This is a genomic window from Massilia sp. S19_KUP03_FR1 (genome assembly GCF_036688685.1).
Classification (GTDB): domain Bacteria; phylum Pseudomonadota; class Gammaproteobacteria; order Burkholderiales; family Burkholderiaceae_D; genus JALYUM01.
This window is the reverse complement of sequence record NZ_JAQQPS010000015.1, coordinates 114519-168337: the sequence shown is the minus strand read 5'-3', so window position 1 is coordinate 168337 and position 53819 is coordinate 114519. Positions and strand designations below refer to the sequence as shown.

46 protein-coding genes (1 of these 46 only partly in view) are annotated in these 53819 nt (G+C 62.8%); 29 read left to right on the top strand and 17 right to left on the bottom strand.

Translation table 11 applies throughout. The features are described from left to right. Window positions 1–472: 472 nt before the first annotated feature. The 4 genes from V6M87_RS17775 to V6M87_RS17760 form a co-directional block, all read right to left on the bottom strand. Window positions 473–1186, bottom strand: coding sequence for an SCO family protein (locus V6M87_RS17775; protein WP_332877983.1), 714 nt, complete (start codon window positions 1184–1186; stop codon window positions 473–475). Beyond that, window positions 1183–2472, bottom strand: coding sequence for a selenium-binding protein SBP56-related protein (locus V6M87_RS17770; protein WP_332877982.1), 1290 nt, complete (start codon window positions 2470–2472; stop codon window positions 1183–1185). Before V6M87_RS17770 ends, V6M87_RS17775 begins: the two co-directional genes overlap by 4 nt. A gap of 92 nt (window positions 2473–2564) precedes the next feature. After that, window positions 2565–3062 carry a hypothetical protein gene (locus V6M87_RS17765; protein ID WP_332877981.1) on the bottom strand — a complete coding sequence of 166 codons (498 nt, stop codon included), beginning with the start codon at window positions 3060–3062 and terminating at the stop codon, window positions 2565–2567. Window positions 3063–3077: 15 nt separating this feature from the next. Then, on the bottom strand, window positions 3078–3341 hold the full coding sequence (locus tag V6M87_RS17760) for a hypothetical protein (protein WP_332877980.1): 264 nt from the start codon (window positions 3339–3341) through the stop codon (window positions 3078–3080). A 222-nt stretch (window positions 3342–3563) separates the two neighbouring features. Between V6M87_RS17760 and V6M87_RS17755 the strand changes: the two genes are divergently transcribed. The 3 genes from V6M87_RS17755 to V6M87_RS17745 are packed head-to-tail and all read left to right on the top strand — an operon-like array spanning window position 3564 to window position 7080. Next, on the top strand, window positions 3564–3950 hold the full coding sequence (locus V6M87_RS17755; protein WP_332877979.1) for a phosphonate transporter: 387 nt from the start codon (window positions 3564–3566) through the stop codon (window positions 3948–3950). Window positions 3951–3973: 23 nt separating this feature from the next. Then, entirely contained in the window at window positions 3974–5323 is a 1350-nt protein-coding gene (locus V6M87_RS17750) for a sensor domain-containing diguanylate cyclase (protein WP_332877978.1), read from the top strand. A gap of 5 nt (window positions 5324–5328) precedes the next feature. Next, a complete protein-coding gene (locus V6M87_RS17745; RefSeq protein WP_332877977.1) occupies window positions 5329–7080 on the top strand; it encodes a putative bifunctional diguanylate cyclase/phosphodiesterase in 1752 nt (583 codons plus the stop codon). Here the strand turns inward: V6M87_RS17745 and V6M87_RS17740 are convergent. Continuing rightward, complete coding sequence (locus tag V6M87_RS17740; RefSeq protein ID WP_332877976.1) at window positions 7077–8438, bottom strand: MBL fold metallo-hydrolase; 1362 nt, start codon at window positions 8436–8438, stop codon at window positions 7077–7079. The genes V6M87_RS17745 and V6M87_RS17740 overlap by 4 nt on opposite strands. Window positions 8439–8499: 61 nt before the next feature. Between V6M87_RS17740 and V6M87_RS17735 the strand changes: the two genes are divergently transcribed. After that, window positions 8500–9183, top strand: a complete 684-nt coding sequence (locus V6M87_RS17735) for a CatA-like O-acetyltransferase (RefSeq protein ID WP_332877975.1) — start codon at window positions 8500–8502, stop codon at window positions 9181–9183. On the opposite strand, the gene V6M87_RS17730 is transcribed toward V6M87_RS17735, so the two are convergent. Together V6M87_RS17730 and V6M87_RS17725 are read right to left on the bottom strand one after the other, a co-directional pair. Further along, entirely contained in the window at window positions 9143–9517 is a 375-nt protein-coding gene (locus V6M87_RS17730) for a tetratricopeptide repeat protein (RefSeq protein WP_332877974.1), read from the bottom strand. The two genes, V6M87_RS17735 and V6M87_RS17730, sit on opposite strands and share 41 nt — an antisense overlap. Next, on the bottom strand, window positions 9514–11511 hold the full coding sequence (locus V6M87_RS17725; RefSeq protein WP_332877973.1) for a bifunctional 2',3'-cyclic-nucleotide 2'-phosphodiesterase/3'-nucleotidase: 1998 nt from the start codon (window positions 11509–11511) through the stop codon (window positions 9514–9516). Before V6M87_RS17725 ends, V6M87_RS17730 begins: the two co-directional genes overlap by 4 nt. A 117-nt stretch (window positions 11512–11628) precedes the next feature. Here V6M87_RS17725 and prfB point away from each other — a divergent pair. The 3 genes from prfB to lysS all read left to right on the top strand — a co-directional run bounded on the left by prfB (window position 11629) and on the right by lysS (window position 14941). After that, window positions 11629–12736, top strand: a protein-coding gene (prfB, locus tag V6M87_RS17720) for a peptide chain release factor 2 (RefSeq protein WP_332877972.1) whose coding sequence is annotated in 2 segments (ribosomal slippage) — window positions 11629–11709 and window positions 11711–12736 — 1107 coding nt in all. Because the reading frame shifts where the segments join, the coding sequence is not laid out codon by codon here. Then, the gene (locus tag V6M87_RS17715) at window positions 12733–13401 is read left to right on the top strand and encodes an HAD family hydrolase (RefSeq protein ID WP_332877971.1); all 669 of its coding nucleotides are present in this window, start codon (window positions 12733–12735) and stop codon (window positions 13399–13401) included. Before prfB ends, V6M87_RS17715 begins: the two co-directional genes overlap by 4 nt. A 4-nt stretch (window positions 13402–13405) precedes the next feature. Next, window positions 13406–14941, top strand: coding sequence for a lysine--tRNA ligase (gene lysS, locus V6M87_RS17710; RefSeq protein WP_332877970.1), 1536 nt, complete (start codon window positions 13406–13408; stop codon window positions 14939–14941). A 211-nt stretch (window positions 14942–15152) separates the two neighbouring features. Here the strand turns inward: lysS and ppnN are convergent, their stop codons facing one another. Beyond that, on the bottom strand, window positions 15153–16523 hold the full coding sequence (ppnN, locus tag V6M87_RS17705; RefSeq protein ID WP_332877969.1) for a nucleotide 5'-monophosphate nucleosidase PpnN: 1371 nt from the start codon (window positions 16521–16523) through the stop codon (window positions 15153–15155). A 209-nt stretch (window positions 16524–16732) separates the two neighbouring features. Between ppnN and V6M87_RS17700 the strand changes: the two genes are divergently transcribed. Next, window positions 16733–18244 (top strand): peptide MFS transporter, encoded by a 1512-nt coding sequence (locus V6M87_RS17700; RefSeq protein ID WP_332877968.1) that lies wholly within the window; start codon window positions 16733–16735, stop codon window positions 18242–18244. Between the two features lie 49 nt (window positions 18245–18293). Here V6M87_RS17700 and V6M87_RS17695 read toward each other — a convergent pair whose 3' ends face one another. After that, entirely contained in the window at window positions 18294–18752 is a 459-nt protein-coding gene (locus V6M87_RS17695; protein ID WP_332877967.1) for a hypothetical protein, read from the bottom strand. A gap of 249 nt (window positions 18753–19001) precedes the next feature. On the opposite strand from V6M87_RS17695, the gene V6M87_RS17690 reads away from it, so the two are divergent. Then, a complete protein-coding gene (locus V6M87_RS17690; RefSeq protein ID WP_332877966.1) occupies window positions 19002–19763 on the top strand; it encodes a hypothetical protein in 762 nt (253 codons plus the stop codon). A gap of 51 nt (window positions 19764–19814) precedes the next feature. Here V6M87_RS17690 and V6M87_RS17685 read toward each other — a convergent pair whose 3' ends face one another. Beyond that, window positions 19815–20558 carry an SDR family NAD(P)-dependent oxidoreductase gene (locus V6M87_RS17685; RefSeq protein WP_332877965.1) on the bottom strand — a complete coding sequence of 248 codons (744 nt, stop codon included), beginning with the start codon at window positions 20556–20558 and terminating at the stop codon, window positions 19815–19817. Window positions 20559–20642: 84 nt separating this feature from the next. Between V6M87_RS17685 and V6M87_RS17680 the strand changes: the two genes are divergently transcribed. Together V6M87_RS17680 and V6M87_RS17675 are read left to right on the top strand one after the other, a co-directional pair. Next, a complete protein-coding gene (locus tag V6M87_RS17680) occupies window positions 20643–21242 on the top strand; it encodes a TetR/AcrR family transcriptional regulator (RefSeq protein ID WP_332877964.1) in 600 nt (199 codons plus the stop codon). A gap of 54 nt (window positions 21243–21296) precedes the next feature. Continuing rightward, window positions 21297–22691 (top strand): glycosyltransferase, encoded by a 1395-nt coding sequence (locus V6M87_RS17675; RefSeq protein ID WP_332877963.1) that lies wholly within the window; start codon window positions 21297–21299, stop codon window positions 22689–22691. 24 nt (window positions 22692–22715) lie between these two features. Here V6M87_RS17675 and V6M87_RS17670 read toward each other — a convergent pair whose 3' ends face one another. Then, window positions 22716–24977 carry an OPT family oligopeptide transporter gene (locus V6M87_RS17670; protein ID WP_332877962.1) on the bottom strand — a complete coding sequence of 754 codons (2262 nt, stop codon included), beginning with the start codon at window positions 24975–24977 and terminating at the stop codon, window positions 22716–22718. Between the two features lie 209 nt (window positions 24978–25186). Here V6M87_RS17670 and V6M87_RS17665 point away from each other — a divergent pair, with 209 nt between their 5' ends. The 8 genes from V6M87_RS17665 (at window position 25187) to V6M87_RS17630 (ending at window position 36480) form a co-directional block, all read left to right on the top strand. Continuing rightward, window positions 25187–27541 carry a penicillin-binding protein 1A gene (locus V6M87_RS17665; RefSeq protein ID WP_332877989.1) on the top strand — a complete coding sequence of 785 codons (2355 nt, stop codon included), beginning with the start codon at window positions 25187–25189 and terminating at the stop codon, window positions 27539–27541. Then, a complete protein-coding gene (locus V6M87_RS17660) occupies window positions 27538–28542 on the top strand; it encodes an HDOD domain-containing protein (protein ID WP_332877961.1) in 1005 nt (334 codons plus the stop codon). Before V6M87_RS17665 ends, V6M87_RS17660 begins: the two co-directional genes overlap by 4 nt. Beyond that, window positions 28542–29471: a 5'-nucleotidase gene (locus V6M87_RS17655; RefSeq protein ID WP_332877960.1), complete on the top strand. Its 930-nt coding sequence runs from the start codon at window positions 28542–28544 to the stop codon at window positions 29469–29471. Before V6M87_RS17660 ends, V6M87_RS17655 begins: the two co-directional genes overlap by 1 nt. Before the next feature lie 36 nt (window positions 29472–29507). Further along, window positions 29508–32957: a transcription-repair coupling factor gene (mfd, locus tag V6M87_RS17650; RefSeq protein WP_332877959.1), complete on the top strand. Its 3450-nt coding sequence runs from the start codon at window positions 29508–29510 to the stop codon at window positions 32955–32957. Window positions 32958–32978: 21 nt separating this feature from the next. Beyond that, window positions 32979–33818: a phosphoserine phosphatase SerB gene (serB, locus tag V6M87_RS17645; protein ID WP_442920610.1), complete on the top strand. Its 840-nt coding sequence runs from the start codon at window positions 32979–32981 to the stop codon at window positions 33816–33818. 106 nt (window positions 33819–33924) lie between these two features. After that, the gene (locus V6M87_RS17640; protein ID WP_332877957.1) at window positions 33925–35154 is read left to right on the top strand and encodes an SGNH/GDSL hydrolase family protein; all 1230 of its coding nucleotides are present in this window, start codon (window positions 33925–33927) and stop codon (window positions 35152–35154) included. Between the two features lie 112 nt (window positions 35155–35266). Beyond that, complete coding sequence (locus V6M87_RS17635; RefSeq protein ID WP_332877956.1) at window positions 35267–35683, top strand: hypothetical protein; 417 nt, start codon at window positions 35267–35269, stop codon at window positions 35681–35683. 161 nt (window positions 35684–35844) lie between these two features. Next, window positions 35845–36480 (top strand): NAD(P)H-dependent oxidoreductase, encoded by a 636-nt coding sequence (locus V6M87_RS17630; RefSeq protein ID WP_332877955.1) that lies wholly within the window; start codon window positions 35845–35847, stop codon window positions 36478–36480. Here the strand turns inward: V6M87_RS17630 and V6M87_RS17625 are convergent, their stop codons facing one another. Next, complete coding sequence (locus V6M87_RS17625) at window positions 36481–38097, bottom strand: methyl-accepting chemotaxis protein (RefSeq protein WP_332877988.1); 1617 nt, start codon at window positions 38095–38097, stop codon at window positions 36481–36483. A 358-nt stretch (window positions 38098–38455) separates the two neighbouring features. Here V6M87_RS17625 and V6M87_RS17620 point away from each other — a divergent pair, with 358 nt between their 5' ends. From V6M87_RS17620 to V6M87_RS17590, 7 genes are all read left to right on the top strand, one after another. Next, a complete protein-coding gene (locus tag V6M87_RS17620) occupies window positions 38456–39628 on the top strand; it encodes an ABC transporter substrate-binding protein (protein ID WP_332877954.1) in 1173 nt (390 codons plus the stop codon). A 122-nt stretch (window positions 39629–39750) separates the two neighbouring features. Further along, the gene (locus V6M87_RS17615) at window positions 39751–40641 is read left to right on the top strand and encodes a branched-chain amino acid ABC transporter permease (RefSeq protein WP_332877953.1); all 891 of its coding nucleotides are present in this window, start codon (window positions 39751–39753) and stop codon (window positions 40639–40641) included. Window positions 40642–40643: 2 nt separating this feature from the next. Then, on the top strand, window positions 40644–42584 hold the full coding sequence (locus V6M87_RS17610) for a branched-chain amino acid ABC transporter ATP-binding protein/permease (RefSeq protein ID WP_442920609.1): 1941 nt from the start codon (window positions 40644–40646) through the stop codon (window positions 42582–42584). Window positions 42585–42592: 8 nt separating this feature from the next. Then, on the top strand, window positions 42593–43321 hold the full coding sequence (locus V6M87_RS17605; protein ID WP_332877952.1) for an ABC transporter ATP-binding protein: 729 nt from the start codon (window positions 42593–42595) through the stop codon (window positions 43319–43321). After that, complete coding sequence (locus V6M87_RS17600; protein WP_332877951.1) at window positions 43321–44238, top strand: EamA family transporter; 918 nt, start codon at window positions 43321–43323, stop codon at window positions 44236–44238. The genes V6M87_RS17605 and V6M87_RS17600 overlap by 1 nt, the downstream gene beginning before the upstream one ends. 145 nt (window positions 44239–44383) lie before the next feature. After that, complete coding sequence (locus tag V6M87_RS17595; protein WP_332877950.1) at window positions 44384–45991, top strand: methyl-accepting chemotaxis protein; 1608 nt, start codon at window positions 44384–44386, stop codon at window positions 45989–45991. A 105-nt stretch (window positions 45992–46096) separates the two neighbouring features. Next, complete coding sequence (locus V6M87_RS17590) at window positions 46097–48316, top strand: ATP-binding protein (protein ID WP_332877949.1); 2220 nt, start codon at window positions 46097–46099, stop codon at window positions 48314–48316. Here the strand turns inward: V6M87_RS17590 and V6M87_RS17585 are convergent. Both V6M87_RS17585 and V6M87_RS17580 read right to left on the bottom strand, forming a co-directional pair. Beyond that, on the bottom strand, window positions 48313–48714 hold the full coding sequence (locus V6M87_RS17585) for a hypothetical protein (RefSeq protein ID WP_332877948.1): 402 nt from the start codon (window positions 48712–48714) through the stop codon (window positions 48313–48315). The genes V6M87_RS17590 and V6M87_RS17585 overlap by 4 nt on opposite strands. A gap of 7 nt (window positions 48715–48721) precedes the next feature. After that, on the bottom strand, window positions 48722–48871 hold the full coding sequence (locus tag V6M87_RS17580) for a hypothetical protein (protein ID WP_332877947.1): 150 nt from the start codon (window positions 48869–48871) through the stop codon (window positions 48722–48724). Window positions 48872–48884: 13 nt separating this feature from the next. Between V6M87_RS17580 and trxC the strand changes: the two genes are divergently transcribed. The 3 genes from trxC to V6M87_RS17565 all read left to right on the top strand — a co-directional run bounded on the left by trxC (window position 48885) and on the right by V6M87_RS17565 (window position 50846). Beyond that, window positions 48885–49325: a thioredoxin TrxC gene (gene trxC, locus V6M87_RS17575; RefSeq protein ID WP_332877946.1), complete on the top strand. Its 441-nt coding sequence runs from the start codon at window positions 48885–48887 to the stop codon at window positions 49323–49325. A gap of 88 nt (window positions 49326–49413) precedes the next feature. Beyond that, window positions 49414–49779 (top strand): DUF4870 family protein, encoded by a 366-nt coding sequence (locus V6M87_RS17570; protein ID WP_332877945.1) that lies wholly within the window; start codon window positions 49414–49416, stop codon window positions 49777–49779. Window positions 49780–49883: 104 nt separating this feature from the next. Then, entirely contained in the window at window positions 49884–50846 is a 963-nt protein-coding gene (locus V6M87_RS17565) for a chemotaxis protein (protein WP_332877944.1), read from the top strand. A 58-nt stretch (window positions 50847–50904) separates the two neighbouring features. On the opposite strand, the gene V6M87_RS17560 is transcribed toward V6M87_RS17565, so the two are convergent. The 3 genes from V6M87_RS17560 to phaR form a co-directional block, all read right to left on the bottom strand. Continuing rightward, window positions 50905–52077, bottom strand: a complete 1173-nt coding sequence (locus tag V6M87_RS17560; RefSeq protein ID WP_332877943.1) for a cystathionine beta-lyase — start codon at window positions 52075–52077, stop codon at window positions 50905–50907. Window positions 52078–52083: 6 nt separating this feature from the next. Then, window positions 52084–53433 (bottom strand): 30S ribosomal protein S12 methylthiotransferase RimO, encoded by a 1350-nt coding sequence (gene rimO, locus V6M87_RS17555; protein ID WP_332877942.1) that lies wholly within the window; start codon window positions 53431–53433, stop codon window positions 52084–52086. Between the two features lie 169 nt (window positions 53434–53602). Then, a protein-coding gene (phaR, locus tag V6M87_RS17550; protein ID WP_332877941.1) for a polyhydroxyalkanoate synthesis repressor PhaR crosses the window boundary here: on the bottom strand, window positions 53603–53819 show its end. 347 nt of this gene lie beyond the right edge of the window; the window shows 217 of its 564 coding nt (coding positions 348–564); its start codon lies off the right edge, out of view; its stop codon occupies window positions 53603–53605.

The window sequence follows — 53819 nt, the reverse complement described above, 5'->3', positions numbered from 1 at the left end:
CCTGAAAAACTGGCACGATAAAAAGCCAGAATTATTCGTTAAACGCGTCTATAACCAAGCGGGTCTTGACATCTAACGCCTTCTGAACGATCGCAAGTATTACATCCAGGATAGCGAGCTTCAGTTTACATCTATAATTTGATTCGCAGCGCCGTTCAAGGACTGCTTTGGGTCGAAATCGGCCGGTCAATCACAGACTGCTAATCAGGGAAATTTTTTCGCGCGTAGATCGCAAAGAAATAATGACCTCCGCAGCCTCGGTGACATCTATTGCGGTCAAAACGACACGTGCGACTGTTGCAGTTGCAGCCGTTTCCCAAACCAATCATTGGCAGTTTCGTTCATTCTCCACAGCACGGGCGATCCATGCCAGGGCGAGCTACGCAGGCCACACTTATCAAGCGCGCAAGCAGCTCGGCCGGACGTCCGGGATCGTTTCCTGAGAACGGTCCGGTCGTCCGGGGTATCCTGACTACCGGGATGGGTTGTTGACTTCCTGCAACAGGGTAACGATATCGTTGCGCAGGATGCGCGGGTGCAGGTAAGCGGGCGAATAAATTTCGCGCACCACGCCGTCCTGGTCGATCAGATACACCTTCATCAGGTGGCTCAGGACCGGCGCCCGCTGCGCTGGCTGGCCAGGGTGGATGACGCGCACATCCTGGCCAAAGCCCGCCAGCAAGGGCGCCAGTTGCGCGTTCGAGGCCGTGGTCAGAAAAAACCAGGGCACCGCATTCCCGGGCCGGGCATCGTCGCCGCCATAGCTGCGCATCATCGCAGGCGTGTCGAAGGCCGGATCGAAACTCATGCTGACAAGGCGCACCTTCCCCCGCAAGGCAGGGTCGACGGCGATCATGTCTTTCAGTGCGTGCAGGCTTGCATAGGCCAGCGGACAGCCTTGCGGGTCGGTGCAGTAGGTATAGATGAAGGAGAACAGCGTGATGCGGCCGGTGGTGAAGGCGCGCAGGCGACGCGCCCTGCCGTCGCTGTCGAGCACCGGCCCGTCCGGCACATGCAGGATACGCTCGAGGCGATAACTCCCCGCAGCCGGCGCCACGAATCCCAGCGACGGCAAGCCATCGACCGGCGCAGCCAGGCGCTGCCCGGCCAACTGCAAAGACCAGGCAGCTGCTGTCGCCAATGCAGCGAAAGCCAGCGCCGCGCCGCATGCTGCACGCAAGGTCACACAGGCGCCCCCGGTCGCTTCGCACCCAGCTTCATGTGATGGGCCCGCCCCAGCTTGAGCTGGTAGAAATCGACGACAAATTGCTCCTTGAGTTCCTTGCCGTCCCAGCTGTACAGCTTGACGAACTGCTCGTCATCCTTGCCGCCCTTGTCCCATTTGGCCAGCAGCGAACTGCTGACGTACACCCGCTTGCCGTCCCAGCTTTGCGACACCATGTTCACCTGCGACCCCGTCTTTTTGGCGTAGGTTTGGCGCGGCGCCTCCGGGTTGCTGATGTCGAAATAGCGGGTGGTGCCATCCATGAAGGTATTCACCCAGAGCCCCTTGCTGTCGGCAGTAATGGACATGTCGACTGGCAGCGGCGTCTTCGACGGATCGCCGATATCGGCCACCGCTTTGGCTTGCCATTCTCCCCTGGCGTCTTTCTTCACAAGCCACAGCTTCGACGTCAGGGCCGTGGAGGTGATGGCCCAGTCGTCGCCAGGGCGCAAGGACCAGCGAATTTCAAGCGGCGCACCGGGGACTTCGAACACTTTGTCCGGTCGCATGGCTTTCAAATTCCACATCACCATGGTGTTGCCAAATTTTTTCATGGCGGCCGGATCCTTGATCAGCGTGCCCAGTTCAGTCATGTAATTCTGGCGGCCCGTGAAGCTGGACGTGAGCAGCGCATTGCGCGCCGGGTTGATGGCGATATCGTAACCATAGCCGTCGGCGCCCTTCCCGACCGGCAGCGCGTACTGGCGAATGAAGTCGCCCTGGTTGTTGTAGAGCGCCATGCCGGTGACGCCGCCGCCATCTTTGGTATTCGACAGCGTGCCGACCAGCATGCGTCCCGGCAAGGCGTAAAAGGTGTGCGGGCCGAGCAGGCCCGATCTGGCGCCCAGGTCGGTGATGGTGCGCACCAGTTTGGGCTGCGCCGGGTTGGCACCGACGTCGAAGACATGGATTTTATTGCTGTCGAGCGCGCCGGCCCAGAGAAAGCGCCGGTCGTCAGTGAAGCCGAAGTGATGGGCTTCGCCGCGTTCGCCTACACTGGCCTGCGCGATGACTTTGCCGTACGTTGCGGAGCCCGGTTTCACGTCGAGCGTCACCAGCTTGTCGAAGCCGTCGCCCATGCCTGCAACGCCGAGAGTCCAGACATACAAATAGTCTTCCTGGCCTCGGATGAGGTTGGAGAGATAGGGGGAATTACAGGTTTCGTCGGCGTGCGCAGGCGGCGTGAAGGCCCCCGCCGTCAGCGCCAGCGCCGCAGCGATTGTTAGCAGAAATCTGATCAAATGCATTGTGATACTCCGGTAAATGGGCAGACTGCACCTGCTTATTGTTCCGGAGCTGCGTTTGCGCAAATTGATATTGCGCAAACGCAGGGTAAAACTTACTCTTCGAGCTTCACATCTTCACTCTTGGCGTCTGCCATCGCTTCCGGCTCGACGTCTTCCGCCGCACGGTTGAGCTTGATAAAGATACCCCAGCCCGCCAGCAGCAATGCCGCCGCCACCAGGATCGTCGCCGCATGCGGCAGCATCGCCGGATTTTCGTGCGACGCCTTGAACGACGCGACCAGGCCTTCGATCGACAAGGCCACCACCACCACGACCAGGAAGCGTGACAGGTAGCGCCGCACCCGCGTCGGCGCACTCACGTGCGAGTCGCGGATGACCTCTTCTTCGATAATGGTCTGGGCGATCTGCAGTGCCACCACCGCAATGGCCAGAATCGAAATGGCTTCGATGGCATTGTTGGCACTGTCGTTACCGATCATCGCCACCCACGTGAGCTTGCCCGCGATACACATCAGCAGCAGGGAGATCGCCACGAACAGCAGGGACATCGCCCCATGCACCCACGAGAAGAACCGGATTAACAGTTTCAAATGAGATTCTCCGGCTTAGCGGCGCACGGGCGCGATCTGGGCCTGGCGCTGTTGCTCGCGCGCACGCGCGTCGGCAGCGGCCTGTTCGCGGGCTTTTTTCTTGCTCATGTGGTGGCCCACGGCACAACCGACCGCGGCGCCGGCCACGCTGTGTTTCCCGGCAACGTGCCCGGCGACACCGCCGACCACGGCGCCTTTCAGGCAACCGGCCTGAGCACTGGCAACGCAGGCCAAGGACAACACCAGCGCCAGGGAAGTGGTAATTGAACGAATTTTCATGTTGGTGCTTTCAAAGTAGTTAAGTTATTAATCACTGACATGATAACTACGGGCAATAAACTCGACCGTTCGCCAGCGCGCATAAGGCGCACTATGCCCCAATGTGCACTAACTAACACTCGTCGACAATTACCAACAGTGGACTGCAAAATCGACGCGTTTCACTACCATTTCTCTGAGACAACCATTTATACTGGCCATTCTTTCTTTCGGAGTAATACAATGCACGCCAACATATTATCGTTCGACATGCCAACACTGGGAGCGGCATTGGCCGCCCTGAGCGACGCCGAACTCGATCAACTCGACTTCGGCGTGATTGGTTTCGATCGCGAAACGGCTGTCTGCCGTTACAACGCAGTGGAGTCCAGCGCCGCCGGCCTGTCGCCCCAGCGCGTGCTGAACCAGCCCTTGTTCACCAACGTCGCGCCCTGCATGAACAACTTCATGGTAGCGCAGCGCTTCGATGACGCCGACGATCAGGGTGTCGCGCTTGATGCTACCATCGACTACGTACTGACCCTGCGCATGCGGCCGATCAAGGTGGCCCTGCGCCTGATTGCGGATCCCGGCGCCGCGGTGCGCTATGTCTTAATACGCCGGCAATAAACCATCTGGACGCATCGGGCACCATGAATACTGCAAATATTGACAATATCGTCACCGAACACGAAGCGCTGATCCAGTTCCTCTACCTGGCCCCAGTGGGCCTGGTGCAGACGGCGGCGGACGGCGCGATTGCGATGATCAATCCGATTTCCGCGCAATTGCTGATGCCGCTGGCGCCGCAGGCATGCCTGGACAATCTGTTTGATGCGCTCGCTGGCGTGGCACCCGAATTGCGTCACCTGTGCGCCTCGTTCAGCGCACCTTCCGGCATGATCTGCGAAGGTCGCCAGATCTTCCTGCACCCGGACAGCCGCGCGCGCATCAAGCGCGGCACGCCCGAAGTCCTGTCAATCAGCCTGCTCAAACTCGATGCGCACCGTCTCATGGCCGTGATCGCCGATGTGACGGAACAGGTGCGCCGCGAGCGCCAGCTGAAACAGGCCGACGCCTGGCTCAACGCGATCCTGACCAATATCACCGATTACGCGGTGGTCGGCCTGGACCGGGACGGCAATGTCAGCGCCTGGAACGACACCATCGGGCGCGTCACGCGCTTCGGCACAGAAGTGGTCGGTCAGCCCTATTCCGTGTTTTTCCCCGACGGCGGCACCACCGACGCGCGCCAGCTCGACCGCTTGCGCGAAGCGCTGGCGAATGGCTGGAATCTGGAAGAAGGCCCACGCCTGCGCGCCGACGGCAGCCAGTTCTGGGGCAGCGCCATGATTTCGCCGCTGCCCGACAGCGGCGCCCTGCACGAGGGTGAAGCCGACCGCGCCTATTGCATGATCCTGCGCGACATAAGCGACAAGCATGCGGCCGGCGCCGCCGCCCACAGCGAGTCGTTCAGCGATACCCTGACCGGCGTGTCGAACCGGCGCGCGTTTTTCGACGCTGCGGCCCAGGAACTGGGACGGCGTCGTGCTTCTCCACGCGCCACCTCGGTGGTGGTGTTCGATACCGATCACCTGAAGTCGATCAACCAGCGCCTCGGCGCGGCGGCCGGCGACCTGGTCCTGCGCCAGCTGGCCGATCGCTTGCGCGCCACTTTCCGCGATGTCGACGTGGTGGCGCGCATGGGCGGCAACCAGTTTGCCGTGCTGTTGCCGTCGACCGACCGCGCCGGCGCCCTGATCGTCGCCGAGCGCGTGCGCGCGCAGGTGGCCGCGCTGCCAGGCGCGCCAGACGGCAGCATGATTGCCTTCACCGTCAGTGCTGGCGTGGCTGAAATGGACGACGATGCGAACGAGCTGACCGCGCTGATGGAACGCGCCGAACAGGCCATGCGCCGCGCCAAGCAGCAGGGGCGCAACCAGGTCGCCGGCTGGAGCGCCGCCGACGACTTCCAGCTGCCGCAACACGCACCCCAGCTGTGAATACCATGATCGTCCACAACAACCAGAACGATGCCTACGAGGCGTTGGTCCAGTTCTTGTACCGCGCGCCGATCGGCCTGGTCCAGATCGACTGGGCCGGCACCATCGAGCTGCTCAACCCCATGGCGTCGAACCTGCTGATGCCGCTGGTCGGCAGCGACGGCCTGGACAACCTGTACACCGTACTGCAGGCGCACGCGCCGGAACTGGCGGCGATGGCGACAGCCTACGAGGAATCGTCCGGCGTGATCTGTGACGCCCTGCGGGTGCCGCTGGGCGACGCCGCCGGCGGCCCCGGCGCACCGGAAGTGCTATCGATCAGCCTGCTCAAGCTCGACAGCGCGCGCCTGATGTGCGTGGTCGCCGACGCCACCCTGGACATCCAGCGCGAACGTGAAACGCTGGCCCGGCGCCTGAAAAGCGCGGCCCGCACCGATGCCCTGACCAGGATGCCGAACCGCGCCGCCGTGCGCGAGCAGCTGCAGTCGCTGCTCGGTTTTACGCGCTCGGCCGACAGCGGTGAAGTGGCGCTGCTGTTCATGAATTGCGACCGCTTCCGCCAGATCAACGATACCCTGGGCCAGGCCGCCGGCGACGCCCTGCTGGTGGAAATTGGCCAGCGCGTGCGCGCCGTGCTGCGCCCGCCCACCGACCACATCGCCAAGGACAGCGGCCAGCTGGCGGCGCGCCTCGGCGGCGACGAATTCGTCGTCGTGCTGGAAGGCATGCGCCGCATCGAAGACGTCGAGAAGATCGCGCGGCGCCTGATCGACAACATCGGCAAACCCTATTTTTTGCTGGACCACGAAATCAGTTGCACCGTCAGCGTGGGCCTGGTCTGGAGCCTGGCCGAAAACACCGACCCGGACGAAGCCGTGCGCGACGCTAGCATCGCCATGGTCGAAGCCAAGCGTGCCGGCGGCGCCCGCTACGTGACGTTCGACACCGGCATGCGCGAACGGGCTGCGCGGCGCGGCGATATCGAAGCCGAATTGCGCACGGCGCTGCACGACAATCAGCTGTTCGTGGTGTACCAGCCAGTGGTCGGCTTGCTGGCCGACGGCGGCACCGATTATTCGGCCGGCGTGGAAGCGCTGGTGCGCTGGCAGCATCCGGTGCGCGGCGTGGTGCCGCCTTTCGAATTCATCGAGGTGGCCGAACAGTGCGGCCTGATCGGCGCGCTGGGCGACTTCGTGCTGGAGCGCGCCTGCCGCGACTTTCAGCGCTGGCGCGTGGAGCTGGGCCCGATCGCACCGCGCCTGATGGCGGTGAACCTGTCGCGCGCCCAACTGGGCCAGGACGGCTTTGCGGCCAGCGTGCGTGCCACCCTGGCCCGGACCGGCATGGCGGCGGGCGCGCTGCAGCTGGAAGTGACCGAAAGCCTGGCCGCGCAGGACCAGGAAATTCAGCAGCGCCTGCACGAACTGAAGGCGGTTGGCGTGACGCTGGCGCTGGACGATTTCGGCACTGGCTATTCGTCGCTGTCGAGCTTGCATTTACTACCTGTCGACACGGTGAAAATCGACCGCTCCTTCGTGTCCCAGTCCGATACCAGCGCCCACCACCGGGTGCTGATCGAGGCCACCGTGAAGGTGGCCCAAAGCCTCGGCATGGGCACCGTGGCCGAGGGCATCGAGACGGCGGCGCAGGAACAGGCAGTGCGGGATCAGCATTGCGCCAAGGGGCAAGGCTATCTGTTCAGCCGGCCGTTGACAGATCCGGCGCTGGTGCAGTGGGTACGCGAACGGGCGGGTTAAGCGCCGCTCTGGCGGGCCAGCAGGCGCCTTAACTGCGCCGCCTGATAAGCCCCGAACGCCGAACTGAACAGGCACCGGATCAGCGGATCATCGATCACGTCGGCAGCGTCCAGCGCCCGCTCGGTGGCCGCATCGAACCGAGTGTCGTTGATCCGCATGTACATCGACGTCAGCGCCTCGCCCGATTCGAGCGCCGCATACAGCTTGGCGGCCGGGATGTCGGTGCTCCAGCCCAGCGGGGCAGCAGCGTCAGCGCACAGCGCCGCGCCACCAGGCGCGAGCAGATAACGCCAGCGGCGCACCTCGCCCGCGTGATCGAACAGCGACAACTGCCACACGCGCGCCACGTCGAAATAGTCGCAGCCCGCTTCCACCTCGCCGTACTGCGCCGGAAAGGTCACGCGGCAGTAGTGCTCGACGCGCGCCTGCTGCTGCGCCGTCAGCGCCGGGAAATGCGCCGCAATCTGCGCCGTGGACGGTGGCGTTGCATTGCCTTGATAGACGTAGTCAAGGTCTTGCTCGCCCACCGGGATCACCCAGGCCAGCGCCGGCGCAGGGGTGAGCGACGCCGCATTGAGCCGCAGCGACACCGACGGATTCATGCGCACCACCTGGGCGCTCGGCACCGCCGCGCCCACTTGCGCCGTGAACAGCGCATACGAGACCGGAAAGAAGGCCCGGTTGTACCACGACCACGGTTCCTGCTCGAACTGGCAGGAACTGGGCACGATGAAGCGCGGCGCCAGCGCCTGCAACTGGGTGATCCATTCGTCCGGCAGCGACGGCGGCGCGGGCGCGCAACGCGATGGCGCCAGCACCTCGATTTCACGCATGGTCTGGAACGGCCACAGGACCATGTCCCACGGCCCCTCTCTGACCAGTTGCGCCAGCGTGCCGTCGTCGATCCAGGAGTCGACCACGTTGAGCACATTCAGCCCGGCCGCCTGCACCTGGAACATCGAGTCGACGTCGGCATCCATCGCCTCGCGTGGCGTGACCTGGAACGGGCCGACCGTCACCGCCGCGTTCAGACGCAGCGGATGGACGTGCGTAAAACCCAGGCTGCGCAGCATGTCGAACAGTTCGTCGAAGATGCAATACAGGTAGATGGGTGTGGCGCGGTCGAGCAGATCGACGCTGTCGAGCGAGCAGTGGTCATCGTGGAAATGCGAAATGAACACGGCGTCGAAGCGTTCGCGCCGGACCAGGTCGAGATCGAAACGCACGGCCGGAAAGGCGTGGCAATTGTGGCTGAACGGGTTCTCGAAAATGGTGTCGAACGCGATACGCGTGCCGTCGCATTCGAACACGTAACCGGCGTGCAGGATGCGGGAAATGGTGATGGCGCTATGGGTCATCGGCGCCATTTTACACCCACCCCGTTTTATAATCACCAGCCCAGCCACGCTGCTTCCGACCATGCACAACTTCGAACACCGACGCGACCGCTTTGCCCTCTTTGACGGCATGGACAGCGCCGTCGTCAACATCACGTTTACCATGACGCTGCCGGATTTCCGGCCCTGGTGCAAGGCCCACGGCCTGCCGCCCTTCCACGTGATGCTGCGCGCCGTACTGCGTTCAGTGCTGGCGATCGACAATTTCCGCTACCGCGTCTGGCAGGAAGAAGTCATCCGCATCGAGCGCCTGATCCCGTCGTTCACGGTCGTCAACCAGCACAACGACCTCAATTTCGCCCAGTTCGACTGGGTCGACGACCTGCGCGGCTTTGTGGCAGCCAGCGTGGCGGCGCGCGATGAAGCGGCCGGCATGACGGCGCTGAACATGTCGCACCGCTTTGCCGCGCCGCGCGACGCCAAGGACCAGGTGTTCATCACCTGCATCCCGTGGCTCGATTTTACGTCGATCCAGCATCCGGTTGCGTCCTCGTCCACACCGGATATTCCGTCGCTGGCCTGGGGCAAGTTCCGTGATGCGCCGGACAGCACGCTGCTGGTGCCCTTTTCTGTCCAGGCCCATCACGGTTTCGTCGACGGGTTTCACATCTACCAGCTGGCCGAGAAAATCGCCGCCGAACTGACTGCATTGATCGACCCCGGGTTTAGCGCACCCTGTGCGTCAGCGCGTGCGCCGCTTCCCTGAATAACTGGGCGGCGCGCGCCGGGTCCGGCTCTTCCATCGCCAGCTGTTGCAGCGCTTCCGGCGATTCGCCATCGGCAGCAACCTGCAGCCAGCGCGCCGCCGCGGCCGGATCCGGGTCGACGCCTTCGCCGTCGCGCAGCATGTTTGACAGCGTAAAGGCGGCATCGGCGTCGCCGGCTTGCGCTGCCCGCTCGAACAATCGGACGGCGCGCGCCTGGTCGAGCGCCACGCCGGTCCCATGCCGATACGCCCTGGCCTGGGTCGTGTCGATTTCCGTATCATGTGCGGCCGCCTGCAGGCACACCAGGCACGCCGCCAGCGTCCACCCTCTCACTTCGACAGATCCACCGCGTAGAGCGCAAAGCCCTTGCCGTCATCGCTGTGCAGCTCAGTGACGTTGTCGAGCCCGGCTTCACGCGCCAGGGCCAGTTTGCCCGGCGCCGAGCGGAACACGACCGGGCCAGCGGTTTTCACCGGCGCGAACCGCCAGCTGCGCGCGGCGCCGTTGGCCGCGCGCGTCAAGGTCTTGGTGGCGCGCACGTAGGCGATCAGCACATCCCGATTGTTGTCGGGCGCTGCGAACACCGTCTTGCTGCCGTCCAGGCCCGGGAAATTGCCGCCCCCGCTGGCGCGGTAGTTATTCGTCGCGACCAGGAACGCCTGTGCCGGCTCGACCGCCTTGCCGCGCCAGGTCATTGACCCGATGCGCTGGCCCACCGGCTGCGTCACATCGATGCGGTAGCTGAAGTCGCGACTGGTGACGGTGTCAAAGTTAAAACTCGGGTGGCCCGGGTTGATCAGCTCCTGCGCAGTGGTCACGCTCGGGTCGATCATGTTGAAGCGCTTGGCCGCCGTCTCCAGCCAGCCTTTCAGTTCGGCGCCGCTCACCTTGACCAGGTACAGCGCGTTCGGGTACAGGTACAAATCGGCTGCATTGTTCAGGGCCAGGCTGCCCGGCGCCACGTCGGTGTAGTCGCCCGGTCCCGCGTAGCCGCTCTTGAACGCGGCCGTCATCGACAGCAGCGGCAGGCCGGCCAGCTTCGGCAAATTCGCCTTCACGTAGCGCGCCGCGTAGTCGGTCTGGGCCTGGTTGACTACCTCCAGCGCCGAACTGTCGCCGACGTCCGAAAAGTAGGACGACAGGCGGAACGCGGTCTGCCCGACCGGCGTCTTGACGTAGGCAATCGTGGCCGCGTGTTCGGCGGCGATGGTCGCCAGCACGGCCGGATCGGCTGCCACGACCGATTTGTCGGGCTGCTGCGCGGCGCGCGCTTCTACCGTGGTCTGCTCCTTATCCACGATCCAGCGCGTGCCATCGTTTTTGAGGTGCAGGCCAATCACGCCCAGGTGCTTGCCCCACAAATTCGCCATCACCGTCGGTACGCCATGCACCAGTCCTTTTGCTTTGTCCACGCCCGGCAGATTGAACTGCGCAATGCTGCTGGACGCGTCCGGGAAGGTCTGGTGCGAGTGCCCCAGCAGCATGGCGTCGATGCCCGGCACCTGCGCCAGGTACCAGTTACCGTTTTCCATGGTCGGCGAATACGGGCTGTCATCGAGGCCACCGTGCGAAATGGCGACGACGATGTCGGCGCCCTTTGCCCGCATCTCAGGAATGTATTTTTGCGCCGTCTCGCGCAGGCCTTCCGTATAAACTTTACCGTCCAGGTTGCGCTTGTCCCACGACAGGATCGTCGGCGGCGTAAAGCCGATGATGCCGACCCTGATCGTGGTCGTGATTGGCTTGGCGTCGGCGCCCAGCGCCGTGATGGTCTTGTCGATGATGCGGTACGGCGCGAACAGCGGCTGGCGCGTTTTGGTGCTGTAGACATTGGCCAGCACTTGCGGGAAGGCGGGGCCGGCACACGCCGTTTTACGCGGCGCCACGCCGGCCACGTCGAAGCGTGAACCGGTGACCTGGCCAAGGAACGCCAGGCCGTAGTTGAATTCGTGGTTGCCGATACCGCCGCCGTCGTATTTCAGCTGGTTCATCACCTTGTAAATGCCCAGTACCTGGTTGCAGCGCAGCGGTTTTGCCAACGCCTGCCAGTCGGCCAGCGCCGTGCCCTGGATGGTGTCGCCATTGTCGAACAACAGGCTGTTGGCGAACTCGCTGCGCGCCTGCGCGATCAGGGTGGCGGTGCGGTCCAGGCCGAGCGACTGGTCGGGCGCCAGCTTGTAGTAATCGTAACCGACCACGTTCGAATGCAGGTCGGTGGTTTCAAGCAGCGCAATGGTAGCGGTAGCGCTGGCAGTGGCGACCCGTTCTGCGGCGGCGACGGGAAGAGCAAGCAGGAGCAGAACGGCAGCAGAGATCGGGGTGCGCATGGGAGTTTCCAGATAAGGGGTCGGCGCCATCATACGGCACCCTTCCACGGGGCTCAACAGTGCATCACTACGGTATAATCCAAGGTTCGATTCAACCAACACCGAGAGCCCCACATCATGGAAGCCGAACGCATCAACGCCCTGTCCGCCCTGCTCAACGACCTGACCGGTCGTGAAGCCGAACTTCGGAGGTATCTTTGACTTCGATAAGAAGTCAGAGAAACTAGAGCAGGTCAACGAAGAACTGGAAGACCCCACCGTCTGGAACGACCCGAAGAAAGCGCAAGATCTCGGCAAAGAGAAAAAAGCGCTGGAAGCCGTGGTCCACACCTTGATCAAGGCCGACGCCGACCTGAAAGACGCGAACGACATCTACCAGATGGCGCGCGAAGAAGGTGACGACGACACGCTCGAATCGGTCATTGTCGATGCCGACACCATCAAGGGCGTCATCGAAGCGATGGAGTTCCGCCGCATGTTCAGCGGCCAGCTCGACGCGAATAACTGCTTCATCGATATCCAGGCCGGCGCCGGCGGTACCGAAGCCCAGGACTGGGCCTCGATGCTGCTGCGCCAGTACCTGCGCTACTGCGAACGCAAGGGCTGGAAGGTCGAGATCCTCGAGCAGTCCGACGGCGAAGTCGCGGGCATCAAAACGGCCACGCTGAAAGTCGAGGGCGAGTACGCCTACGGCCACCTGCGCACCGAAACCGGCGTGCACCGCCTGGTGCGCAAGTCGCCGTTCGACTCGGCCAACGGGCGCCACACCTCGTTCACGTCGCTGTTCGTGTACCCGGAGGTGGATGATTCGATCGAGATCGATGTGAACCCGGCCGATATCCGCGTCGACACCTATCGTGCGTCCGGCGCCGGTGGTCAGCACATCAATAAAACCGACTCCGCGGTGCGCATGACGCACGGGCCCACCGGCATCGTCGTGCAATGCCAGAACGACCGTTCGCAGCACCGCAACCGCGCCGAAGCGATGGAAATGCTGAAGGCAAAACTGTACGAACACGAACTGCGCAAACGCATGAGCGAACAGCAAAAGCTGGAAGACTCGAAGACCGACGTCGGCTGGGGCCACCAGATCCGCTCGTACGTGCTGGACCAGTCGCGCATCAAGGATTTGCGCACCAACTTTGAAACCGGTAACACCAAGGGCGTGCTCGATGGCGACCTCGATGAATTCATTTCGGCCTCACTCAAACAAGGCGTTCAATGATCCGTGCATTCCTCTTCGACATGGACGGTACCATCGTCGACAACATGGGCTTCCACACCGATTCGTGGGTGGAGTTCTTCAAACGCCGTGACCGCACCATCGACCGGGATGCCTTTTTCCTGGCCACGGCCGGACGCCATGGCCGCGAAATCATCCGCGACGAGATGGGCGCGCACCTGACCGAAGACGAAGTCGTCGCGCTCAATAGCGAGAAGGAAGTCGTCTACCGCGAGCTGTACGGCCCACACCTTAAAACCGTCGCAGGCTTCGAGGCGCTGGTGCTGGCCGCCAGGGCAGACGGCGTCAAGCTGGCCGTGGCCACCGCGGCGCAAACCTCGAACGTCACGTTCACGCTCGACGGCCTGGATATCCGCAAGCATTTCGACGCGGTCGTCACCGCGGCCGACGTCCCGCGCGGCAAACCGCATCCGGACGTGTTCCTGGAAGCGGCCCGTCGCGTCGGTGCGCTGCCGGAAAACTGCATCGTGTTCGAAGACGCGCCGCTGGGCGTGGAAGCGGCCCGGCGCGCCGGCATGCGCTGCGTGGTGATTACCACCACCCTGCCCGCGTCGGCCTTCGCCGCATTCGACAATGTCATCCTGATTGTCGACCATTTCACAGACCTGTCGGTTGCCGACGTGTTTGCAGCCTCACCCATCCAATAAAATCATGACTACCGAAAACCAGGACCAGGCGCCCATCACGGCCGCCGATGAAAACAAGCTCATGGCCGAGCGCCGCGCCAAGCTGGCCACCATTCGCCAGCAGGGCATCGCTTTCCCGAACGACTTCCGCCCACAGCACAAGGCTGCCGACCTGACGGCGCAATACGCCGGCAAGACGCGTGAAGAACTCGAAGCCGAGCCAGTACACGTCGTACTGGCAGGCCGCATGATGCTCAAGCGCGAAGCCGGCAAAAAGGCCGCCTTCGCGACCCTGCAGGACGCGTCGGGCCCGCGCGCGGACGGCCGCATCCAGATCTACGCCACGCTCGACGTGACCGGTGAAGCCGCGATGGACGCCTTGCGCAGCTACGACCTGGGCGACATCCTCGGCGTCGAAGGCACGCTGTTCAAAACCAAGACCGACGAGCTGACCATCAAGGTCAGCAAGCTGCGCCTGATCACCAAGGCGATCCGCCCGCTGCCGGACAAATTCCACGGCCTGGCCGACCAGGAAACCAAGTACCGCCAGCGTTACGTCGACCTGATCATGAGCGAAGAGACACGCCGCACCTTCAAGGCGCGCACCGCCGCGATGTCGTCGATCCGCCGCTTCATGGAAAAGAACGAGTTCATGGAAGTCGAAACGCCGATGCTGCACACCATCCCCGGCGGCGCGGCAGCGAAACCGTTCATCACGCACCACAATGCGCTGGACATGGAAATGTACCTGCGTATCGCGCCCGAGCTGTACCTGAAGCGCCTGGTGGTAGGCGGCTTTGATCGCGTGTTCGAAATCAACCGCAACTTCCGTAACGAGGGTGTGTCGGTGCGCCACAATCCGGAATTCACGATGATGGAATTCTATGCGGCCTACACAGATTACCAGTGGATCATGAATTTCACGGAAGCCGTGATCCGCCAGGCCGCTGTCGATGCGCATGGCACCGCCGAGCTGACCTATGGCGGCCGCGCACTGGATTTGTCGAAACCGTTCCACCGCATGACCATCGTCGAAGCCATCAACAAGTATGCACCGGGCTATAGCGCCGAGCAGCTGAACGACGCTGACTTCATCAAAACCGAGCTGCTGAAATTCGGCGTGAAACCGTTTGCCACCGCCGGCCTGGGTGGTTTGCAGCTGGCGCTGTTCGAAGAAACCGCCGAAGCACAGCTGTGGGAGCCGACCTTCATCATCGACTACCCGGCCGAAGTGTCGCCACTGGCACGCGCATCGGACACGACGCCGGGCATCACCGAGCGTTTCGAACTGTTCATGGTGGGCCGCGAGATTGCCAATGGCTTCTCCGAGCTGAACGACGCCGAAGACCAGTCGGCGCGTTTCCTGGCCCAGGTGGCGGCCAAGGAAGCGGGCGACGAAGAGGCGATGTATTACGACGCCGACTACATCCGCGCGCTGGAATACGGCATGCCGCCGGCCGGTGGCTGCGGCATCGGGATCGATCGCCTGATGATGCTCATTACCGATTCGCCGAATATCCGGGACGTGCTGCTGTTCCCGCATTTGCGCAAGGAAGAGTGATCGGTTTGACGTAAGAACGGCGTGCCCGGATGACTTCGCGCACGCCGTTTTTTTATCCGCGATGAAGCAGCCTTATTCTCGCTCGTCGCCCTCGAAACGTCGTCCCGGCGCAGGCCGGGACCCATAACACGCTCGCTGAAATGGTGACGGTCGAGGTGCTGTAAACGTGCTATTGGTTCGCGCCTTCGCGGCAATTACGTGTGGAATGCAACTATTGTATAACCCGATAACACGGCACATACGCCTTCCCCGGCAACTTCATCCGGCTCTGCTCCACGAACGACGTCAGCAACGCATCCATCGGCCCCGTGATACTGGCGTCGCCATGAATTTCAAAATGCCCGAACTGCTCGATCTCGCGTATCCCGTCTTCCTTCACATTCCCCGCCACGATGCCTGAAAACGCGCGCCGCAAATCCGCGGCCAGCAAATGGGTTTCCTGGTTCTTGTGCAGCGACAGGCTGCGCATGCTGGCGTGGGTCGGCTTGAACGGCTTCTGGAATTCGGAATCGATCTTCAAGGCCCAGTTGAAGTAATACGCGTCGCTGCGCGATTTGCGGTATTCGCGCACCTTGCGAATCCCGGTCAGCATTTCCTGCGCGACCAGCGCCGGATTGTCGACGATGATCTGGTAGCGTTTCTGGGCTTCTGCCCCGAGCGTGGCACCAATGAAGCCGTCGATCTGTTCGAAGTATGCCTTGGCCGTGGCCGGACCCGTAAAAATCAGCGGATACGGCATGTCGGTGTTATCGGGATGCAGCAGGATGCCGAGGATGTACAGGATTTCCTCGGCTGTCCCGGCACCTCCCGGAAACACGATGATGCCGTGTCCCGTGCGCACGAAGGCTTCCAGCCGCTTTTCGATGTCCGGCATGATCACCAGGTCGTTGACGATCGGGTTCGGCGATTCGGCGGCGATGATGCCCGGCTCGGAAATGCCGAGATAGCGGCCGGTATGCAAACGCTGCTTGGCGTGGCCGATGGTGGCGCCTTTCATCGGACCCTTCATCGCGCCCGGGCCGCAGCCGGTGCAGATATCCAGGTCGCGCAGGCCCATTTGGTAGCCCACTTCCTTCGAATAATTGTATTCGATCCGATTGATCGAATGGCCGCCCCAGCACACCACCAGATTCGGATTGCGCTGCGGTTTCAGGACATTCGCATTGCGCAGAATGTGGAACACCGCGTCGGTAATGCCGTCGGGACGGGTCAGGTCGAATTTTGGATTGCCGACGATTTCGCTGTTCACGTACACGATATCGCGCAGCACCGCGAACAGGTGTTCGTGGATGCCCTTGATCATTTTGCCGTCGACGAAAGCAGCCGACGGCGCGCCCTTGATATCGAGCTTGATGCCGCGCTCGCGCTGGACAATCTTGATGTCGAACGAGCGATAGCGTTCCAGCAGTTCCTTGCCGTCGTCCATCGAGCTGCCGCAATTAAGCACCGCCAGCGCGCAGCTGCGGAACACCTGGTAAAGGCCGCCCTGGCTCGTATCGAGCAGTTTGGCCACTTCGGATTTGGACAGCACTTCAAGCTGGCCTTCGGGGGAAATCAGGGTATCGATAACGTCGTATTCCATGGTGCGCTTCCTTTTGCTAATCAATCGTTCTCGCCACCAATATACAACGTGTGACGGCATTCTGCCTCGACGCCAGCGCCCGGGTACCACATCCCGCATTTTTTTGCTTGCGATGCCGGATTTACATTAAAATGCAGCGCACATCGGCTTGCCAGGACACGATCCGGGCAGCGCCAGTATTCGATCAACAATTTCGAGAGGACCACCGCATGAGTGGAGCAGGCAACACAACGACGACGAACGAAGTCGCTATCCCGGGATTCAAGCAGATCATGGGTCATCCAGCGCCGCTGTGGATGCTGTTCATGACGGAATTCTGGGAACGCTTTGCCTTCTACGGCATACGCTGGGCCCTGGTGCTGTACATCGTGGCGCAGTTTTACGCCGGCTCCGGTGCGGGTGAAGGCCCGGCCGGCCTGGTCTACGGCGCGTATCTGGCGCTGGTGTATGCGGGCGCCGTGTTCGGCGGTCTGGTTGCCGACCGCGTGATCGGTTATCAACGGTCGATCCTGATCGGCGCGGCCTTCATGGCTGCCGGCCTGTTCATGATTACCGTGCCAAATGAAGATTTCTTCAAACTGGGCCTGGCCACCATCATCGTCGGCAACGGCCTGTTCAAACCGAATATCTCGACCATGGTCGGGAAACTGTACGCGCTGGCCGATACCCGGCGCGATTCCGGTTTCACGATTTTCTACATGGGCATCAATACCGGTGCGCTGATCGCACCGGTGCTGACCGGCTACCTGGCGGAGAAATATGCCGGCCCGGGCGCAGGCCCTGCCTATAAAGCCGTGTTCTTCGCGGCCGGCATCGGCATGCTACTCAGCCTGGTCTGGTTCTATTTCGGCCGGCGCCAGCTGAAAGGCATCGGCGCCCCGACGCCGGAAGCGCAAAGCCCGATGCGGATGGTCTGGGTGGTGCTCGGTGCACTGTGCGCCATTCCGGTCATGTACGCCCTGCTGCGCATCGAAGCGGCCAAGCTGCAAGTGGTGCTCTCCGTGCTGTTCGTGATCCTGGCGATCATGCTGGTGGTCGAGGGTGTGCGCGAAGGTAAAGTCGCGCGCGACAAAACCATCGCCATGATGATCATCTTCTTCTTCAACATCATGTTCTGGTGCTTCTTCGAGCAGGCCGGTTCGTCGTTCACCTTCCTGGCTGATAAAATCGTCGACCGCCAACTGGGCACGTTCCTGTTCCCGACGGCCTGGTTCCAGAGCGTCAATTCGATTGCCGTCATCGTCTGCGCCCCGATCATTGCCGCCATCTGGGTGATGCTGGGCCGGCGCAACAACAACCCGTCGATTCCTCGCAAATTTGGCCTCGGCATCCTGTTCAACGGCTTCGCCTTCCTGCTGCTGATGTTCGCACTCGGTTCGCTGGTCAACCCGGAAGGCAAAATCCCATTCTGGACGCTGTTCGCGGTCTACGTGATCCAGTCGATCGGTGAACTGTGCCTCTCGCCGATCGGCCTGTCGATGGTGACGAAACTGGCCCCGACCCGCCTCGTTGGCCTGGGCATGGGCGGCTGGTTCCTGGCCACCGGTATCGGCAACAACCTGTCCGGTATTTTCGCCAGCCACGCATCTGGCTCGGCCGGCATGTCGGCCGCCACCGCGCTGGGCGCCTACACCCAGGGTTTCTATATCCTGATGGCCGGCGGCGTGCTGCTGTTCCTGCTCGCGCCATTGATCCAGAAACTGATGCACGGCGTCAAATAAAGCGCGCCGCGACAGTGAAAATGGCGACCTGCGGGTCGCCATTTTTGTTTTACGCGCGGGTGTCGATGCCGATTGTGTCGCCCTGGTATTGCTGCATCGTCTTCAAGGCCGACTCCAGCATCTTGCGCGTTACATCGTCGTTGCGCGAAATCGCTCCCTCGATGCCCGCGCGAACCGTCTGTGTGAAATCAACCCGTTTGACATCGTTGCCAGCCTGCAGCTCGGTGCCACCGCGCACCGGCACTTTCATCGCCATCGCCATGAAAGGCCTGCTGTCATCCAGCGACATGTTCCCGCTGCGAACCTGGTCATTGCTCCACGCCTGCATTTGCTGGCGGGTCATGCTCGTAAAGTCGACTGGCTTGGCGCTTTGCGCATCCGACTTGGACGTCGCTGCCGTCGCCGTGCTCAGCGCAGCCGAAAACGAGGCCGCGACGTTGCGGGCTGCAGTCGATAACGGCGCGCTTTGACTCGCGTAGAGGTGGCGTGTTGCTGTCTCAATTTTCATCTTGGCAACTCCTTTAAGATAATAAAACGCACTGCACCCTCCCACGCAACGCTGGTGCCGGCCTGTTGGCCTCTCCGCCCTGGGACAGGTGCATTAATTTACCAAATCGCCTACCATTTAATACCAAGAAGAGAGCAACTAAAAGTTTAATGTTCGGTGCTTCGAGCAAGGTGCTGGAGAGCTAACAGGCATGTTGCCGTTGTTTTGGACCAGAGAATCCCATTTTTCAACAATGCCCCAGGAGCAAGAATGAACCACGCTACAAGAATCTGCAGTCTCTTGCATGTCAACGCAAAACTTGCGCTGTACGCGACGCTATCGATGGTGTTGCTGCCCCCGGCATGGGGCCAAACGCCAGAGACGGAAGTGCCTGTGCAGAGCGTGCAGATCACCGGCGTGAGAGATCCTGCGATCATGCCTTACCAGACGGCTTATGAAATACTGAACAAAGTTTCCAGCGTCAGCAATGGGCGGGTGCAACTTTTAATCAAGGTAACGTCTGCCACGACCCATGCACCGATTCCCGACCTGGACATCTCGCTGCGCGGCGAAACGACCTTCGAAAAACTGACCATATCGCCGTCCGGTTTTATCACCGTTCCGCTAAGTCAAGATATCTACAATGATCGCGCCGAGTTCCTGACCAATAAGAAAAAAGGATCGCTGAGCGTGGCGTTTTATCTGGTGCCGAAGCTGTCTGGCGAAAATCTCAGCTACGGCGAAATCGTCGACGGCATACAAGCAGCGCGCCACGCGCTCGCCCAGATTATTCCGTGGTATCTGCGTTTACTGAGCCCGTCAATCACCGGGGTCGGCATCTGCTATCCAGATAATCATCAGACCGTATTGGTTTCAAAAAGTAAGGAAGCGGTGCGTCCCGCTACCACCGAAGAAACGAATATTGCGACCAACGCCAAGGTATTTTGCGCGAATTTTTCCTCGACGGAGCGCAGTATCGCCAGGGACAGCATCATTTCGCCAGCAAGCGGCTGGGATCCCATCTTCCGCTAAGTACGACATGCCGGGCGAATTGAGGCCGCTTGGTCGCACTCCCCCCTCCCCCTAAACCGCGGCGACACCGCCATCGACAAAAAGTTCATGTCCAGCGACAAAGCTACTTTCACTTGATGCCAGGAAGAGGACCGCTCGTGCCACCTCGTTCGGTTCCGCCAGGCGCCCAAGCGGAACGCTTTTATTGAGCGCCTCTTCGACTTCCGGTTGCGCGTCGAGGTAGCTGCGGATCAAACGTGTTTCCGTCCCACCAGGCGAGACCACGTTTACGCGGATGCCGCGCTCCTTCAGGTCATTCGTCCAGCTTCGGGCGAACGAGCGTACCGCTGCCTTGCTGGCGTTATACAGCGACTGGCCCGGCAAGCCTTTGCTGCCAGCGATGGAGCCGTTGAGCACGACGGCACTTCCCGCAGCCATCAGCGGCAGGGCTTTCTGCACAGTGAACACCATGCCTTTTACGTTGACATCGAAGATCGCGTCGAAATGCGCATCGTCGATCTGAGCGAGAGGCACGACCTCGTACCTGCCCGCATTGGCGAACACCACATCGACCTTTTGGTGCTCGCGTTCGATCCGTTCGTATAGCCGGGCAACGTCGGCAGCGTTGGCGACGTCGCCTTGCACGCCGACCGCCCCGTGGCCGATCTCTTGCACGGCCTCGGCGAGTAATTCTTGCCGGCGCCCGGTGATGTACACATGCGCACCTTCGATGGCGAACAGTTTCGCCGTTGCCAGGCCGATGCCGTCGCTGCCCCCCGTGATCACCACGACTTTGTTTTCGAAACGTTTGGTCATTTTCTGATACCCTTTGAATAAGTGGAGGTTTGCTTCACTTATGATACGGAGGCAACCTCCACTTAGCAAGCGAAAGAGAAAAAATTGAGTGATGCAACTGCCCTGCGGGCTGACGCGCAGAAAAACCGCGAACTGATCCTGTCTGCCGCCGAAGCGCTTTTCCTTGAAAAAGGCGCGGATGTGCCGCTGGAGGAAGTTGCCAAGCGCGCAGGCGTCGGTATCGGTACGCTGTATCGTCGCTTTCCCACGCGTGAGGCACTGTTGGCCGCTACCAGTAATGAACGTTTCCTGTCGCTGGCGCAGAGCAGCCGTGCGCGCGACCCGGATCACACGCCAGCCGAGGCGGTACGCGCTTATCTTGAGGAGCTTGCAAGCAACACGAGCGCTTATCAGAGCCTTGCTGCTTCGATCGGGACGGTGATCCAATGCGGGACGCCTGGATGCACTGCGATCACCGCGGAAGGACACCGGCTGCTTCAGCGTGGACAGGACGCAGGCACCATCCGCCGCGATGTCACTTACGAGGATTTCATTTACGTGGTCACTGCCATTTCCATCGCAATCGAACATGACCGTTCATCGACATCGCGTATCAGGCATCTGGTCGACCTTTTTCTCAATGGCATAAGCGTAACAGCGCCGGATGCGCCACCGATACCTGAGCGCGTGGACGTACAAAAATAGTTATTGAACTCTTGTGCTCGATTCCTTACTATTTAGGCAAATTTCTATAGGGGAATGCCGATGACACAGCCGGTCATGTTTCAGCCGAAGCCAAGTGGCGCATGCACGCAAACGTCAAGTCCGCTCGTCATCCTCGCCAGCACGGGAACCGGTGGCGACATATTTCCCTTCATCACGCTGGGCCAGGGCCTGCTGGAACGCGGCCTTCGCGTGTTGCTGCTGGTGCCAGCTTTTCACGAGGCCATCGTGCTGGCCGCAGGCCTTCCTTGCCAAACCTTTGGCACGCATGACGAATGGCAAGCGCTGTTGAATGACCCCGACCTTTGGGACGAACGCAAGGGTTGGGGCGTGCTCTGGAATGGGCTGTTGCCCCACCTACATGCCATCCGCCACATCGTGCAATCCTTGCCGGCCGATCAATCCTGCGTGGTCCTGGCCCACCCGCTGATGGTTCCCATGGCTGCGCTGGCACGCTCGGCGCGCCCGGATTTGCGGATTGTTTGTGCCTGCCTCGCCCCGGCCAATCTGTGCAGCAGTCATGACATGCTGGCCGCGGGCTCCTTGCGCATACCCGCATGGATGCCCACCAGTTGGCGCCAGGGGCTGTGGAAACTGATCCACAAAACCTTGATCGATCCGCTCACCTTGCCTGGCCTGAATGCCGCGCGTCGTCAACACAGTCTGCCCACGGTGCCGCATTTCTTTGAACACATCTTCACGGCGCCCGACGCTGCGCTGGGATTGTTTCCCGCCTGGTACGCGTCGGCTCAGCCTGATTGGCCGACAGCGTTCGCTGCAGGTGATTTTGTCAGCACCGCGCTGACCGGCCAAGCGCCCTTCTCACCCGAGCTGGCGCAGTTTCTGGCGAACGGCGCCGCACCGATTGTGTTCACGCCTGGCACAGGGCACCAGCACGCCGCGCGCTATTTCAACACTGCGTTGAAAACATTGCAGCGGCTCGGGCGGCGTGGGCTGTTTGTCACGCCCCATGTGGCGCAAGTCCCCGAGCGCTTGCCAGCGAGCGTCATGTGGCAAGCCCATGTGCCTTTCAGCGCCTTGCTGCCGCGCGCGGCAGCGCTGGTGCACCACGGTGGCATCGGCACCACTGCCGATGCCTTTCGTGCTGGAATCCCTCAACTGATCGTGCCATTCGCCTACGACCAGTTTGACAACGGTCTGCGTGCCAAACGATTGGGTGTGGCCGACGTGCTGCTGGCAAAGCGCCTGTCCGTCAGGCGCATGCAACAACAACTGGCGCACTTGCTCGACTCCCACGCTGTCGACCAGGCCTGCGGCGCCATCGCGCAGAAGATGGCGCAGCAACCCGCTCTGCCCTGGCTGCTCGATCGCACTGAAGCGGTCCTCTTCGCACATCAACCCGTCAACTCCGCTGCAACCGATGCGCCGGCCCTGGATGAAACGGCACAGTATCAGCCCGAACGCGCCTGATTTGCCGGTCCGGAAAACTGCGCGCTAGCGTTGCGGCTTCTCGCGTCCCACCCAGTACAACAGGAACATGATCCCCGCGTAAGGGATCAGGGATAGCCAGTCCGACGAAGCGCCCGCGAAAAACGGGTTGGCCGCTTCCGCCCACTTGCTCAGTTTGCTGTCGAAATCGGTCAGCACACCCGCCGTGATGGCGATGACGATGCCGGCCAGCGCGCCACCGGCAATGTAGCCCGACGCCAGCAAGGTTCCCGAGCTGCGGTCGCCCGCGGCCTGACGCTCTTCGTCGTTCAGGCTGGCGTACTGCGGCAACTGATTGTTGCGGCGGTCGACCAGCCAGCGGATTGCGCCGCCGACGGCAATCGGCAGCGTCGACACCAGCGGCAGGTAGACGCCAACCGAAAATGTCAGCGCCCCGATCCCCGCCATCTCCAGCACGACGGCAATCATCACGCCAAACAGCACCAGGGTCCATGGCAGCTGCTGATCCAGGATGCCCTTGATGATGTAGGACATCAGCACGGCTTTCGGCGCATCGTATTTCTTGACCTCGGAGCCGTCCGGCCGCGTGCTGTGCTGGCCGTTGATGCCCGGGTCGACCAGGTAGGCCAGCGTGCCGTCCGGCGCCACGAAGTATTTGCCGGCCGGACCGCCCACCGTGTCGGTCTTGTGCCAGACCTTATAAGTGTTATGGTCGCTGGCCGCCTGCGGGCCTTGCAACTGCCCCGTTGCCGTCAGTTTGGTGGCGTCGACGGTCAGGCCGGGGGCCACCTGCGCGGCCGGCACGTACACGGTGCCGGCATCGTTCAGTTTCAGCAGGATCGGGCCGAGGATCAGCGCCGACGCGAGCGCGCCGGCCAGAATGGCGTACTGCTGGTAACGCGGCGTGGAGCCGACCAGGTAGCCGGTCTTCAAATCCTGCGAGGTGGTGCCGGCGTTGCTGGCCGCAATGCAGACGATGGCGCCGACCGACAGCGCCGTGACGTAATACTGGCCGCCGGTCCAGCCCATGGCCAGGAAAATCAGGCAGGTGAACAGCAAGGTCGCCACCGCCATGCCGGAAATCGGGTTCGACGACGAACCCACTTCACCGGTCAGGCGCGAGGACACGGTGGAAAACAAAAAGCCGAATACCAGGATCAACAGCGCACCGAGGAAATTCATGTGCAGCGGCGTGGCGAAGGAAATCACGGCGATAATGGCCAGGCAGCCGATGACCACCCATTTGATCGGAATGTCCTGGTCGGTGCGCAGGCCAGCCGCCAGCGGTGCCGCGCGGCTGGACAGGACGCCGGCCAGGCCGCCTTTCAGGCCGTTCCAGATGGTCGGCAGCGCACGCGCCAGCGAAATCAGGCCGCCCGCCGCCACCGCGCCGGCGCCGATGTACAGCACATAGGCGCTGCGGATATCGTTGGGCGTCATGTCCTTGATCAGCATGGTGCCGGGCGCCACCGGGACCGTCAGCGCGTCGCCGAAAAATTTGATCATCGGGATCAGCAGCAGGTAGGACAGAACGCCGCCGGCCGCCATGGTGAAGGCAATGCGCGGGCCGATGATGTAGCCGACGCCCAGCAGTTCGGGTGAAATCTCGGCGCCCACCGAGCCGGCTTTCAAGGGCGCGCCAAACTCGAAGTTGGACGTGTCCTTCCAGCCCTTGAGCGAAATGCTCGCCACCTTGTACAACAGGCCCAGGCCAAAACCACCAAAAATGATTTGCGCGCGCCGTTTCGCCAGCTTCGCCTCGTGCGAGCCTTCGATGCGCACTTCGCCGGCAGCGGCGCGCGAGGGTTCGGTGGCGGCGGCCTTGAGTACCTCGGCGCAGGCGGTGCCTTCCGGGTACTTCAGTTCGTGGTGCTGGTCGACAATCATCGTGCGGCGCATCGGAATCATCATCAAAATGCCGAGCAGGCCGCCCAGCACGCCAACCAGCATGACGCGCGAAATCTCCAGGTCGAAGCCGAGGATCAAAATGGCCGGCATGGTCACGCCCAGGCCGAAGGCGAGCGACTCGCCGGCCGAACCGGCAGTCTGGGTGATGCTGTTTTCCAGGATGCTCGAATCGCGCCCCCCGGCCTTTTTCACCAGCCCGAACAGCGTGATGGCAATCACCGCCACCGGAATCGACGCGCTGACGGTCAGGCCGACCTTCAGCACCAGGTACAGCGAGGAGGCGCCGAATACCATCCCCAGCACCACGCCCATGAGCAGCGCCCGCAAGGTGAACTCGGGCAGGACGGCGTCGGCCGGAATATAGGGTTTGAAAACGGGTCGGCGCGGGTCGTAAGGCATGGTGTTCCTGGACGGATGGAGGAAGAATGGATCGCGGGACTATCGCACATGGCGCGCGGCTTGGAAAGCTTGCGCGGGCCCGTCGATTATAATTTGCTGACGCGGCCGTCGCTACCGGAACGACCGACACTCCTGAAAGACCCGTTTTGAGCTCTCATTTGTCGAACCCACCCCGCCGCCAGCGTGGCAGCGTTAAGGCGATCCTCCTGATGTTCCTGGCCACGATCGTGCTGGCGATTGCCGGCGCTGCGATCTGGTTCATGTATGCCATCGTCCCCAACGTGCCGGCCATCGACGCGGTCCTCGATTACAAACCCAAGATCCCGCTGCGTATTTACACGGCCGACAAGTTCCTGATCGGCGAATTCGGCGAAGAGCACCGTGACTTCATCCCCATCGCCAAGGTCCCGGACCTGATGAAAAAAGCGCTGCTGGCCATCGAAGACAAACGCTTCTACGAACACGGCGGCATCGACTGGGTACGCGTGGCCGGCGCCGCCAAATCGAACCTGCGCGGCGGCTTTCGCCAGGGCGGCTCCACCATCACCATGCAGGTGGCGCGCAACTTCTTCCTCACCAGGGAGAAAATCCTGTCGCGCAAACTCAATGAAGTGGTGCTGACCTATAAAATCGAAGACGCACTGACCAAAGACCAGATCCTCGAGCTGTACATGAACCAGATGTATCTGGGCCAGCGCTCGTACGGCTTCGCCAGCGCCGCCAGGACCTATTTCAACAAATCGCTCGACCAGTTGTCGATCGCCGAAATGGCGATGCTGGCCGGCCTGCCGCAAAACCCGGCGCGCCACAATCCGGTCACCAACCCGAAGCGCGCGCGCGAACGCCAGCACCTCGTGCTGGGCATGATGCGCGACCTGCGCTACATCACGCCAGCCCAGTACGACCAGGCCATGGTCGAACCGCTGCGCGTGTCGATGCGGCGCCAGGAATACGAGGTGCACGCCGAATACGTGGCCGAACTGGCGCGCCAGGCCGTGGTCGCGCAGTACAAGGACGAGGCCTATACCAAGGGCATCGTCGTCACCACCACCATCCTGAAGGACGAGCAGAATGCGGCGTATGCGTCGGTACGCAAGAATGTGTTGGCCTACGACCAGCGCCACGGCTACCGCGGCCCGGAAGCGATCATCGATTTACCAGCTAACCAGCAGGAACGCGATGACGCCATCGACGACATCCTGCAAAAGCGCCCGTCCAGCGATGGCCTGATTGCGGCCGTGGTGATCTCGGCGTCAAGCAAATCGGTGATCGCCGACACGCTCGACCACGACCGCGTTGAAATCACCGGCGTCGGCCTGAAGTTCGTCGCCGGCGCCCTGGCGCCGACGGCAAAGGACAGCGTGCGCATCGTCCCGGGCGCGGTGATCCGCGTATCGCGCGAAAATCTGCGTGAAGGCAAAGGCGCCTGGAGCGTGACCCAGGTGCCGCAGGTGGCCGCCGCCTTCGTGGCTGTCGATGCGGACAGCGGCGCCTACCACGCCATGGTGGGAGGCTTCGACTACAACCTGCAAAAGTTCAACCACGTGACGCAGGCCTTGCGCCAGCCCGGGTCGGCCGTCAAGCCGTTCATCTATTCGTCGGCGATTCAAAAAGGCTTCACGCCGGCCACGATGATCATGGACGCCCCGCTCGACATGGTGGGCGAGAACGCCGGCGCCACCTGGTCGCCGCAGAACGACGACCACAAATTCGATGGCCCCATCTCGATGCGGCGCGCGCTGGCCGAATCGAAGAACGTTGCGTCGGTGCGCCTGCTGCGCGCCGTCTCGGTGCCGTATGCGCACGACTGGCTGCAAAAATTCGGCTTCGAGGGTGCGCGCCAGCCCAAGAACTACACGCTGGCGCTGGGCACGGGCGCGGTCACGCCGCTGCAAATGGCCGGCGCCTACGCCGTGTTTGCCAACGGCGGCTACAAGATCGCGCCCTACCTGATCGCCCGCATCGAAGACGCCGCCGGCTCGGTGCTGTCGCAGGCGAAAGCGGACGAGCCGCACCACGACGAGGACCGCGTGCTCGATCCGCGCAACGCCTTCGTCACCGATTCGATGCTGCGCGACGTGGCCCGCTACGGCACCGGCGCCGGCGCGACCAAGCAGCTGGGGCGCAAGGATTTGGCCGGCAAGACCGGCACCACCAGCGACGCCGTCGACGGCTGGTTCGCGGGCTATGCCGGCAATGTCGTGGCCGTGGCCTGGATGGGCTACGACGATCCGAAGTCGCTCGGTGGCCGCGAATTTGGCGCCACCCTGGCCATGCCGATCTGGATCGACTACATGCGCGTGGCCCTGGCCAAGCGCCCGGAAACGACACGCGAAGCGCCCGAAGGCGTGAGCAACGCTACCGGCGACTGGGTCTTCACCGAGTTCGCCGAACTGCCCGGCATGAGCGTCATCGATATCGACCTCGGTCCGCCGCCGGAGCCGGAAGCTGCGCCTGCGTCTGCGCCAGCGCAAGCCGACCCGAACCTGCCACCGGTGCCGGCCGCCCCGCCGCGCCCGCCGTCTGGTGAACTGGCGCTGCCCGAGCCCCAGGGTGAGCGATGATCGGATGGCTGAAACGCCTGATCGCCGGCGCGCCAACGGTGCGCCCGCCCGTGCCGGTACTCACCGACGCGCTCGACGCTGAGCCAGTGATCGTCAGCAGTGGCGCTGTGCCGGCCCCGCTGCACGCGGCGCTGATCGACCGCCATTTCTATGCCCTGCTGGCCGATGGCGCGCAGGGCGAGGGCAGCGCCGCCCTGGAACGAGCCATCCTCGATGAAATGGCGCGCCTGGTGCAGCATCCGTACAGTGCCGCTGGCCTGGTACCGCGCGTGCCGGCCGTGATTCCACAACTGCTGGCCAGCCTGCGCGACGACACCCTGTCCGGCGCCGACCTGGCGCGCCAGGTGGCCCAGGATGTGGTGCTGGTGGCCGAAGTGATCCGCGAGGCGAATAGCCCCTATTACCGGCCCGCCACGCCGGTGAAAACCATCGAAAGCGCGGTCATGCTGCTAGGGCTGAACGGCCTGCGCATGTTGCTCGCCCGGGTCGCGTTCCGGCCCGTGATTGGGATCCAGTCGGGCCGCTTCGCACGCCAGGTGGCGCCGCTGGTGTGGACCCAGTCCGAACAATGCGCACTGGCCGCCAGCATCCTCGCCGGCGGCCTGGACGCGAACGCCTTCGACGCCTACCTGGCGGGCCTGATGCACAATATCGGCCTGATCGTGGCGTTTCGCGTGATCGATCGCATCATGCCGGCCGGGGGCCGCGCCTTGTCCGCCGCCACCCTGCCCGATTCGCCCGCCTTCTGCGCCAGCCTGCTGGAGCAGGCACGCGCGCTGTCCTCGACCATTGCGGCCGAATGGAATTTCCCCGCGCCCGTGGTCAGCGCCATCGCCACGCCGCGCGCCACGCCGCTCGGGCTGGCGCTGGCGCTCGGCGATCGCATGGCCAAGCTGCGCATGTTGGTCGACGGCGGCGTATTCGCGCGCGAGGCCGCGCTGGCCGGCCTGGACACGTCGCTGTGGCGCTGCTTCGATCAACTCCAACCCCGGGACGCATAATGGCCTTCGATATTGGCGACAAACTGGTGATCGGCGTCTCGTCCAGCGCGCTGTTCGACCTGTCCGAATCGCACCAGGTGTATCTCGACCAGGGTGCCGACGGATACCGCGCTTACCAGGAGGCGCATATCGACGCAATCCTGCCGCGCGGCGTCGCCTTCCCCTTCATTCGGCGCTTCCTTGCCATCAACCGCTGCTTCCCGGAGCAGATGCCGGTCGAAGTGGTGCTGTTCTCGCGCAATTCGCCGGAAACGGGCCTGCGCGTGATGCGCTCGATCGCCCATTACGGCCTGGATATTTCGCGCGCCGCATTCATGACCGGCAAGTCGCCGTTCACCTATTTGCCCGCGTTCAATACGGCGCTGTTCCTGTCGGCCAATTCGGACGATGTGCGCGGCGCGATCGCGGCTGGCTATCCGGCCGGGCTGGTCTTGCCCTCCAAGATTTCGGATGAAGACGACGATATCGAACTGCGCGTCGCCTTCGACTTCGACGGCGTGCTGGCCGACGACGAATCGGAAACCATCTTCAAGGCGAACGGCCTGGGCGAATTCCACGCGCACGAAACCCTGCACATGGCCCGCCCCCATCAACCGGGGCCGCTGGCCGGAATGTTCCAGAAGCTGGCCGTGATGCAAAAGATGGAGCAGGCGGCGCAGGATGCCGATCCGGCCTACCGCAAGATCGTGCGCATCGCCATCATCACGGCGCGCAGCGCGCCCTCGCATGAGCGCGTGGTCACCACCCTGAAAAGCTGGGGCGTGTCGGCCGACGAGACCTTCTTTCTGGGCGGGATGGAGAAGAGCCGCGTGCTATCGGTGTTCAAGCCGCATATTTTTTTCGATGACCAGCTAACGCACCTGCAAGCTGCGCCCGGGGGGACCATTCCGATGGTGCACGTGCCGTTTGGGGTGGCCAATCGTCTATAATCACCCACCTCCCAAGCCCACTGATTTCCCCTCTGCATGCCCTTCGATCTCGCCAAAGCACTCCCCAAACCCGGCAACCGTTTCGCCCTCCCCGCGCTGTACGGCTCAGCTGACGCGTATGCATTGGCCGTCGCCGCCCTGGGCCTGAAAGCCAGCCAGCAGATGCTCACCGTGATCGTTGCCAACGCCAGCGACGGCCAGCGCCTGCTTGACGAGATCCCGTGGTTCGCCGAGGGTCAGCTGTCCTGCCACCTGCTGCCCGACTGGGAAACGCTGCCGTACGACGCCTTCTCGCCGCACCAGGACCTGGTCTCGGCGCGCCTGGCCACCCTGCACGAAATCCGCAACGGCGCCTGCGACGTCCTGCTGGTCCCGGCCACCACGGCCCTGGTGCGGCTGGCGCCGCCCTCGTTTTTGGCCGCCTACACCTTCTTCTTCAAGCAGGGCGAAAAGCTCGACGAAGCGAAACTCAAGGCCCAACTGACGCTGGCCGGTTACACCCACGTGTCGCAGGTGATGTCGCCCGGCGAATATTCGGTGCGCGGCGGCCTGATCGACCTGTTCCCGATGGGGTCCGTCCTGCCCTACCGGCTCGACCTGTTCGGCGACGAAATCGAAACCATCCGCACCTTCGACGCCGACACCCAGCGCTCGCTGTACCCGGTGCGCGACGTGCGCCTGCTGCCGGGGCGCGAATTTCCGATGGATGAGCCGGCCCGCACCAGTTTCAGGAAGCGCTGGCGCGAACGCTTCGAGGGTGACCCGAGCCGCTCGGTAGTCTATAAAGACATCGGCAGCGGGATTGCCTCGGCCGGGATTGAATACTACTTGCCCTTGTTCTTCGAAGAGACCTCCACGCTGTTCGACTACCTGCCCGACAACGCGGGCCTGGCCCTGGTCGGCGACATCGATGCGGCCATCCAGCGCTTCTGGCTGGATACCGAATCGCGCTACAAATTCCTGAAAAGCGACCGCGACCGCCCGCTGCTGCCGCCAAATGAACTGTTTCTCGACGCCGAGCAGTTCTTTACAGGTGCGAAATCGCACGGACGCTGGATCATCGGCAAGGATCACGGCGGCGAAGCGTCCGAGCTGTCTGCACCGATCCCGAACATCGCCGTGAACCGCCGCGCCGACGATCCGCTGGTGAACCTGCGCGCATACCTGCTCCAAACCGACACACGCGTGATGATCTGCGCCGAATCGAACGGCCGCCGCGAAACGCTGCAACAGTATTTTGCCGAATACAAGCTTGACGTCACCCCGGTCGAAGGCTACGCCGGTTTCATTGCCAGCGACGCAAAACTTGCGCTGGGCGTGGCGCCGCTGCAGGCCGGCTTCGAACTGGCCGAGACCAGCACGGGCCGGCTGGTGTTCCTCACCGAGACCGAGCTGTATGCCGGCTCCGGACGGCGCGTCGGCAAGAAGAAGCAGGAAGGCGTCACCCAGGTCGAGTCGATGGTGCGCGACCTGTCCGAGCTGAAAATCGGCGACCCGGTGGTCCACATCAACCACGGCATCGGGCGCTACATGGGCCTGACCAGCATGGACCTGGGTGAAGGCGAAACCGAATTTCTGCAGCTCGACTACGCCAAGGAAAGCAAGCTGTATGTGCCGGTGTCGCAGTTGCACGTCATCGCGCGCTACTCGGGCGCTTCGCCGGAAGACGCGCCGTTGCACGCGCTCGGTTCCGGCCACTGGGACAAGGCCAAACGAAAGGCCGCCGAACAGGTGCGCGACACCGCCGCCGAACTATTGAATCTGTACGCCCGGCGCGCGCTGCGCCAGGGCCACGCCTTCGAATACTCGGCGATCGACTACCAGAACTTTGCTGACAGCTTCGGCTTCGACGAAACGCCCGACCAGGCCGAGGCCATCACCAACGTTATCAAGGACATGACCTCGGGCCGCCCGATGGACCGGCTGGTGTGCGGCGACGTCGGCTTCGGCAAGACCGAAGTCGCCCTGCGCGCCGCCTTCATCGCCGTCATGGGTGGCAAACAGGTGGCGATTCTGGCGCCCACCACCCTGCTGGCCGAGCAGCACGCGCAAACCTTTGCCGACCGCTTCGCCGACTGGCCGGTGCGCATCGCGGAACTGTCGCGCTTCCGGACCGGCAAGGAAATCACCACTGCCATCAAGGGCATGGCCGACGGCACCCTCGACATCGTCATCGGCACCCACAAATTGCTCTCGCCCGACGTCAAGTTCGAGCGCCTGGGCCTGGTCATCATCGACGAAGAACACCGCTTCGGCGTGCGCCAGAAGGAAGCCCTCAAATCCCTGCGCGCGGAGGTCGACGTGCTGACGCTGACGGCCACGCCGATCCCGCGCACGCTGGGCATGGCGCTGGAGGGGCTGCGCGACTTTTCGATCATCGCCACCGCGCCACAAAAGCGCCTGGCGATCAAGACTTTTGTCCGCAGCGAAGACGGCTCGATCATCCGCGAAGCCTGTCTGCGCGAACTGAAACGGGGCGGCCAGATCTACTTCCTGCACAACGAAGTGGAAACCATTGAAAACCGCATGGCCATGCTGACCGAACTGCTGCCGGAAGCGCGCATCGGCGTGGCGCACGGTCAGATGCACGAGCGCGACCTGGAACGCGTCATGCGTGATTTCGTGGCCCAGCGTTTCAATATCCTGCTGTGCACCACCATCATCGAAACCGGCATCGACGTGCCGACCGCGAACACCATCATCATGCACCGCGCCGACAAGTTCGGCCTGGCGCAATTGCACCAGCTGCGCGGGCGCGTGGGCCGGTCGCACCACCAGGCGTATGCGTATTTGCTGGTCACCGACGTGCTCAATCTCACCAAGCAGGCGCAGCGCCGGCTCGACGCGATCCAGCAAATGGAAGAACTGGGCAGTGGCTTTTACCTGGCCATGCACGACCTGGAAATTCGCGGCGCCGGTGAAGTGCTGGGCGAAAACCAGTCGGGCGAGATGATCGAAATCGGCTTCCAGATGTATTCCGACATGCTCAATGAAGCGATCCGCTCTTTGAAGGCCGGCAAGGAACCCGATCTGTCGGCGCCGCTGGCCTCGACCACCGAAATCAACCTGCACGTGCCGGCGCTGCTGCCGGCCGACTTTTGCGGCGATGTCAACGAACGCCTGTCGATTTATAAACGCATGGCCAATTGCCAGAGCCAGGACAAGGTCGACGACATGCAGGAAGAGCTGATCGACAGATTTGGCAAGCTGCCCGAGCCGGTGAAAGCGCTGATCGAAACGCACCGCCTGCGCATTGCCGCCAAGGCGGTGGGCATCGTCAAGATCGACGCCCATTCGGAGGCGGCCAACCTGCAGTTCATGGTCAATCCGCCGCTCGATCCGCTGCGCATCGTCATGCTGATCCAGAAGAACCGCCACATCAAGCTGGCCGGCCAGGACAAGCTGCGCATCACGGTGCCAATGCCGGACCTGGCGGCGCGCGTGCTGCAGGTGAAACAAGCAATCAAGCAATTATTGGCAGGCTGAGTTGGGACAAGATCTATGAAAATGCATTTGATTTTGCAGGGGCCGCTGGACCAGTTGGCGCACATCGGCGCCATCGCCGATCCGGCGCGCGCGTTCACCATCGGCGCGCATGCGATGCGCTTCGAGGACGTCGAAGCGGGCGAACGCGTGCGGGCAGCCGTCTCGCTGGCGGCATTTCCGGCCGGCGTGGATGCGACCTTCATCGCTGCCGGGCGCACTCTGGCCGATTTCAAACTGGTGGCGATGGACATGGATTCGACGCTGATCACCATCGAGTGCATCGACGAGATAGCCGACATGCAGGGCCTGAAGACGCAGGTGTCCGAGATCACCGAAGCGGCGATGCGCGGCGAACTCGATTTTGGCGCCAGCCTCACGAAACGCGTGGCGCTGCTCGAAGGATTGGATGCGTCCGCCCTCGAGCGCGTGTATGACGAGCGCCTGCGCCTGTCGCCTGGCGCGGAAACCATGCTGGCCGGGGTCAAGGCAGCGGGCCTGAAAACCTTGCTGGTGTCCGGCGGCTTCACCTTTTTTACGGAACGCCTGCAACAGCGACTGGGCCTGGACTACGCGCACGCGAACGTGCTGGAAGTGCGCGAGGGCAAGCTGACCGGCAAGGTGCTGGGCGGCATCGTCGACGCGCTTGAAAAGAAGCACACGGTCGAGCGCGTCTGCGCCGAACTGGGCATTACTCCGCAGCAGGCGATCGTCATGGGCGACGGTGCCAACGACCTGCAAATGATGGCGATTGCCGGCCTGTCTGTGGCATTTCGCGCCAAGCCGGTAGTGCGCGCGCATGCCAGCGTTGCGCTCAACTTCAGCGGACTCGACGCACTGCTGACGATCCTTCCGGAAAGTTGATTCGCCAGGCGCTAGATCTGGCGCAATCACAGGCTTCGTGCGCGCTTGCAAGGCGTTTTATCGACTCCTAGATTCGATGGTGTGTTTTTTCCCATCGGAGGCGGCAGTGATCAACCTGATCCGGCGCTGTTGTTTCGCCCTGACACTGGGCCTGGCCGTGCTGCAGGCGCAAGGCCAGGCGCCCGTCTGGAGCGGCACCTGGGGTGCGGCGCCGGCCGGCCCGCCGCCAGCGGCGCGCCTGCTAAGCCTCACCGACCAGACGCTGCGCCTGATCGTCCACACCAGCAACGGCGGCAGCCGCGTACGCATCCGCCTCTCAAATGAAATGGGCAGCACGCCGCTGCGCATCGGCAGCGCCCATATCGGCCTGCGCGCGAGCGGCGCGGTGGTGGCGGCCGACACCGACCGCGTACTCACCTTCGGCGGCGCGCGCAGCATCATCATTCCTGCCGGCGCCCGCGCCGTCTCCGATGGCGTCGTGCTGAACGTGCCGGCACTGGCCGACCTGACCGTCAGCCTGTTCCTGCCCGGCGCCAGCGGCGCCACCACCATCCACGAAAGCGCCTTCCAGACCGGCTACGTGTCCACGCCGGGCGATTTCACCGGCTCGCCGGCGCTCCCCATCAAGGCGACCATTGGCGCCTGGCCGTTCCTGGCCGGGGTCGACCTCGACCTGGCCGCGCCAGTCGTGGTGGCCTTCGGCGACTCGATTACCGATGGCCTGAAAAGCACGCCCAATGCCAACCGGCGCTGGCCCGACTTGCTGGCCCAGCGCCTGCACAGCGTGGGCGCCGGCGTGGTCAACCGCGGCATCAGCGCCAACCAGCTGCTCACCACCGAGCCCAGCGGGCTGCTGGCCGGCCGCGCCGGACTGGAGCGCTATGAACGCGACGTGCTGTCCACACCCGGCGTGCGCGCCGTGATCGTCCTGATCGGCATTAACGACATCAGCTACCATTCTGCCAGCGCGGCCAGCCTGATCGACGGCTACCGCCAGCTGGTGGCCCGCGGGCGTGCGCGCGGCATCAGGGTCTGGGGCGCGACGCTGCTGCCGTTCGAAAGTTCGCCGTATTACACGGCAGCGCGCGACACGATCCGGCGCAGCGTCAACAGCTGGATTCGCAGCGGCGACGGGTTCGACGGCATCATCGACTTCGACGCCGCCTTGCGCGACCCCGCGCGTCCCGCCCGCCTGCTGCCCGCCTGGGACAGCGGCGACCATTTGCATCCGAACGATGCCGGCTACCAGCGCATGGCGAACCTGGTGCCGCTCGGCTTGTTCAGCGCCACATCGACGCAGCCGGAGCCGGCCCAGAGCGCCGCGCCCGGCGAGTAAGTCTGCAATGTTTCCTATTTACGTTTCTGTGGCGCCCGTGTTTGTAATAATCTGTAATCGCGCGGCAAAAGTTTTCAAAAGTTCTTATGATTACGCTATCAGGAGAACAGTCATGAAAAAACTTTTACTTATTGTTGCAGCCGCCGCACTCGGTGGTTGTGCCGTGGCCCCACCGGGTCCGGCCTATTACGGCAGCCGAGCGGTCGGTCAAACCGATCCCAACGGCTGGCAAGTGGTCTCGGTAACGCCCGTGGCGCCCGGTACTGGCGCGGTCGCTGCCGAGTCAGGCACGGCCGGCACGGTCACCAGTGCGCCGTTGACGTATGCGCCAGCCCCGGTGTATGCCACCGCGCCCGTGTATGTAGCGACGCCGGTGTACGCGCCGAGTCCTTATGTGTACGATCCGTACTGGTATCCGCCGATCTCGATCGGCCTGGGCTTCAATTTCGGCAATAGCTGGGGCCATCGCGGCGGCTGGGGCGGCCATCGCGGTGGCTGGGGCGGACGCGGCGGTTACCACCGCAGGTAATCGGCCAGCGCGAAAGTCGGCCCTTGTCGCGCATGGGCCGAACGGTGCAGTGCAGGTTTTTCGGACCTGCCCTGCGCCGTTTTTCCGTCTGAGCGATACTTGCAGGTGCGGCGAGCTGAACAGTCCCGCCCGATTTCCTGCAACCACCTCTAAAGTATCCAATGACCGACCTGATCGACAAGCTGCACTGGCGCTACGCCACCAAGAAATTCAATCCTGCCAAACAAGTTCCTGACGAAACGATCGAGCGCATCCTGGAAGCGGTGCGCCTGACGCCGTCGTCCAGCGGCCTGCAACCGTATGAGCTGATTCTGGTCACCAACCCGGCCCTGCGCGCGCAGATCAAGAGCGTCGCGTGGGATCAGCAGCAAGTGGTTGACTGCTCGCATTTGCTGGTGTTCGCCGCCTGGGACGACATCACCGCCGACCGTGTCAACGCCATGTACGACTTGATGACTGAAGAGCGCGGATTCAATGAAGGACTCGATGCGTATCGCCAGCGCCTGCTGGGCATCGTCGCGGCACGCGGCAAAGAAGCCAATTACGAAGCGGCTGCACGCCAGGCGTATATCGGGCTGGGCGCAGCGCTGATCGCGGCTGCCTTCGAGGGCGTCGACGCCACGCCGATGGAAGGATTCGATCCGACTGCGGTCGATACCATCCTGGGCCTGGGAGCACGCCAGCTGCGCAGCGTGTTGATCGTCCCGTTCGGCTACCGCGACGAAGAAGGCGACTGGCTGGTCAAGATGAAAAAGGTGCGCCGCGCGCGCGCCGATTTCGTCACCGACATGCGCTGATCAGGCCAGCGCTACCCGCTGCGGCGCCGGCCGGCCCGGCCGCGCCGCAGCGTTGGCGGGCTGGCCATCGATGATTTTGAACACGCTCACTGTTGCGGTCAGCTCGGTCGCTTGTTCCTGCAGCGACTGGGTAGCCGCTGCCGCTTCTTCGACCAGCGCCGCATTCTGCTGGGTCACCTGGTCCATCTGCACGATCGCGATATTGACCTGGTCGATGCCTTCGCTTTGCTCGCGGCTGGCAACGGCGATCTCGCCGACGATCTGCGTCACCTGGTGGACATTCTCCACCAGTGTATTCATCGTGGTGCCGGCGCGCTCGACCAGCTCGGTGCCGAGCCGGATATTGTCGACCGAGTGATCGATCAGTACCTTGATTTCCTTGGCGGCTGCCGCCGAGCGTTGCGCCAAGTTGCGCACCTCGGAGGCCACCACGGCAAAGCCGCGCCCCTGCTCGCCCGCGCGTGCCGCTTCAACCGCGGCATTCAAGGCCAGGATATTCGTCTGGAACGCGATGCCGTCGATGACGCTGGTAATGTCAACGATCTTGCGCGACGACGCGTTGATGTCGTTCATCGTCACGACCACCTTCTGCATCACGTCGCCGCCCTGCGCAGCCGTGCTCGACGCGCCTTCCACCAGGGTGCGTGCCTGCTGGGCGTTTTCCGAGTTCTGGCGCACGGTGCTGGTCAATTCTTCCATCGACGCGGCCGTCTCTTCCAGCGAGCTGGCCTGGGTCTCGGTGCGCGACGACAATTCCATATTGCCGGCCGCGATTTCCTTCGCGCCCACGTTGATGACCTCGGCGCCATGGCGCACACGTGTCACCGTCGACAGCAAATCCTGTTGCATGCGGCCGACGGCAATCAGCAAGCGGTTGACCTCGCTGTCACCGGATTCATCGATGCGCGCGGTCAGGTCGCCGTGCGCCACCTGGTCCAGCAAGACCACGGCGCGCTCGAGTGGTACCAGCACGGTCGCACGCAGCATGAAGTGCACACCTGCCACCAGGCACAGTGCCAGCGCGAGGCCGACGGCCACCAGCCAGGCAACCACGGTGAATTCTTTTTCGGCCGTGGCCAGCAGGGCGCCCATCTGGGCGTCGGCCTGCTTCTGGAACTTCTCCAGCTGCGCCGAGAACGCGGCGCCGGTTGGCGTGAGCTCCTTGACGTTGATGGCTGTGTAGGTATCGGTATCGTCCTGGCCCAGAGCAGCGGCAGCACGTTCCAGCACTTTCGACTGGGCCTGCCCGGCGTCGATCAGCCCTTTGCTCAGGACGGTATCCTGATCCTGGAACAGTGGCGCCGATTCGAATTTGGTAATGAAGTCCAGCGTGCGCTGATACGATTTCTTCGCGCTGCCCAACGCAGAGTCGCGGTCGGCTTTGCTGCCACCATCCTTGACAGTGGAATAAGCGCGCGTCAAGGCCGAGCGCGTGCGCGTGGTGTCCTTGTAGGCATCGTTGATCGTAATCACCTGCATGCTGACCTGGTGCATCGTAGCCATTGCCTGCTTGGCCTGGCGCAAGGCAAATATGCCCAAAGCGGCGCCCACCACGAGCATTGCGGTGAACAACAGTAAAACTGCCAGAAGACTGGTTCGAACCTTTACGTTTTTCATCATAATCCTTATCAATCAATCACTTTAATATTGCCCAAAGGAAATTCATATCCACCGAATATACCAAAGATGTGACAGTTGGTGATCATTTTCTTAAGGTTTGTGCAGAATTTTCACATTTCTTGCCACACTGCTGTGGTGGCGTCGGATCGCGGCACATGTCTTGTGCAAGGTGCCGTAACGGGCGGCAATACGCCGTTTTGCTTACGGCTCGCTGACGTTGTGGCGCCTTATACGCATGCTGCATCGCGTCATAGCATTCGATTGCTGTTAAATATTTGGCATCCTACAATGATCCGTCGAAGGCAGAGTTCCGCACTGCCCGGCCATAAAATAATCATTACGGAGACAGAGACACATGAACACGAAATTGAAAACAATTGCCGCTGTGATCGCACTCGGTTTGTCGTTCTCGGCAACTGCTGCAGACACGATCAAGATCGGCGTCTCCGGACCATTCACCGGCGGCTCGGCCCCGATGGGTACCTCGATGCGCGACGGCGTGCGCCTTGCCGCGGCCGAAATCAACGCCAAGGGTGGCGTGCTGGGCCGCAAGATCGAACTGATCGAGCGCGACGACGAAGCCAAGAACGAACGCGGCGTGCAGATCGCCCAGGAACTGATCAACAAGGACAAGGTTGCCGCCACCGTCGGCTTCATCAATACCGGCGTGGCCCAGGCCTCCCAGCGCTTCTACCAGCAAGCCAAAATCCCGGTGATGAACAATGTCGCCACCGGCTCCATCATCACCCAGCAATTCGCCGCCCAGCCTGAAAACTACATCTTCCGCAACTCTGCCAGCGACCAGATCCAGTCGGCGATGATCGTCCAGGAAGCGGTCGACCGCCGCAAATTCAGGAAGGTCGCGATCCTGGCCGACTCGACCAACTACGGCCAGCTCGGTCGCGCCGACCTGGAAAAAGTGCTGACCGCGAAAGGCATCACACCGGTCGTCGTCGAAAAATACAATTTGCAGGACGTCGACATGACGGCCCAACTCCTGAAAGCCAAGCAGGCCGGCGCCGAAGTCGTGCTGACTTACGGTATTGGCCCGGAACTGGCACAAATTGCCAACGGCATGGAAAAACTGGGCTGGAAAGTGCCGCTCATCGGCAGCTGGACGCTGGCCATGGCCAACTTCATCGACAACGCCGGCAAGAACGGCGAAGGCACGCGCATGCCGCAAACCTTCATCCAGGATGCCAACACGCCAAAACGCAAGGCCTTCATCGATGCCTACGTCAAAGCCTACAACCCGCAAGGCGGGCGCATGCCGTCGGCCGTCTCGGCCGCCCAGGGGTACGACTCGGTCTACCTGCTCGCGGCCGCCATCAAGCAGGCGGGCGGCACCGAAGGCCCGAAAGTGCTGGCCGCGCTGGAAAACCTGAACGAAAAGGTCGAAGGCGTCGTCACCACCTACAACAAGCCGTACAGCAAGACCGACCACGAAGCCATCACCTTTGACAACACCCACTTCGGGGAAGTCAAGGCCGGCCGCGTCGTGATGGCGGTCGAAGCCGGCGCCAAGTAAGGCCGCGCCACACCTGGCTATTACAGCAAACGGGCTGGTCTTGAAGCGTCAAGACCAGCCTTTTTTCTGCCCCGAACAACGCCAAACAAAAGCGCGTTCCACTTTTGTTTGAAAGGATTTACATGGACATTCTTCTTCAGCTGGTTTTCTCCGGCATCGCCCTTGGCATGATCTACGCCGTCGTCGCCTTCGGCTACCAACTCACCTTTGCCACCTCGGGAACACTCAATTTCGGCCAGGGCGAAGCGCTGATGCTCGGCGCCCTGGTGGGCCTGTCGATGGTCGGCACCATCCACGGCGGCCCTTACATGAGCTACTGGATCATGATCCCCATCGTGGTCGTGTTCGGCGCACTGCAAGGCATGTTCGTCGAATGGATCGGCGTGCGCCCTGCCATCAAGATCAAGTCCGAATTCGGCTGGATCATGTCGACCATCGCGCTGGCCATCATCTTTAAAAATGTCGCGGAAAATATCTGGGGCAAGGACGTGCTGCCGTTCCCGTCGCCGCTGTCGGCCACGCCGATCAAGATTCTCGGCGCCAACGTGCAGCCGATGCAGATTGCCGTTATCGTCGGCGCGCTGCTGATCATGGCGGCGGTCGAACTGTTCAACCGCAAATCGATCTACGGCAAGGCCGTCGTGGCCACGGCCAACGACCGCGATGCGGCCGGCCTGATGGGCATTAACACGCGCATGGTCATCACGTTCTCGTACGCGCTCTCGTCCGCCACGGCGGCGTTTGCCGGCGCCCTGATCGCACCCCTGACCCTGACCAGCGCCACCATGGGCGCTTCGCTGGGCCTGAAAGCCTTCGCGGTGGCCATCATCGGCGGCCTGACCTCGGGCGTGGGCGCGATCGTCGGCGGCGTCATCCTGGGCGTCGCCGAAACCATGACCGGCTACTACATTTCGACCGGCTACAAGGAAGTGCCGGGCCTGGTCTTGCTGTTGCTGGTGCTGGCGATCAAACCGTCCGGCCTGTTCGGCAAAGCCGCGATCAAGAAAGTCTGACCATGAATGTGAAACTGAATCTGAAACTCACCGTCGCCAGCGTCATCGGCCTGGTGGCGCTGTTCGCCTTCCCGACCCTGGTGCCGAATCCCTATTACATCCACCTGGCCGAAACCATCCTGATCTACGCGATCCTGCTGTTTGGCCTCGATATCGTGGTCGGCTACACCGGCCAGGTGTCGCTCGGCCACGCCGGCCTGTTCGGCGTCGGTTCCTACGTCACCGGCGTGCTGGTCGTGAAAATGGGCTTCGCCTGGTATTTCGCCCTGCCGGCCAGTATTGCGATTGCCGCCGTGTTCGGCGCGATCCTGGCCCTGCCCGCCCTGCGCGTGACCGGTCCCTATCTGGCCATGGTCACACTGGCGTTCGGCACCATCATCCAGATCCTCATCAACGAGATGAGCTGGCTGACCGAGGGACCGATGGGCATCACCATCACCAAGCCGCATTTCGGCTCGTATGAATTGAACGAAGTGCAGTACTACTACATGGTCGCCATCTTCATGGTGCTGTCCCTGCTGGTCGTGCACAGCCTGCTCAAATCGCACCTGGGGCGGGCCTTCGAGGCGCTGCGCGACAGCCCGATCGCGTCCGACTGCATGGGTGTGTCGGTGTACCGCTATAAAGTGTATGCCTTCGTCATCAGCGCCGGTTTTGCCGGGCTGGCCGGCAGCCTGTATGCGTATTCGGAGCAGTACATTTCGCCCAACACCTACAACTTCGAGCTGACCATCCTGTTCCTGCTGGCCGTCATCATGGGCGGACGCAAGACGCGCTCCGGCGCCCTGCTCGGCGCGCTGATCGTGGTGCTGTTGCCGAGTCTGCTATCGGACATCGACCTGTTCCGCAAGATCGCGGTGGCGGCGGCCGTGCTGGCCGTGGTCGGATCAGGCATTGCCCTGGCACGCAAGCGCACCACGCTGCGCAAGGTGGCCGTGCCGGTGGTCGCGACGCTGGTGCTGGCCGGGATTTCGTTCAAGCTGGACAACATGATCGACTGGCGCCTGACCATTTTCGGCCTGATGACGCTGTTCGTCGTCTATTACCTGCAGGACGGCATCGTCGGCTTTTTCCGCCAGCTGGTCGGGCGCGGCCCGGTGCACGATGCGGCGCTGGTGGTCGCGGCCCACAGCGATCCGTTTGCCGGCGCGAAGCATACTGGCGCCGCTGGCAACTTGCTGCAGGTAGATAGTATCCTGATGCAGTTCGGCGGCCTGAAAGCCCTGAACCAGGTCGATTTGACGGTCGCCCGTCAAACCGTGCACGGCCTGATCGGCCCGAACGGTTCGGGCAAGAGCACGATGATGAACGTGCTCACCGGCATCTACAAGCCGACCGCCGGCAAGGTCGCCTTCAACGGCGTCACCATTTCCGGCCGCACGCCGGCGCAGATCGCGCTGGGCGGCGTGGCCCGTACCTTCCAGAACGTGCAGCTGTTCGGCGAAATGACGGCCACCGAAAACGTGCTGGTTGGCCTGCATCACACCTTCGAATCGACCGTATTCGACACGATGGTGCATTCGCCGCGCTACATGCGCGAAGAAAAGCGCGCGCGCGAACGTGCCGCCGCCATCCTCGAATTCGTCGGACTGTCCGACCTGGCCGGGGAAGAGGCGCGCAATCTTCCGTACGGCAAGCAGCGCCTGCTCGAAATTGGCCGGGCCCTCGGCCTGAATCCGCAACTGCTGCTGCTCGACGAACCGGCCGCGGGTCTGACCGCCCCCGACATCAAGGAGCTGATGGCGATCATCCGCAAGATTCGCGAACACGGCATCACGATCGTGCTGATCGAGCACCACATGGATGTCGTGATGGCCATCTGCGACACCGTCACCGTGCTCGATTTCGGCCAGAAAATCGCCGAAGGGACGCCGGCTGCGGTGCAAGCCGATCCGAAGGTGATCGAAGCGTATCTGGGCGGCGCCAGCGAAGCCCCTGTTTAAGGAATACCATGCTCTCCATTCAAAACCTGCAAGCCGCTTACGGCAAAGTGGAAGTCCTGCACGGCATTTCGCTCGAGGTCCCAAAAGGCAAGCTGGTCACGCTGATCGGCTCGAACGGCGCCGGCAAGACCACTACCATGCGCGCCATTTCCGGCATGATCAAGCCAAAATCGGGCACCGTCACGCTGGGCGGGCGCGACATCACCGGCCTCGAATCGCACAAGATCGCGCGCGCCGGCCTGGCCCATTCGCCCGAGGGGCGGCGCGTGTTCGGCAATATGTCGGTGACCGACAACCTGCTGCTCGGTGCGTTCCCCCGCTTCACCGGCGCGCGCCCGAAAGGCGACATCAAAATCGACCTGGAGCAGGCGCTGGAACTGTTCCCGCGCCTCAAGGAACGGCGCACCCAGCTGGCCGGCACCCTGTCCGGCGGCGAGCAGCAGATGCTGGCCATGGCGCGCGCCATCATGCTCAAACCGGAGGTGGTGCTGCTCGATGAACCGTCGATGGGCCTGGCTCCGATCCTGGTCGAAGAGGTGTTCCGCATCATCCTGCGCCTGAAAAGCGAAGGCGTCACCATGCTGCTGGTGGAGCAGTTCGCGGCCGCCGCCCTGAACGTGGCCGATTACGGCTATGTGCTGGAAAACGGCCGCATCTCGGTGCACGGCCCGGCCGAGAGTCTGAAAAACGATCCCAAGGTGGTGGCCGCCTACCTCGGCGGCGGTCAGGCCCACTGATGCCGGGGGCAACGTTCAGCGGGCGCGACCTGCTCGCTGCACTGGCCGTGGTGCTGATCTGGGGCACCAATTTCGTGGCCATGAAAATTGGCCTGCGCGAATTGACGCCCTTCCAGATGGGGGCCGGACGCTACCTGTTCGCGCTGCTCCCGCTGGTCCTGTTCATTCGCCCGCCCAAACTGGCCTGGCACTGGGTTCTGCTGTATGGCCTGTGCCAGGGCGTCGGCCAGTTCGGACTGTTATTCCTGTCGTTGCGGGCAGGCATGTCGGCCGCGCTGGCGTCGGTGCTGCTGCAAACCCAGGTGTTTTTTACCGCCCTGCTGGGCGTGGCGCTGCTGCGCGAACACGTCAGCCGGGCCTTACGGACCGGCATGCTGCTCGCGGCAGTCGGACTGGCCTGCTTCGGCATCAATTATGTGCGCAGCGGTGCGGGTGACGTCAGCGTGGCCGGCTTGCTGCTGTGCCTGGGTGGCGCGGCGCTGTGGGCGGCGTCGAATATCGTGGTGCGCCTGGCCCGGCAAGCGGCACCCGCATTCGATGTGCTCGGCTTCATGGTCTGGAGCAGCCTGGTGCCAATTATCCCGTTTTGCCTGTTGTCGCTGTGCTTCGATCCGGCCGCCAGCCGTGCCCACCTTGCCACCTTGTCCTGGCACACGTGGGCGGCGCTGGCCTACCTGGGCTGGCTGGCCACCATTCTCGGCTACGCCTTGTGGACCGCGCTGCTCAAGCGCCACCCGGCCAACCGGATTGCGCCCTTCAGCCTGGGCGTGCCGGTGGTGGGCATCAGCGCCGGCATGCTCCTGCTGGGCGACCGCATCACTGCGTGGCAGTGGGCCGGCATCGGTTTCATCGTGTTTTCGCTGGCGGTGGTGGTATTCGGGCAGCGCTGGTTGGGCCCGTCGGCACCACCCGCATAGGCGCCCCTGTCGCATGCAACATCTGTTGCAGCAGCGACGCATTGAGAAAAAAACAGTAAAGAATTTGAAGGAATTACACGAATTTAAGTTTCCATACAGAAAATAATCGGTTATATTCGTTAATATTCACGGAGATAACAACTATATGAAACTATCGAACATACGCATTGGTGCGCGCCTCGGCGGCGCGTTTGCTCTGGTGCTGGCGCTGATGGCCAGCATGATTATAGTCGGCTTGCTCGAACTGTCGAACATCGAAGCCGACAAGAACGCCATGCGCACCGCGGCCTACAAGCATCAGTTAGCCGAACAGTGGATGAGCGCCATTTCCACGAATGCCGTGCGCACCTTTGCCCGAGTGAAAACCACCAACCCGGATGACGCCGCTTTCTTTGCATCGGAAATGAAAGCCGTCAGCGCCCGCGTGACCGAGATTCAAAACGAGCTCGAGCCGCTGATCACATCGACCGAAGGCAAGCGCCTGTTGGGCGACGTGGCACGTACACGCAAAACCTATGTTGCCGCGCGCGATGCTGCGTTCAAGGCAAAAGCGGCCGGCGCCGAGCTGACCGAGCTGGTCGCAAGCACCTTGATCCCTTCGATGAAGCAATATATTGAGTCGGTGCGTCTGGTAGCGGTCTTCCAGGACAGTCTGGTGACGACGGCCAACGCCAATATCGACGTCACCTCGGCCAAAGCGCGCACCCTGCTGCTCGGTCTGGGCGCACTCGCATTGGTGCTGGGCGCTGGCATGGCGGTGGTCCTGACACGCTCGATCACCAGGCCGCTGGCGCAGGCCGTCGGTTTGGCCGAAACCGTCGCCGCGGGTGATCTGACCAGCCATACCGACAGCAGCGCCCGGGATGAAGTGGGCCAGTTGCTGCGCGCCCTCAGCACCATGAACCGTAACCTGCTGACCACCGTCACCGAAGTGCGCAGCGGCACCGACACCATCTCCACCGCAGCCCGGGAAATCGCTGCCGGCAACCTCGATTTGTCATCGCGTACCGAACAGCAAGCCAGCTCGCTGCAGGAAACCGCGGCCTCACTCGAAGAGTTGACCAGCACCGTGAAACAGAACGCGGACAATGCCCAAGCGGCGAATGGCCTCGCGGTATCGGCCTCGGCGGTGGCAAAGCGTGGCGGCACCGTGGTCGCGGAAGTGGTCGCAACCATGGCGTCGATTAACAGTTCCTCGCGCGAAATCGTTGACATCATTTCGGTCATCGATGGCATCGCCTTTCAAACCAATATTCTGGCGCTGAACGCTGCGGTGGAAGCGGCCCGCGCCGGTGAACAGGGGCGCGGCTTCGCGGTCGTCGCCTCGGAAGTACGCAACCTGGCGCAACGTTCGGCTGCTGCGGCGAAAGAGATCAAGACGCTGATCGACAATTCGGTGCGCCAGGTGGAAGCAGGCGGCAAGCTGGTCGGTCAGGCTGGCCTGACGATGGAAGAAATCGTCGCCTCGATTGGCAGCGTGACCAGCATCATGAGCGAAATCGCCCATGCCAGCGCCGAGCAGACCCTCGGCATCGAACAGATCAACGCAGCCATCACGCAGATGGACGACGTGACGCAACAAAACGCCGCGCTGGTAGAAGAAGCGGCGGGCGCTGCCGCGCAACTGGAGGAGCAGGCAGACGCGCTGGCGCGGGTGGTCGGGGCATTCACGCTCTCCGCGCAGCCGCCTGCGCCGGTCACCAGGCGCAGCGGCGCAACACCAGACCGGGTGCGGCTTGCAGCAGCGCACTGATCGCTAGGGTACGACGTCCTGGCGAGCCCATGATGTAGAATAAATATTCCGTTTTCTACCCGCCGCTTTCATGCTTTTACCCGCAGCGTGTTGCCGCGCGCTCCCATGAGACTGCGCGCGTATTACATCATCCTCGTGGCCGCACTGGTGTTGCCGGTGGCGGCCGTGTGTGCTTTGGCCGTCAACCTGCTCTGGCACGTCCAGCATGATGCCGCCATCGACCGCGTGCGCGAAAACGTGCGGCTGGTGCGCCTGGTCATCGACGGCGACCTGTACCGGGCCCAGTCGGTGATGCGCACCATGGCCAACTCGCAGGCGCTGGCCAGCCAGGACATGGCGCGGGTGTACCGTGAAATGCAGGCCATGAACGCCGGCAGCGGCGCCTGGATGGTGCTGTATAACGAACAGGGCGAACAAATCCTGAATACCCGCCTGCCCTATGGTAGTGCGGGCAGTGCGCTGGGCGTGCGCCCGCAGCCGGGCGAAGTGGCGCAAATGCTGGCCGCCGGCAAAGGCTGGATCACCGGCATGCGCTGGCGCGCCGCCCTGAAGAACAGTTTCGTGGCCGTCGAAGAGCCGATCGACCTCGGTTCGGGCCGGCGTTACGTGCTGGCGCAAGCCTACTCTCCCGCCTGGTTCACCAGCGCCTTCACCGGCCGCGCATTGCCGCCCGGCTGGATCGCAGGCCTGGCCGACCGCAACGGCGCGGTGATTGCGCGCTCGGAGAGCCCGCCCCGGTCCGGCGCGCGCATCAAGCCGGAATTGTTGCGCGCGCTGGACGACGCCCGCACCGACGTGCTGCGCCACCGGAACGTCGAAGGCGTCGAGGTGTACGACGTGTTCACCCATTCGCGCCTGGCGGGCTGGAGCGTCACCATCGGCGCGCCGGTCGACGGCATCGACCGCCCGGTCTGGACCAGCGCGCTGATGATCCTGGGCGGCATGGTGTTCGCGTTTGTGCTGGCGCTGGTGCTCACGGCCCTGTTCGGCCAGAGGCTGGTGCGCTACGTCGGGCGGGCCGCGCTGGCCGCGCGCCGGGTCGGGCGCCACGACGACGTGGCCGCGCTGGCGCCCTCGGGCGTGCGCGAATTCGATATGCTCAACAGCGCGATCATGGAAGCGAACGCGCGCCTGCGCGGGGAAATGCGCTCGCGCCTGTTGGTCGAAGACGAGCGCAATGCCCTGCTGGCCGAAGCCCAGCGCGCGCGCGGCCACGCCGAGGCGCAAAACGCGGCCAAGGATGAATTTCTTGCCATGCTGGGACACGAACTGCGCAATCCACTGGGCGCCGTCTCGAATGCCGTGCGCGTGCTCGACAGCGAACGCGCCAGCCCCGCCATGCAGTTGCGCGCGCGCCAGGTGCTGCTGCGCCAGAGCGATCACCTGGCCAAGCTGGTCGACGACCTGCTCGACGTGAACCGGGTGCTGATGGGGAAATTTACTCTGGCGCCGCACCGGATCGACCTGGCCGCCGTGGTCCAGCGCAGTCTGGAAACGCTGGACGGCGTCGGGCGTACGGCGCGCTTTACGGTACAGACCAGCGTGCAGCCAGCCTGGGTCGAGGCCGACCCGACCCGGCTGGCCCAGATCGTCGATAACGTGATCGACAACGCCATCAAATACAGCCCCGATGGCGGCGTGCTGGCCCTCACGGTGCGCAGCGCCGGGGCATTTGCCGAACTGGTCGTCACCGACGCCGGGGTCGGCGTTGCGCCCGACCTGCTGCCGCACGTGTTCGACATGTTCGTCCAGGCCAGCCAGCCCCTGCAACGCGCGCAGGGCGGCCTCGGCATCGGCCTGTCGCTGGTGCGGCGGCTGGCCGAGATGCATGGCGGCAGCGCGAGCTTGACCAGCGGCGGCCTGGGCCAGGGTTCGAGGTTCACCCTGCGCCTGCCGCTGGCACAAGAAGGCGCCGCAGCGGTAGCGCCGCCGGTCCTGGCCAGCGCTGCACTGCCGCGCCGGGTCTTGCTGGTGGAAGACAACGACGATGCGCGCGAGACCATGTCGATGTTGCTGGCCACCTGCGGCTGCACGGTGCTGGCGGCGGCGAATGGCCCGGACGGCGTTGCCCTGGCTGCCAGCGGCCAGCCGGCGCTCGGCTTCATCGACATCGGCCTGGCCGACATGGACGGCTATGCAGTCGCGCGCGCCTTGCGGGCCGATCCGCGCACGCGCACGATGCGCCTGATTGCCCTGACCGGTTACGGCAGCACGCGCGACCGCGACGCAGCACTGGCGGCGGGGTTCGACTTGCACCTCACCAAGCCGATCAGCCTCGAGCAACTGGTGGCTGCCTTGCAAACGCCCGCCGCCACGACGGTCTAATTCGAACCGAACAGATCGTTGGCGTCCAGGATCTCGTAGATGATCTGCGGATGCGCGTCGAGAGTGCGCCGGATCGCTGCCGGGATCGACTGGCGAATTTTCTTGCACAGCCCGGGCTGCTCGTCGAGTGCGACGATGATGCCACGCACCGTGCGTACTTCATTCACGCCAGGCGCAATGCGCAGCAGCACGCCCAGCTGATCGTTGATCAGCGCCTGCACCCGCAACAATTCGGCGTAGCTGCGCACCCGTTCGATGCGCTCGATCAGGCGCAGCTCATCGGCACGCGTGAGCCGAAGCGCGCGCAGGTCGGCCTGCGGGTCGGCCAGCAGACGCGCCCGGTCGCAGACGCAGGCGCCAGGCGGGCATTCGACGCGAATCGGAAATGGTGGCGGCACGGCGCAATCAGGGGATGACGAACGGTGATTGTACCGCAGCGCCACGCGCCGCCACGGCGCGCTGCGCAGCGCAACCATGCAGGCGAAACGCTGCTGGCGCGCCCCGAAACAGGCGGCAACGCACGCCAGGCGCATAATGGGCGACCTTATTATTCATGCCGGAGCCTGGAATGACCGAATCGTCCGCTGTTCATGTGGTTTGCCCCCATTGCGCGGCCATCAACCGGCTGGCGCCGCAGCGCCTGGCCGACGAGCCGACCTGCGGCAAGTGCAGCAAGCCGCTGTTCGTGGCGAAACCGCTGGACGTCACCAGCGCCCAGTTCGCGCGCCATATCGAGCGCAACGACATTCCCGTGCTGGTCGACTTCTGGGCGGCCTGGTGCGGGCCGTGCAAGGCGATGGCCCCGGCCTACCAGCAGGCGGCGCAACGGCTGGAGCCGGCCGTGCGCCTGCTGAAGGTCGACACCGAAGTGTCGCAAGACCTGGCCACGCGTTACAACATCCGCTCGATCCCGACGCTGGCGCTGTTCAAGGGTGGGCGCGAAGTGGCGCGCCAGCCCGGCGCCATGGATGCCACCTCCATCGTGAACTGGGTCAAACAACTGCGCTAAACTCGCGCACGTTTTACTTGTCCAATCAATATCACTGCGCTGGTAGAATTGTCGCCACTGGCGGGATGGTCCCGCTCAAGGAGAAAGCATGTCGCAACAACTGGTTTTGGATAGCAACCTCGAAGACGCCAAGCAATTTGCCCGCATCATGTACGTGGCGCATGCACTGACATTCTTCTTCTCGGTCGGCATGCTGTCGTTCATTCCGCTCATCGTCAACTACGTGAAACGGCCCGACACGGCCGGCACCATGGTGTACAGCCACCACACGTGGATGATCCGTACCTTCTGGTTCTACGCCTTGTGGATGGTGGTGGGCTGGATTCTGGTGATCACCCTTATTGGCATTCCGCTGTCGTGGATCGTGTTTCCGGCCGCATGGTTATGGAATGCATATCGCCTGATTAAGGGTTTCGTGGATTTAAACAACAATCGCGCGATGCCGGTGCAGTGATTCCGGTAAATTCTGCTGATTCTTTCGAATTATTCGTGTCAATACAGCGTTGCCGTGGTGTAATAGTAGTCAGAGGATGACCTCGCTTTTTGGGACACGAAACCATGAAAAATATACAACAGGAAGTCGACGAACGCAGCAATCTGACGGGCACGAACAAATTCGAGCTCTTGCTGTTCCGCCTGGGCGGTGACGCCAATGGCGAACGCAATGAATTGTTTGGCATCAATGTGTTCAAAATTCGCGAAATCGTCGCGATGCCGGCGGTGACCGCTGTCGCGGGCTCGCCCCCGCATGTACTGGGTGTTGTCAACCTGCGTGGCCAGATCATCCAGGTACTCGACTTGCCGGCCATTACCGGTTGCACGCCGAAGACTGGCCTGAACATCATGTTGGTCACCGAATTCGCCCGCACCACGCAGGCGTTTGCGGTGGAAAGCGTCGAAGAAATCGTGCGCCTCGACTGGAACCAGGTGATGTCGTCCGAGCATAGCGCCGGCACCGGCATGGTCACCAGCATTGCCCGCCTTGACGATGAAACCGGCGGCGCCGCGCCGCGCCTGGCCCAGGTGCTGGACGTGGAAACCATCCTGCGCATGATGAACCCGGCCGAGACCAACGTGGTCGATCCCGCCTCGATCGGCAGCAAAATCAGGATCAAGGCCGGCACCGTCATCCTCGCCGCCGATGATTCAGTCGTGGCGCGTTCGCTCATTGAACAGGGGCTCGAAGCGATGGGCCTGCCGTTCGTCATGACCAAGACGGGCAAGGAAGCGTGGGACCAGCTGAACTATCTGGCCACTGCAGCCGAAACCGAAGGCAAGACCATCTACGACAAGGTCGCGCTGGTGCTGACCGATCTGGAAATGCCGGAGATGGATGGTTTTACGCTCACGCGCAGCATCAAGAAATCAAATCGCTTTGCGAATATGCCGGTGGTAATCCACTCGTCGCTGTCGGGCACCACAAACGAAGAGCACGTCAAGACGGTGGGCGCGGATGCGTATGTCGCGAAGTTCTCGGCGGTCGATTTGTCGTCGACGTTGCGTAGGGTGCTGGGGCAGTAAGACAACAAAAAAAGCGCTGAGGCGCTTTTTTTTCGTCCACCACTTTGAAAGTGGTGTTTTAAGAGTGCACCATCTGCCCGAGCGCCTGCGCAATATCGGCAAGCAGATCTTCCACACTCTCGAGCCCGATATTCAAGCGCACCAGTGTGCCGGCATCATCCCAGGTGCGTCGCATCGCTGGCATCCGGTACGGCATCACCAGGCTGTTCGCGCCGCCCCAGCTGTAGCCGATGCCAAACAAGCGCAGCGCATCGACGAAGCGGTCGGTCTGTTGCTCGGTATAGCGCGCATCGAACACCACCGAGAACAAGCCCCCTGCCCCGGTAAAATCGCGTTTCCATTCGGCGTGCCCGGGACAGTCCTCGAACGCCGGATGCAGCACCCGTGCAATTTCCGGCCGCCCCTGCAGCCACGCGGCCACCTGGCGCGCCGCGGCATCGTGGGCGTCGAAGCGCAGCTGCATGCTGGGCAGGCCGCGCATCACCAGGAAGGCGTCGTCCGGGCTGACACCCAGACCAAGGCGCATGTGCGCCATGGCCAGCAGGTCGTTGAGTGCCACGTCGCGCGTGATCACCGCGCCCATCAGCACGTCCGAGCCGCCCGACTGGTACTTGGTCAGCGCCTGCATGATGATGTCGACGCCGAGGTCGAAGCCGCGCAAGGCCAGGCCCGCCGACCAGGTATTGTCGAGCGCGACCAGCACGCCGCGCGCGTGAGCGGCCGCGCAGATCGCCGGTAAATCCGGCACTTCCATCGACACCGAGCCGGGCGACTCGGTCCAGATCAGTTTGGTATTTGGCTGAATCAAAGCGGCGATGCCGGCGCCGACCAGCGGATCGTAGTAGCGCGCCGTGATGCCGAAGTCGCTCGACAACCAGCGACCCAGCTCGCGGTTCGGGTTGTAGACGTTTTCCGGCAACAGCACATCGTCGCCGGTTTTCAGAAAAGCGAAATCGACCATGGCGATGGCTGCCAGGCCCGAGGGCGCCAGCAGGCAGTGCGCGCCGCCTTCGATCTCGGCCAGGCGCGCTTCCAATGTAAACGTGGTCGGCGTGCCGTGCAGACCGTAGGTATACGCGCTCTTGTCTTTCCAGTCGCCCGAGCGCATCGCGGCCACGTCCTTGAACAGCACCGTGGACGCATGGTGGATCGCGGTCGGAAACGCCGCGAAGCCGCCCGGCGCCGTGTACGACGAGTGGATCAGGCGGGTTTGCAGCGTTGTATCGGCCATGGTGGGTTACGCGATCGAGGCCCACAGGTCGTGCGCATCGGCGCTGGTCACGACCACGTCGGCGAACTCGCCCACCACCAGCTTTTTGCCAGGCATCAGGGAGCGCTTGATGTGCACCACGCCGTCGATTTCCGGCGCATCCGCAGCCGAACGGCCGATGGCTTCCTTGCCGCCCACTTCATCGATCAGCACGCGGATGGTGCGGCCGACTTTCGCCTGCAGGCGCGCTGCCGAAATTTCTTCCTGGAGCAGCATGACGCGCGCGCGGCGCTCTTCGCGCAGTTCTTGCGGCACCGGATTGTCCAGCAGGTTGGCGGTGGCGCCTTCCACCGGCGAATAGGCGAAGCAGCCGAGGCGGTCGATCTGCGCTTCTTTCAAAAAGTCGAGCAGGTATTCGAACTCGGCTTCGGTCTCGCCGGGGAAGCCGGCGATGAAGGTCGAGCGGATGGTCAGTTCCGGGTTCATCGCGCGCCAGGCCAGGATGCGATCAAGATTTTTCTCGCCGCTGGCCGGACGCTTCATGCGGCGCAGCACGTCCGGGTGCGCGTGCTGCATCGGGATGTCCAGGTAAGGCAGGATGTTCTCGCCCGTCATCATCGGGATCACCTGGTCGACGTGCGGATACGGATACACGTAATGCAGGCGCACCCAGGCGCCGTACTGTTTGGCCAGCTGGCCCAGCGCTTCCACCAGTTGCGTCATGTGGGTCTTGACCGGGCGGCCGTTCCAGAACCCGAGGCGGAACTTGACGTCGACACCGTACGCGCTGGTGTCCTGCGAAATGACCAGCAACTCCTTGACGCCGGCTTTGAACAAGTTCTCCGCTTCCATCATCAGGTCGCCGATCGGGCGCGACACCAGGTCGCCACGCATCGACGGAATGATACAGAAGCTGCAGCGGTGGTTGCAGCCTTCTGAAATTTTCAGGTAAGCGTAGTGCTTCGGCGTCAACTTGACGCCCTGGCTAGGCACCAGGTCGAAGAACGGCTCGTGCGGCTTGGGCAGGTGCAGGTGGACCGAGTCCATCACTTCGGCCAGGGCATGCGGGCCGGTCACCGCCAGCACTTTCGGGTGCACCTTCATGATGATGTCGTCGCCCGCCGCATCTTTTTTCGCACCAAGACAACCGGTGACGATGACGCGGCCGTTTTCGGCCAGCGCTTCGCCGATGGCGTCGAGCGACTCCTGCACGGCGGCATCGATGAAGCCGCAGGTGTTGACAATCACGAGGTCGGCGCCGGCGTAGGACTTGGCGGTTTCGTAGCCTTCCGCACGCAACTGGGTCAGGATCTGTTCCGAGTCGACCAGCGCTTTCGGGCAGCCGAGCGAAACGAAGCCGACTTTCGGCGCGACCATGGGGGCGCCGAGAACGCCTGCAGCAGGAATGAGGGGAAGGGGTTGACGACGAAGTTCAGACATGGGCGCGGACCGATATAAAAAAACAGGCTAATCCACGATTGTACGCGAACCAGACCATGTCATCTAGCGGTCGGGCCATTTCCCTGCGCCCGTGTCAGCTGCCTGTCTATTTTTTGTCGGTGGGCGGGATGATGGGGCCGAACGGAAAGGCACCGAACAAAGTCTTGCTCTGGTTCTGCATTTGCTCCTGCATCTGCACAAATAAACTTTTGCTTTGCTCGATGTAGTTGTTCATCATGCCCTGCATCATCGGGCCCTGCACGTTCATGAACTGGGTCCACATCTCCGGGCTGAACGGCTTGCCTTCGAAGCTGCCAGCGGGT

Excerpts from the sequence above, each read along its gene's own strand:
- V6M87_RS17605 (WP_332877952.1), top strand. The coding sequence starts at position 42,593 with ATGCTCTCCATTCAAAACCTGCAAGCCGCTTACGGCAAAGTGGAAGTC.
- V6M87_RS17740 (WP_332877976.1), bottom strand. The coding sequence starts at position 8,438 with ATGACCCATAGCGCCATCACCATTTCCCGCATCCTGCACGCCGGTTAC.
- V6M87_RS17695 (WP_332877967.1), bottom strand. The coding sequence starts at position 18,752 with ATGAAAATTGAGACAGCAACACGCCACCTCTACGCGAGTCAAAGCGCG.
- V6M87_RS17675 (WP_332877963.1), top strand. The coding sequence starts at position 21,297 with ATGCCGATGACACAGCCGGTCATGTTTCAGCCGAAGCCAAGTGGCGCA.
- V6M87_RS17660 (WP_332877961.1), top strand. The coding sequence starts at position 27,538 with ATGATCGGATGGCTGAAACGCCTGATCGCCGGCGCGCCAACGGTGCGC.
- serB (WP_442920610.1), top strand. The coding sequence starts at position 32,979 with ATGCATTTGATTTTGCAGGGGCCGCTGGACCAGTTGGCGCACATCGGC.
- V6M87_RS17725 (WP_332877973.1), bottom strand. The coding sequence starts at position 11,511 with ATGCGCACCCCGATCTCTGCTGCCGTTCTGCTCCTGCTTGCTCTTCCC.
- V6M87_RS17625 (WP_332877988.1), bottom strand. The coding sequence starts at position 38,097 with ATGAAAAACGTAAAGGTTCGAACCAGTCTTCTGGCAGTTTTACTGTTG.
- V6M87_RS17560 (WP_332877943.1), bottom strand. The coding sequence starts at position 52,077 with ATGGCCGATACAACGCTGCAAACCCGCCTGATCCACTCGTCGTACACG.
- V6M87_RS17755 (WP_332877979.1), top strand. The coding sequence starts at position 3,564 with ATGCACGCCAACATATTATCGTTCGACATGCCAACACTGGGAGCGGCA.
- ppnN (WP_332877969.1), bottom strand. The coding sequence starts at position 16,523 with ATGGAATACGACGTTATCGATACCCTGATTTCCCCCGAAGGCCAGCTT.
- V6M87_RS17635 (WP_332877956.1), top strand. The coding sequence starts at position 35,267 with ATGAAAAAACTTTTACTTATTGTTGCAGCCGCCGCACTCGGTGGTTGT.
- mfd (WP_332877959.1), top strand. The coding sequence starts at position 29,508 with ATGCCCTTCGATCTCGCCAAAGCACTCCCCAAACCCGGCAACCGTTTC.
- V6M87_RS17665 (WP_332877989.1), top strand. The coding sequence starts at position 25,187 with ATGTTCCTGGCCACGATCGTGCTGGCGATTGCCGGCGCTGCGATCTGG.
- V6M87_RS17770 (WP_332877982.1), bottom strand. The coding sequence starts at position 2,472 with ATGCATTTGATCAGATTTCTGCTAACAATCGCTGCGGCGCTGGCGCTG.
- V6M87_RS17610 (WP_442920609.1), top strand. The coding sequence starts at position 40,644 with ATGAATGTGAAACTGAATCTGAAACTCACCGTCGCCAGCGTCATCGGC.
- V6M87_RS17685 (WP_332877965.1), bottom strand. The coding sequence starts at position 20,558 with ATGACCAAACGTTTCGAAAACAAAGTCGTGGTGATCACGGGGGGCAGC.
- V6M87_RS17570 (WP_332877945.1), top strand. The coding sequence starts at position 49,414 with ATGTCGCAACAACTGGTTTTGGATAGCAACCTCGAAGACGCCAAGCAA.
- V6M87_RS17735 (WP_332877975.1), top strand. The coding sequence starts at position 8,500 with ATGCACAACTTCGAACACCGACGCGACCGCTTTGCCCTCTTTGACGGC.
- rimO (WP_332877942.1), bottom strand. The coding sequence starts at position 53,433 with ATGGTCGCGCCGAAAGTCGGCTTCGTTTCGCTCGGCTGCCCGAAAGCG.
- V6M87_RS17590 (WP_332877949.1), top strand. The coding sequence starts at position 46,097 with ATGAGACTGCGCGCGTATTACATCATCCTCGTGGCCGCACTGGTGTTG.
- V6M87_RS17690 (WP_332877966.1), top strand. The coding sequence starts at position 19,002 with ATGAACCACGCTACAAGAATCTGCAGTCTCTTGCATGTCAACGCAAAA.
- V6M87_RS17600 (WP_332877951.1), top strand. The coding sequence starts at position 43,321 with ATGCCGGGGGCAACGTTCAGCGGGCGCGACCTGCTCGCTGCACTGGCC.
- V6M87_RS17655 (WP_332877960.1), top strand. The coding sequence starts at position 28,542 with ATGGCCTTCGATATTGGCGACAAACTGGTGATCGGCGTCTCGTCCAGC.
- V6M87_RS17670 (WP_332877962.1), bottom strand. The coding sequence starts at position 24,977 with ATGCCTTACGACCCGCGCCGACCCGTTTTCAAACCCTATATTCCGGCC.
- trxC (WP_332877946.1), top strand. The coding sequence starts at position 48,885 with ATGACCGAATCGTCCGCTGTTCATGTGGTTTGCCCCCATTGCGCGGCC.
- V6M87_RS17620 (WP_332877954.1), top strand. The coding sequence starts at position 38,456 with ATGAACACGAAATTGAAAACAATTGCCGCTGTGATCGCACTCGGTTTG.
- V6M87_RS17615 (WP_332877953.1), top strand. The coding sequence starts at position 39,751 with ATGGACATTCTTCTTCAGCTGGTTTTCTCCGGCATCGCCCTTGGCATG.
- V6M87_RS17630 (WP_332877955.1), top strand. The coding sequence starts at position 35,845 with ATGACCGACCTGATCGACAAGCTGCACTGGCGCTACGCCACCAAGAAA.
- V6M87_RS17715 (WP_332877971.1), top strand. The coding sequence starts at position 12,733 with ATGATCCGTGCATTCCTCTTCGACATGGACGGTACCATCGTCGACAAC.
- V6M87_RS17595 (WP_332877950.1), top strand. The coding sequence starts at position 44,384 with ATGAAACTATCGAACATACGCATTGGTGCGCGCCTCGGCGGCGCGTTT.
- V6M87_RS17580 (WP_332877947.1), bottom strand. The coding sequence starts at position 48,871 with ATGAATAATAAGGTCGCCCATTATGCGCCTGGCGTGCGTTGCCGCCTG.
- lysS (WP_332877970.1), top strand. The coding sequence starts at position 13,406 with ATGACTACCGAAAACCAGGACCAGGCGCCCATCACGGCCGCCGATGAA.
- V6M87_RS17760 (WP_332877980.1), bottom strand. The coding sequence starts at position 3,341 with ATGAAAATTCGTTCAATTACCACTTCCCTGGCGCTGGTGTTGTCCTTG.
- V6M87_RS17565 (WP_332877944.1), top strand. The coding sequence starts at position 49,884 with ATGAAAAATATACAACAGGAAGTCGACGAACGCAGCAATCTGACGGGC.
- V6M87_RS17745 (WP_332877977.1), top strand. The coding sequence starts at position 5,329 with ATGATCGTCCACAACAACCAGAACGATGCCTACGAGGCGTTGGTCCAG.
- V6M87_RS17750 (WP_332877978.1), top strand. The coding sequence starts at position 3,974 with ATGAATACTGCAAATATTGACAATATCGTCACCGAACACGAAGCGCTG.
- V6M87_RS17700 (WP_332877968.1), top strand. The coding sequence starts at position 16,733 with ATGAGTGGAGCAGGCAACACAACGACGACGAACGAAGTCGCTATCCCG.